Below are 54,968 nucleotides of genomic sequence, written 5' to 3'. Positions count from 1 at the left end.
GGCCCCCGCGGCGCCGGCGCGGGGGACTCGTCGCGCTCTTCCTCGTCGTCGACCTCGTGATCCTGCTCGGCATCGGAGCGTTCTTCCTCGTCCGCGAGAGCGACCCCGGGAGCGACCGCCCGCTGTTCTCGGGAGGTCCGGGGCAGGCGTCGGCGCCCGACGACGACTCGCTGCTCTCGGCGACCGGGAGCCGGCGGATGCTCGCGCAGCTGCGCGACGCCGCGCGGCCGGGCGAGCGCGTCAGCTCGCTGTCGATCCGCGACGCGTACGCCGTCGCCCGCCTCGCCGACCGCGTCGGCCGGGAGCGGTCGCTGACGTTCCGCGACGGCAAGGACCCGGAGGAGGGCTCCACGACCACCGCGACCGGCGGCGCGATCGAGCCGGCGGCGATCCCCGCCGACGCGGTCCCGCGGCTCGTCGCCGCCGTCGGGCGCGGCATCGGCCCGTCGAGCACCGCGGGCCTGGACTACCTCGTCCTCGACGTCCCGAGCGAGGGCGAGGACGCCGGCTGGTACGCCTACCAGGAGGACGTCCCCGGAACGGCGTCGGAGACCCGCCGGTGGTCGAGCGACCTGGACGGCCGGCACGTCGTGCGCGGCGACGGCGCCCCGGCCCCCGCGCCCGGGCAGGACGGTCCCGTGGTCCAGCCCGCCGGCCTGGAGGGCGCGTCGCTGCTGCGCGGAGCCAACCTGCGCCGGGCGCTCGCCGCCGCCCGCTCCCGGCTGCGGCCCGGCTCGCTCGTCACGAGCGCCGTGGTGCGCCCGACCGAGGTCGCGCTGACGACCCGGCGCGGATGGCGCGAGCAGCGCCTGACCGTCGACGCCGCCCTCGGCGTCCGGCGGTCCGGCACGGGCGAGACGACCCGCCGCATCGGCTCCCCGATCACGCGACTCGACGCGGACGCGCCGGCGCGCGCGATCCGGAAGGTGGACGCGCGCGTCACCGGCGACGTCGTCGCCCGCGTCGACTACGTCGTCTGGTCGCCGCGCGACCCGGTCTTCCCCACGAGCCGCGACACGTGGGGCGTGTATCTCGGCGGCGGGAACCCCGCCACGCGGCTGTGGCGCGCCTCCCGGGACGGGCGGCGCGTGGGACGACCGGGCACCGCCGGCGCTCCGTGAGGCGGGCGCGGGCGCCCCGGGCTGGTTCCGGTGTCCACCCGCGCCTCAACGCGCGTTCGATCAGGAGTCCAACGTCCGTTGAGGGAGGGCGCCGTCGCACGGCCGGGAACGTCCGGACGCCGACTTCAGGCGCATGATGCCTCCTTCCGCCCCACCGGTGGTCCCGACCACCAAGCTGGAGACCGCCGAGCACCGCCTCGCGCAGGATCTCGTCCAGCTCGCCCGCGACCTCGAGCAGCACCCCGAGCTCGTCCGCTTCGACGAGACTCACGTCCGGATCGACGAGCGCCGCGTCGTCGGCTACCGCGGCCTGCCGTGCGCGCGCGTCGCCACCGGCCCGCACGACACCCGCTGGCAGCTCGCCGAGGCCTACGACCGCCTCGCCGCCGCCTACGCCAACGCCGGCCGCGCGAAGCTCGCCGCCGCCGCCCGCGAGCGCGCCGCGATCGAGCGCGCCGCCGTCGAGACCTGCTGAGCGGGGCCACCGCCCCGTCCGGCTCCGCCGAGCCGTCGCGCGCCCGCCGGTCCGTCCGCCGGCACCGCGCCCCGCTCGCTCGCCGTCGCCTGGCAGGATCCCCGGCGATGAGCGCCTACGGATCCACCCCCGCGCGCCCCCTGCGGCCGCGACGCACCTGCCACTCCGTGCCGGGATCGAGCGAGAAGTTCCTCGCGAAGGCCCCGACGCTCGCGGCCGACCAGGTGTTCCTCGACCTCGAGGACTCCGTCGCCCCGAGCGAGAAGGAGTCCGCCCGCGGTCAGGTCATCCGCGCCCTGCGGGAGCTCGAGTTCCCCGAGGGCAAGACCGTCGTCTACCGCGTGAACGGCACCGACACGCCGTTCTTCTACCGCGACCTCATCGACGTCGTCGAGGAGGTCGGCGACAAGATCCACGCGGTCATGCTGCCGAAGGTCCAGGAGGCCGGCGACATCGCGCTCGCCGACAAGCTCCTGACGCAGATCGAGCTCGCGAAGGGCCTCGAGGTCGGCCGCATCGGCATCGAGGCGCAGGTCGAGGACGCCAAGGGCCTCGTGAACGTCGAGGCGATCACCACCGCGTCGCAGCGGATGGAGACGATCATCTTCGGCCCCGGCGACTACTCCGCCGCGATCGGCATCCCGATCACCCAGATCGGCGGCGCGCCGGAGGGCTACCCCGGCGACCACCTGAACTACCTGTACTCCCGGCTCGTCGTCGCCGCCCGCGCCGCCGGTATCCAGGCGATCGACGGCCCCTACGCCGCGTTCAAGGACGAGGACGGCCTGCGGGAGCGCACGCGCCTCGTCCGCGCCCTGGGCCTCGACGGCAAGTGGACGATCCACCCCGCGCAGATCGAGGTCGTGAACGAGATCTTCACCCCCACGCGCGAGACGTGGGAGAAGGCCGAGGCGATGCTGCGCGCCTACGACGAGGCGACCGCCGCCGGCTCCGGCGCGGCGATCTTCGAGGGCGAGATGGTCGACGAGGCCAACCGCAAGATGGCCGAGCGCATCGCCGGTCAGGGTCGCGCGGCCGGCTACGACGCCTGACCGAGGCCGCCGCACGAGCGGCGAGCCACGTTCGGCACGCGACGCCCCGCCCCGCGCAGCGGCGGGGCGTTTCGCGCCGCGGGGCGCGGGTAGCCCTCGGGACGGATCGTCTCCGCTCCCGAAGGAGGAGTCCCCCGGATGGGGCGCTCATGCAGCTCTTCAAGCGGTACCTCACCCTCGACGCCGCGGACGAGTCGGAGCTCGCGTGGGTCGTCGCGCGCCTTCCAGTCCGCGTCCGGATCGCGATGCTCGACGGACTCCGGAACGAGCGGATCATCGCCGGCGCGTACGTGGACGGACGTGGCGGCATCTGCCCGATGCTCGCGGCGCACCGTCATGGCGCGCGCGTGACCCGGCTGGAGTTCGCCGACACGTGGGACGCCTTCGTCGCCGGCACCCGCCGCGGACGACCCGCGAGCCCGACCGAGGTCGACGCTCTCGCCCACGCGCTGCGGCGCAGCCTCGAGCGCGAGCTGCGGTCGCCCGTCGGCGGCACGCGCCCGGACGCGTGCGCGCGCGTCGACGAGCCGCCCCTCGCCGACGCGCGACCCCCGGCGCTCCTCCGCTGAGCCCCGGCGTCGGTGCGCGCCGCCGGGGGCGCGTCCTACATCCCGGTGCGCTTCAGCAGCGGCAGGAGCACCGAGCGCGGCGTCCAGCGGCCGCCGAGCGCGGCGGCCTTCACCGGGACGCCCGGGACGACGACGCGCTGCCCCTTCTCGAGGCCCTCGACGGCCTCGCGGGCGACCTTGTCGCTCGTCTGCCACATCACCGGGATCGCGCTGGCGCCCTTGGCCCCGCCGGCGACCTCCCAGAACTCGGTCTTCACCGGTCCGGGGCAGAGCGTCGTGACGGTCACGCCCTTCGAGCCGACCTCCTCGTGCAGCGCCTCGCCGAGGGCGAGGACGAACGCCTTGGTGGCCGCGTAGTCGCTCATGCCCACGAGCGGCTGGAAGGCGGCGATCGAGCCGAGCAGCAGGACCGCGCCGGCGCCGCGCTCGACCATGCCGGGCAGCACGGCGCGCGCGAGGTGGTGGACGGCCTCGACGTTCAGCCGGACCATCTGCTCCTGACGCTCCGCCTCGAGCTCGATGAAGCGCCCGGAGAGGCCGTAGCCGGCGTTGTTCAGCAGGACGTCGACCTCCAGCCCGAGGCCCGCGATCCGCTCGAGCAGGTCGACGCGCCCGTCGCGCTCGGAGAGGTCGGCGGGCAGGACGTCGACCCGGATCCCGAACTCCTCGCGCAGCTCCGCGGCGACCTCCTCCAGCCGCTCGACCCGCCGCGCGACGAGGATCAGGCCGTGTCCGCGGCGCGCGAGCTCGCGCGAGAGGTCGATGCCGATGCCGGACGAGGCGCCGGTGACCAGGGCGGCGCCATCGGGCCGCGGATCGGGAAGGCTCATGGCGCGACCCTACCGCCGGTCGGGCGTGCCGCGGGGACGCGGGTTCCGCCCTGCCTCCCCGGGAGGGGGTCCTCGGCGGAACCGGCGTCGCGCGCCCGATCAGTGCGAGTACTTCGCGCGCTGGCCCTCGCCCTTGGCCGCCGTCTTCGCGACGACCTGGCCGATGAGCTTCAGGTACTGGTCGACGCCATGGGCCTTGAACCGGCCGGTGTTCCAGGCGCGGATCCACGTCTTGACGTCCGCCTCGAGCAGGTCGTTCAGGACGTCGCGACGGATCTCGAGCGTCACCCGGGCGTCCGGCGCGAGCTCCTTCGTGACCTTCGGGCCCGGCATCTCGACCCGGATGAGCTGTACGTCGCGTCCGCCGTGGACCTCGGCGAGCGCGACGAGCTTCAGCGGCTTCAGCGCGGGGACCTGCGCGAGCAGGTGCGTGATCGCGCGCTCGACCGCCGTCCGGGAATCGAGATTCGACATGACGGCACCCTACCCGTGCGGGTACCCGGCCCGGCCGTGGCAGGGCGCGCGCGGGCCGGGTTCGCGCCTCGCGTAGCCTCCGGCGGGTGCCCGAGCTGCCCGAGGTCGAGTCCGCCCGCGCCCTGGCGGAGCGCTGGGCGGTCGGGCGGGAGATCGTCGACGTCGAGGACGCCGACGAGTGGGTCTGCCGGCCGCACCCGCCGGGCGAGATCGCCGAGGCCGTCCGCGGGCGCACGGTCACCGGCGTCGGGCGGATCGGCAAGTCGCTCTGGCTCGAGCTCGACGACGACCATCGGCTCGGGCTGCACCTCGGGATGGCCGGGCGCCTCGTGGGTCTCGCCCCGGAGGGCGCGGGACCCGACGGCGACGGCGCGGCCGAGGCGGCGGGCGATCCGCTGAGCGCCGCCGAGCGCACCGCCTGGTCGATGCCGGTGCGCACCGGCTCGGCCGACGCCGCGCGGGCGGCGCTCACCGAGCTGCCGGGCGAGACGAGCTGGACGCGGTTCGCGCTGGATCTCGACGACGGCTCGCGCCTCCTCCTGTTCGACAAGCGCCGGCTGGCCCGCGTGCGCCTGGACCCGGACCTCTCGAAGCTCGGCCCCGACGCCCTCACGATCGACGCCGCGACGTTCGCCGAGCGCGTGGGCCGCGGGGCGCTGCCGCTGAAGGCCCGGCTCATGGACCAGGCGACGATCGCCGGGATCGGCAACCTCCTCTGCGACGAGCTGCTCTGGCAGGCCGCGCAGCCCCCGCTGCGCCCCGCCGAGGACGTCTCCCCCGCCGAGCTCGCCGACCTGCACGCGACGACGGTCGCCTGCACGCGCGAGGCGATCGCCCGCGGCGGCGTGCACCTCGGCGACGTCATCCCCTACCGCCGCAAGGGCGAGCACTGCCCGCGCTGCGGCGCGGCGATGGTCCGGGCGACCGTCGGCGGCCGCACGACCTGGTGGTGCTCGGAGGAGCAGGCCTGGCCCTAGCCGGCTCGGGCACCGCGCGACCTGCGAGGCTCCGGGGCGTGTCGCACGACGCGCCGACGCCCGCCCCCGCCCCGCGCCCCGGCGACCCGCCCGGCCGCGGAGACCGCCTGCTCGTCCTCTTCGACGCGAACTGCGGCTTCTGCCTCAGCGGCCGCGACCTGCTGCGCCGCTGGGACCGCGGACGGCGGCTGACCGACGACCTCATCCAGCGCCACGCCGACGGCCTGCTCGCCGACCTGCCGGAGGAGCAGCGGCTGGCGAGCTGGCACGTCGTGCACCCCGACGGCCGGCGCGAGTCCGCCGGCGACGCCCTGCGCGCCGTGCTGGAGCGCCTGCCCGGTGCGGCGCCCGCCGCCTGGGTGGCCCGGCGGCTGCCGGGACCCACGGACCGCGCCTACCGGTGGATGGCCGGCCATCGCACGGCGATCTCGCGGGCGCTGCGCACGCAGGGCCACCCCGAGCGCGGCCGCTGGTAGCCGCCCGACCGCGTCCCGCCGGCGCCGCACGGCCGACGGACCCGGCGCAGCGCGACGACCGCGGCGGGGAGCTCGGCGGCGGCCTCGTGGCCGGCCACCGGCGAGGAGGCCGCCCGTCAGCCACCAGGCGCGGCGACGCCGTCGACGACCAGGTCGACGACGGACGTGCGCGCGCGCTCGGCCGGCCAGCGGTGCCCGAGCCGCAGGTGCCGATAGGTCCAGCCGGTGGCGTTGAAGAGCAGCGTCGCCGACGCGAGGGGGTCCTCCGTCCGCAGCGTGCCGTCGACCACGCCGTCCTCGAGGATCCGGCGCAGGCCGTCGGTGAACGTCGCGCGCGTGAGGACCGGGCCGTCGCCCGGGTCGTGGAAGACCTCCTCCAGGCCCTCGCCGAGCGCGTGGAGCACGCCGAGCGACCGCTCGTCGACCTCGCAGACCGCCGTCAGCGCCATCCGCAGGCGCGTGCGACCGTCGGCCCGCGCCACGAGCGCGGGCAGGAGCGCCTCCCGGTACTCGCGCTCCAGCAGGCCGGCGAGCTGCCGCAGCAGCTCGTCCTTGCCGATGCCGCGGCGGTGCAGCGTCATCCGCGACAGGCCCGCCGCCGTCGCGAGCTCCGCGACGGTGACCGCGTGCCACGGACGGTCGCCGAGCGCGTCGCGCAGCCGCCGCAGGCGCTCCTCGTCCAGGACGGCGTCAGGCATGGTCCGTCAGATGCCAGGCGTCGACGGCGACGTGCGCCCGCCACCGGCCGTCCGTGCGGTCGACCGCGACCGGCAGGCCGAAGCACGCGCCGACCGGCTCGGAGCGCAGCACCTCGCCCACCGGACCGGCGGCGACGATCCGCCCGCCGCGCAGCAGGAGCGCGTGGGTCGTCGTCGGCGGGATCTCCTCGAGGTGGTGCGTCACGGTCACCGTCGGCAGGTCGGGGCGCGCCGCGGCACTGGCCGCGAGCGCGCCGACGAGGCGCTCGCGCGAGGGCAGGTCCAGCCCGGCCGCCGGCTCGTCGAGCAGCAGCAGCTCCGGGCCCGTGCCTCCCCGGCCGACGAGCGCCCGGGCGAGGAGCAGGCGCTGGCGCTCGCCCTGCGAGCAGTCCTCGTAGCGGCGGATCGCCAGCGGCTCGGCGCCGACGAGGGCCAGCGCGGCCCGAACGTGCTCGTCGTGCTCGGGGCGCAGCCGGCGCGGCTGCAGGGCGATGCTGCCGAAGATCCCGGTCAGCACGACCTCGTGGCCGCTGAGCGACGGTCGCAGCGCGCGGGCGGTCGCCGCGTCCACGAGGCCGATCCGCTCGCGGAGGTCGCGCAGGTCCACGCCGCCGACGCGCGCGCCGAGGACCTCGACGCGTCCGCTCGTCGGCTGCATCCCGCCGCCGGCGAGCCGCAGCAGCGTGCTCTTGCCCGCGCCGTTGGGGCCGAGCACCACCCACTGCTCGCCCGGCGCGACCGTCCAGTCGATCCCGTCGAGGAGCAGCAACGGCCGGCCGTCGCGGCCGTGGCGGCGCACGAGCACGTCGCGCAGGCGCAGGGCGTCGGGAGCCATGCCGGCGATGGTACATCCATGTCACATCGAGTGACGCGAACGTCACTGCGGAGCGCCGTCCCTCCTCATGCGATCCTCACCGACGCCGTGCCGGGGAGCCGTAGGGTCCGCCGCATGCTCATCGTGACGACGAACGACGTCCCCGGCCACCGCGTGGAGGAGGTCCTCGGCGAGGTCTTCGGCCTCACCGTTCGCTCCCGCAACGTCGGCTCGAACATCGGCGCCGGCTTCAAGTCGCTCGTCGGCGGGGAGCTGAAGGGCATCACGAAGATGCTCCACGACAGCCGCCAGGAGGCGCTCGAGCGCCTCTCGGAGGAGGCCGCGGCGAAGGGCGCCAACGCGGTCCTCGCCTTCCGGTTCGAGGCGAACGAGTACGCCTCGACCGGCACGGAGATCTGCGCCTACGGCACCGCCGTGCGCATCGCGCCCGCCTGATCCAGAGCCGGCGACGCAGGGCGCCGGCCGCACCGCCGACGACCGCGCGGCGTCAGGCCGTCGCCAGCGCGGTGCCCGCGCGCTGCCGGATCGGCACCACCTCGTCGAGCACGACCCGACCGGCGATCCGGACCCGCGACCCCGCGACCGGCTCGCCGGTGATGATCGAGCCCCGCCCCTGGCGGATCGTCACCGCGCGGTCGAGCTCGGCGACGAGGCGCAGCGCCGCGGCGCCGGTCGCCTCGTCCTCCGGGACGCCGACGCCGTCGGCGAAGACCCGCGAGCGCACGAGCCCGGCGTCCTCGTCCTGCCAGGCCCAGGCGTCGAGGTGGACGTCGGTCCCGCGCGGGACGGCGAGGCCGTCGACGTCCTCGGCGGTGGCGTGCTCGATGAGCACGAACGGCGGGGCATCGGCAGGATCGGCCTCGATCCACGCGCCGTCGGCGTCGGCGCCGGTGGGCACCTCGCCCGCCGGCGGCCGCAGCGTCCGGGTGCGGATCCCCTCGCGGCGCAGCAGCCAGGAGGTCCCGACGAGGGGATGCCCGGCGAGCCGCAGCTCGACGGAGGGGGTGTAGATCCGCAGGCGAGCCGTGGCCGCGTCGTCGACGAAGACCGTCTCCGCGTAGCCGAGCTCGGCCGCGACGGCCTGCCGGCGCTCGGGCTCGGGGATCGCCGCGCCGTCGAGCACGACGCCGAGCGGGTTGCCGTGCTGGCCGCGCTCGTCGGTGAAGACGCGCAGGACGTGGAGCGTCGGCTCGGCCATCGCCTCACGCTACCGCCCGCGATCCCGCGTCGGGGCAGAACCGTCGCGCGGCGCGCCCGGGGCGGGACCGGACCGCCGCGCCGTCCTCGCCCCGCACCGACCCGGGAACGACGACGGGCGCCGGAGGGTCGACCCCCAGCGCCCGTCGCGGACGTGCCCGGCCACCGGCCGGGTCGCGCGTCGCTCAGATCGCGTAGCGCTTCAGCAGGCCCTTCGCGATGCCCATCCGCTGGATGTCGGAGGTGCCCTCGCCGATGAGCAGCAGCGGCGCGTCGCGGTAGATGCGCTCGATCTCGTACTCCTTCGAGAACCCGAAGCCGCCGTGGATCCGCAGCGACTCCTCGGCGTTCTTGTGGCCCGCCTCGGAGGCGGCGAGCTTCGCCATCGCGGCCTCGGTGTCGGAGCGCTCGCCCTTGTCCTTCAGCTCGGCGGCGCGGTAGGTCAGCAGCCGGGCCGCCTCGACGCGGGTGTACATGTCGGCGAGCTTCTCCTGCACGAGCTGGTGCTGGGCGATCGGCTTGCCGAACGTCTCGCGCTCCTGGGCGTAGCGGACGGCGAGCTCGAAGGCGCGCTGCGCGACGCCGACGCCGCGCGCCGCGACGTTCACCCGGCCGACCTCGAGCGAGTCCATCATCTGCTTGAAGCCGTTGTTCAGGCCGGCCTCGCCGCCGAGGATCTGGTCCGCGGAGAGCTTGTAGCCGTTGAAGACGAGCTCCGTGGACTCGACGCCCTTGTAGCCCATCTTCTTGATCTTCGGCGGGACCTCGAAGCCGGCGTAGTCGCCCGTGTTGACCTCGACGCCCGGCTCCTTCTCGCAGATGAAGCACGTCATGCCCTTGTACTTCGGCGACGCCGTCGGGTCGGTGACGACGAGGACGAAGACGAGGCCGCTCATGAGGCCGTTGGTGACCCACAGCTTCTGGCCGTTGATCTCGTAGCGGCCGTCGTCGAGCTTCGTCGCGGCGGTCTTGATCGCCTGGACGTCCGAGCCGCAGTGCGGCTCCGACAGCGAGAACGCGGCGCGCAGCTCGCCCGTCGCCATCTGGGGCAGGTACTTCTGCTTCTGCTCCTCGGTGCCGAACTTCATCAGCAGGTACGCGCCGATGAAGTGCGTGTTGATGATGCCCGGGATCGAGATCCAGCCGCGGGCGAGCTCCTCGGCGATCCGCGCGTAGGTCTGGAGGTCGAGGCCGAGACCGCCGTACTCCTCCGGCAGCGTGACGCCGAACAGGCCGAGCTCCTTCAGGCCCTCGACGATCGGCTCCGGCCACGTGTCCGTGGCGTCGTAGTGCTCGGCCTGCGGGATGACCTGCTCGTCCGTGAACTGCCGGACGAGCGAGACGATCTCCTCGCGGACCTCTGGATCGGTGGGCTCGGCGGAGAAGGCGGTGGCCATGGTCGACGCTCCGGTCGGGGATGGACGACGCGTCCCCACGGCGGCACGCGGCCGCCGGGACGCGAAGGGAGGCCCAGCAGGATAGCCCGGCCCGCCATTCGGTACCCGCCCGACCGGGTGGTCCAATCCCCGCCGCCCGCCGGCACCTGGCGTTGACACGCCGTCACGCTCGTGGCCACCCGTCGCGCGCGACCGGGACGCCACCCCGCACGGCGGGCGGGCACCGCGCGACCTCGGCCCGGCGCCGCCCGCGTGGGACGATGGTCGCGTGGTCGCCCCCGCCGCCCTCCGCGCCTCCCGGCCCCGGATCGGCCTGACCGCCGCGATCGAGACGGCCCGCTACGGGGCGTGGGAGCAGCCGACCGCGCTGCTGCCGCTGGACTACGTGAGCGCCGTCCGCCGGGCCGGCGGCCGGCCGGTCCTGCTCGTGCCCGACGAGGATCCGGCGGCGGCTCTCGACGACCTCGACGCCCTCGTCCTGACGGGAGGCGCGGACCTCGACCCCGCCACGTACGGCGCGCCCCGCGATCCCGCGACGGGCCCGGCGCAGCCGGAGCGCGACGCCTTCGAGCGGGCGCTGACGCGCGACGCGATCGACCGCGACCTCCCGCTGCTGGCGATCTGCCGCGGCGTGCAGATCGCGGCGGTCGCCGCCGGCGGGACGCTGCACCAGCACCTGCCCGACTTCCTCGCCGCTCGCGGCGACGCGGACCCGGAGCGCCACCGCCGGCACGCCGGGACGCTCGACGAGCGCAACGCCCACCCCGTCGAGCTCGTCCCCGGCTCGCTCGCCGCTCGGGCGTGCGAGGACGCGACCCGCACGACCGTGCGCTCGCACCACCACCAGGCGGTCGCCGAGGCCGGCGACGGGTGGATCGTGACGGGACGCTCGCTCGACGACGGGGTGATCGAGGCGATCGAGCGCCCCGACCGGCGCTTCTGCCTCGGCGTCCAGTGGCACCCCGAGGGCGACCCGGCCACGACGCTCTTCGCCGCCCTCGTCGCGGCCGCCCGGGCGGCGCCGCCGCAGCGTCCGGCGGGCGGGGACCGGACCTCGAGCGAGCGGACCGATGAGTCCGCCGAGTCGCGACCGTCACCACGACCATGACCGATGCGCGGGAGACGACGGCGTGCGCCGGCTGACGTTCGGGATGAACGTCAGCCTCGACGGCTACGTCGCGGCGCCCGGGGACGACCTCGGCTGGAGCGTGCCGAGCGACGAGCTCTTCGCGTGGTGGTCCGATCGCGTGGCGGCAACGGGGCTCGCCCTCTACGGGCGCCGGCTGTGGGAGGCGATGAGCGGGCACTGGACGACGGCCGACGAGCAGCCCGGGGCGTCGCCCGCGCACGTCGCTTACGCCCGCCGCTGGCGCGCCATGCCGAAGGTCGTGTTCTCCTCGACGCTCGGCGCGCTCGGCGGCGACGCCCGCCTGGTCACCGGCGACGCCGTGGCCGAGATCGTGCGGCTGAAGGCGCAGGACGGCGGACCGATGGACATCGCCGGCGCGACGCTCGCCGCCGCGGCGATGCGCGCCGGGCTCGTCGACGAGTACGCCATCGTCACCCACCCGGTGCTCCTGGGCAGCGGCGCGCCGTGCTTCCCGGCGCTGCCGCGCTGGCAGGAGCTCGAGCTCGTGGAGACCCGGGCGTTCCCCGACGGCGTGCTCCTGACGCGGTACGCCACCCGGCGCTGAGCGCCGGGCGGTCGCCCGCGCCGCCTAGCGGACGCCGAGGAGGTCGACGACGAAGACGAGCGTCTCGTCGGGCGGGATGACGCCCGGCACGCCGCGCTTGCCGTAGCCGAGCATCGGCGGGATCGTGATCCGACGGCGGCCGCCGACCTTCATCCCGGCGACGCCCTCGTCCCAGCCCTGGATGACCTGCCCGCGGCCGAGCGGGAACTTGAAGGTCTGCCCGCGATCCCAGGACGCGTCGAACTGGTCGCCCGTGGACCAGGCGACCCCGACGTAGTGGACCTCGACGATCTGCCCCTTCGCCGCCTCGTCGCCATCGCCGACGACGAGGTCGTCGAGCTCGAGCTGGTAGGACGGCGCGGTGTCCGCGGGGATCTCGACGGTCGGCTTCTCGCTCATGGCCCGCGACGCTACCGGTCGGCCGGGGCCGACCCGCCCGAGGTAGCGTGGCGTCCATGCCCGGGCACGACGACGAGCTGGTCTGGTCGAGCGACGGTGGCGATCGCCGCCGTGGCCGCGGCGGCTCGGGCGGCGACGCGCCGGGACCGCGCGGCGGCGGTGGTCGCGGACGCGGCCGGGACGCGGCGCGCGGGAGCGCGGGTTCGCGACGCCCCGCGACGGGCTCGGGCCGCGCGAAGGTCCGCCGCGAGGTCGCCGGCCGGCGCGGCAAGGGCGTGACGACGGTCTCCGAGCTCCCGCTCGACGACGACGCGATCCGCGCGCTCGCCGGCCGGCTGAAGAAGCGCTGCGGGGTCGGCGGCTCGGCGAAGGACGGCGTCATCGAGCTGCAGGGCGACCACCGCGAGACGGTGATGGCGGTCCTCGAGGCCGAGGGCATCGACGCCGTCCTGGCCGGCGGCTGACCGCCCGCACGACGGGTCCCGCCGCCCGGCCGGTCCCCGCGGCGCGGCGCCTCCCCCGCGCGGCCGGTCCTCGCCCGTATCGTCCCGCCCATGACGGCCCGCGAGCTGACGAAGGACACGACCCTCTGCATCTCGCTGTCGGGCCGGCCGAGCAACGTCGGCACCCGGTTCCACAACCACCTCTACGGCGAGCTCGGCCTCGACTTCGCCTACAAGGCCTTCACGACCGACGACCTGCCCGCCGCGATCGCCGGGATCCGCGGGCTCGGGATCCGCGGCTGCGGCGTCTCGATGCCGTTCAAGGAGGCGGTGATCCCGCTCGTCGACGAGCTCGAGGCCTCCGCGGCGGCGATCGGCGCGGTGAACACGATCGTCAACGACGGCGGCCGCCTCGTGGCGTCGAACACCGACTACCTCGCGCTCGTCGAGCTGCTGCGCGAGGTCGATCGGGACCAGCCCGCGGTCGTCCTCGGCAGCGGCGGGATGGCGAAGGCCGCGGTCGCCGCGCTGCGCGACGGGGGCTTCGCGGACGTGACGGTCGTGGCGCGCAATCCGACCAGCGGGCCGGCGCTCGCCGAGCGCTACGGCGCGCGCTGGGCGGCGGCGCTCGGCGATCACCGGCCCGGCCTGCTGCTGAACGCGACGCCGGTCGGCATGGCCGGCGCCCGGGAGGCCGACGACCTGCCGGTCCCCGAGGCGGCGCTCGCGACCGTCCGGGTCGTGCTCGACGTCGTCGCCGTGCCGCCAGAGACGCCGCTCGTGCGCGCGGCGCGGGCGGCGGGCGCGACGACGATCACCGGCGACCGGGTCATCGCGCTGCAGGCCGCCGAGCAGTTCGCCCGCTACACCGGCGTGCGGCCGAGCGACGAGCAGGTCGCGCGGGCCTCCGCGATCTCGCGTCCGACCTGAGCCAGGCCGGGCCGCGTCAGTCGCGCAGCGGGTAGCCCGCCACGGCGAGGGCGTCGCGCACCGCGTCGGCGTGCGCGCGTCCGCGCGTCTCGACGACGAGCCGCACCGCCGTCTGGCGCACGTGCAGCGGGACGCCGTCGCGGACGTGGTCGACCTCGAGGAGGTTCGCGCCCGCCTCGCCGACCGTCGTCAGCAGCCGCGCGAGGGCGCCGGGCCGGTCGTCGACGACGGCCGTGAGCGCCAGCCGCCGGCCGACCGTCGTCTCGTGCCGGCGCGCGACCGCGGCGACGAGCCCCGGGTCGACGTTGCCCCCGGAGAGCAGCAGGACGGTCGCGCCGTCGACGACCTCGACGCGGCCGGTCTCCAGCGCGGCCGTGGCCACCGCGCCGGCGCCCTCGACGAGGAGCTTCACGTGCTCGAGCGTCGTGATCATCGCCTCGGCGATCTCGTCCTCCTCGACCGCCACGACGTCGTCCACCAGGCCCTCCACGATCCTGCTCGTCAGCTCGCCAGGCCGCTTCACCGCGATGCCGTCGGCGATCGTCGGCGCCCAGCTCGCGCCCTGGCCGCCCCCGACGAGCGACGCGTGGCTCGCGGCCTGCACCCCGACGATCCGGACCTCCGGCCGCGCCCGCCGCAGCGCGAGCGCCACGCCGCTGACGAGCCCACCGCCGCCGACCGGCACGAGCACCTGCGCGAGGTCGGGGACCTGCTCGAGCAGCTCGTCGCCGACCGTCGCCTGCCCGGCCACGATGTCGGGATCGTCGAACGGGTGCACGAACGCCAGGCCCCGCTCGTCGGCGAGCTCCCGGGCGCGCGCGACCGCCTCGAGGACGTGATCGCCGACCCGCTCGACCGTCGCGCCCAGCTCGGCGCAGCCGTCGACCTTCGCCACCGGAGCCGAGATCGGCATGACCACCGTGCACGGCACGCCGCGGGCCCGGGCGGCGTACGCGACCGCCTGCGCGTGGTTGCCGGCGCTGCCCGCGACCACGCCGCGCTCGGCGTCGGACCCGAGCGCGGCGAGCCGCGCCAGGGCGCCGCGCAGCTTGAACGACCCGGTCCGCTGGAGGTTCTCCGCCTTCAGCACCACGCGGCCGCCGTAGCGCTCGCCGAGGCGGCGGGAGTCGAGCGTCGGCGTCCGGCGCGCGACGCCGCGAACCGCCTCCCGGGCGCGTGCGCGGCGTGCGTCGTCGACGAGCGCGAACGGATCCGCGTCGGCGGCGTGGAGCGGACGGGGATCGGTCACGGGTCCTCCGGAGGGGCGGGTCCCACCCTACGCCCCGCGCCCGCGGATCCCGCGCCGATCGTCGCGGCGCCCGCTCCCGAGCGCCGACGAGGCGGCCTCGTCGAGGCCCCGGTCCCGGCGGCCGCCTCGCGACGGTCTAGCCTCCGCGCCGTGCCGATCGCCGCGCCGGGCCTCCTCCGCCGACCACGGCTGCGCGTCGTGGCGCTCGCCCTCGGGCTGCTCGCGGCGCCCGGCACCGCCGCGGCGGCCGACGACGTCCGCTGCGGCGACGCCTCGCTCGGCGTGACGCGCTGCGCGCGCGTGCCGGTGCCGCTGGACCGGACGGGTGCCGTGCCCGGGCAGATCGGCCTCTCCGTCCGCACGCTGCAGCTCGGTCAGCGCACGCGGCGCGTCCGGCGCGAGGCGGTCGTCCTGCTGGCCGGCGGCCCCGGCCAGGCGGCGACGCCGCTGCTCGGGGACGTCGCCCCGGTCCTGGCGCCGCTGCTGCGGCGCCGCGACCTCGTGGCCGTCGACACCCGGGGCACCGGCCGCTCGACCGACCTCGTCGTCTGCCCGGAGATCGAGAGCGGCTCGCGCACCGGCCTGGACCCGTGGGAGCCGCTGCGCTCCTGCGCCCGGCGCTTCGGCGGCGCGCTGGACCGCTACGGCACGACGGACGTCGTGGCCGACCTCGAGGAGGTCCGCCGCGCCCGCGGCTACGACCGCCTCCTGCTCGTCGGCGTCTCGTACGGCACCGTGCTGGCGCAGCGCTACGCCGCGGCGCACCCCGCGCGGGTCTCCGGCCTCGTGCTGGACTCCCCGGTCGACGTCCAGGCCGCCGATCCGTTCTCGCTGGCGATGCTGCGCGCGATCCCCGGCGCCCTGCGCCAGGCGTGCGTCGGAGGCGCGTGCGACGGCGTCACGAAGGACCTCCGCGGCGACCTGCGCCGTCTGCGCGCGCGCCTGCCGATGACCGTGTCGGTCGACGGCGGGACCGGTCGTCGCGTCCCGCTCGAGGTCGACGGGTGGCTCGTGACGAGCCTCGTCGTCGCCGGCGACCTCGATCCGCTGCTGCGCGCGGCGCTCCCGGCCGCGATCCGCCGCGGCGCCGAGGGCGACGCCGCGCCGCTGGCGCGGCTGGGCCGCGAGAACGGCCTCGCGCCGCTGACCACCGACGACGCCGACCCGTCGGGCGGACCGGCCGCGGCGGCGTACTCGAGCTCGGGCGTCTACTACGACACGACCTGCCGCGACGGGCGCTGGCCCTGGAGCGCCGAGGCCGCCGTCGGCGATGAGCGCTGGGCGCAGGCGCGGGCCGCCGCCGCGGCGCGGCCCGACGCCGCGCGCGCCGGGTGGTCGCCGGACGTCGTGCTGCAGGTCTCGGCGGCCGGCAGCTGCGCGTTCTGGCCCGGCACCCGCGACGCGACGCCCGCCGGACGCGTCCCGGCGGTGCCGACGCTCGTGCTGAGCGGCCGCTCCGACACCCGGACCTCGCCCGAGGAGGCGCGGGCGGTCGCCGCGAGCATCCCCGGAGCCCGGCTGCTGGCGGTTCCCGGGCAGGGCCACAGCGTCCTCACCTCCGGCCGCCGGTGCGTGACCGGCGCGCTGCGGGCCTTCGACGCCGGAAGGGCTCCCGGCCGCTGCCACCGGCCGGCGGGCCGCGTGCGCGCCGTCCCGCTCGCTCCGCGCACCGCCCACGATCTGGGTCGCACCCCGGCGGACCGCGCACGCGCCGTCGCGCGCCTGACCGTCGAGGACGCCGGGCGCTCGGTCGTCCTGCGGCTCGTGTCGCAGGTCCTCGGGACCGCGGCGCCGGGGGCGACCGACGCCGTGCGCGTCGCGGGCCTGCGCAGCGGCTACGCCGCCGTCGGCCGGCGCGGCATCTCGCTGCGGCGGATGGGCTACGTCCCCGGGACCGCGGCGTCGACGGTCGCGCCGATCGCCGAGCAGCGGACGATCGCCGTGCGGGTCCGGGGTCGCGGCGTGCGCGCCGGGACGTACCGGATCCCGAACCCGATCCGCACGAACGAGCAGCTGCTGGCGATCACCGGGATCGACCTCGACGCGCTCCTCGAGCAGGCGCTCGGCGTCGAGGTGACGCTCGCCGTGCGCTCCGCGCTGCGCGCGCTCGGTCGCTGAGCGGCGCGCGCGGGCGGCGCCGGTGGCCCTCGGCCCGCCTGTGCGAGCCTGGTGGGCGATGCCGAACGCGCTGGCCGCCGAGACGTCGCCCTACCTGCGGCAGCACGCCGAGAACCCGGTGGACTGGCTCCCGTGGGGGCCGGAGGCGCTCGAGCGCGCCGCGCGCGAGGACAGGCCGCTGCTCGTCTCGATCGGCTACGCGGCGTGCCACTGGTGCCACGTCATGGCGCGCGAGTCGTTCGCCGACCCGGACGTCGCGTCGGTGATGAACGACGCGTTCGTCTGCGTGAAGGTCGACCGCGAGGAGCGCCCCGACGTCGATGCCCTCTGGATGGACGCGGTCCAGGCGATGACCGGCCAGGGCGGCTGGCCGCTGCACGTCTTCCTCACCCCGGAGCAGCGACCGATCCACGGCGGCACGTACTTCCCGCCCGCGCCGCGCGACGGACTGCCCTCGTGGCGGATGGTCCTCGACGCGGTGGCCGAGGCGTGGGGCGCGCGGCGCGACGAGCTGCGGGCCGAGCTCGCCGGGATCGACGAGCGGCTCTCGGGCGCCGCGGCCCTGCGCGCGGCGGACGAGCTGCCGGCGCCGGGTCGGCTCGACGACGCGGTCCGCGATCTGCGCGGTGGGTTCGACAGCGTCCACGGCGGCTGGGGCCGACGCGAGAAGTTCCCGCCGCACGCGACGCTCCTCCTGCTCCTCCAGCGGGCCGCCGGCGGCGGGCCGACGGCCGACGCGGCCGCGGCGATGGCCCGTCAGACCCTGCGCTCGATGGCCTCGGGCGGCGTGCACGACCAGCTCGGCGGCGGCTTCCACCGCTACGCCGTGGACCCCGCCTGGAGCGTCCCCCACTTCGAGAAGCTCCTGACGGACAACGCGCTGCTCGTGCGCGCCTACCTCGACGGCTGGCGGCTGTGGGGCGACCCGGCGCTGCGCGAGACGGCGGAGCGGACGATCGCGTTCCTCCTGCGCGAGCTGCGTGGTGCCGAGGGCGGCTTCGCCACCGCGCTGGACGCCGACTCCGCCGACGGCGAGGGCGCCTTCTACCGCTGGACGGCGGCCGAGGTCCGGGCCGCCCTGTCGCCGCAGGACGCGGCCGCGGCCGGGCGCTGGCTCGCCCTCGACGAGGGTGGAGCCGACGTCCTGGAGGACCGCGGACCGCGCCCCGACGACGCCACGCTGGGACGGATCCGCGCGGCGCTGCTGGCGGCGCGCGAGCAGCGGCCGCGTCCCGCCCTCGACGACCAGCGGCTGGCCGCCGGCAACGCGCTGGCGATCCACGCGCTCGCCGAGGCCAGCGCGATCCTCGACCGACCGGAGCTGCTGGACGCCGCACGGGAGGCGGCGTCCTTCGTCCGGCGCGAGCTCACCGTCGACGGCCGCCTGCGGCGCAGCTGGTGCCCGCGGCCGGGGCCCGACGGGACCGTCCGGGCACGGCACGCCGCCGTGCTCGAGGATCACGGCTTCCTGCTCGAGGCGGCGATCGCGCTCTTCGAGGCGGACGGCGATCCGGCCGACCTCGCCTGGGCGCAGGAGCTGGCGGCGACGATCGCGTCGCGGTTCGGGGATCCCGACGGAGCCGGCTGGTTCTCGACCGCCGACGACGCGGAGGCGCTGCTCGTGCGCCGCAAGGAGCTGGACGACGCGCCCGTCCCCTCCGGCGGGGCCGCGACCGCCCGCGGGCTGCTGCGGCTCGCGGCCCTCACCGGCGAGCACGCGCACGTCGCCGCCGCCGAGGGCTGGCTGCGGCTGGCCGCGCCGCTCGCCGCCCGGGCGCCCCAGGCGGTCGCCGCGTCGCTGCTGGCGCTCGACGAGCGCCACCGTCCCGCGCGCGAGGTCGCGATCGTCGGGCCCGCCCCGGAGCGCGGCGCGCTCGTCGCCGTCGTCCGCGAGCGTCCCCGCCCCGGCGTCGTGCTGGCGATGGGCGACGGCGCCGACGACCGCGGCGTCGCGCTGCTGGAGGGTCGCCGCCCCGTCGGCGGTCGGGCGACCGCCTACGTCTGCGAGGGCTTCGCGTGCCGCGCCCCGGTGACCGACCCCGGCGAGCTGCGCGCGCTCCTGGACGCGTGAGCGGCCCGTCGGGCGTCGTCCCCTGACGGCCCTCGTCGCGGGGAGATCCGGGCCCGGACGGCGTGAGAATCGGATGAGGATGGGACTGCCCGGCGCGACCGGCGCGCCCCGGCCGGATAGGGTCCGCGGCGCGCGCTCGCGCCGTCCCCCCGTCCCCCTTCCGAAGGATCTCCATGCTTCGCCGTACGGCCCTCGCCCTGCCCGTCGCCGCCCTCGCAGCGGCCACGGTCGTCCCCACCGTCGCCTCCGCCGCGACGATCACCCCGTCGAAGCCGTGCTACGTGCGGGTCCCGACGCAGGCCTCCGAGACGATGAACTTCGCGCTCTCCGGCGGCACGCCCGGCGGCCGCTGGCAGGTCTACGGCGTGAACGGCAAGGCCGGCTCGGTCACGGGCTCCTTCGACGGCGCGGGCAACGCCACCGCGTCGCTCGTCAACTCGTTCTCGACCGGCTCGATCAGCCCCAGCGCCGGCCGCACGATCGAGATCCGCGTCCGCGAGTTCGGCCCGAACGGCTCCCTCGACACCGGCAGCACGAAGGTCAAGGTCACGAACCTCGCCCTCGACCTCGCCAACCGCCCCCGCGGCGCCTACTCCAAGCGCGTCTGGCGCGTGTCGGGCCTGACGGAGACGCTCACCGGCTCCAAGACGGTCTACGCCACGTGGAAGAAGGGCAGCAAGACGGTGAAGCGCACGCGCCTGGGCCGCGCGAACGCCTGCGGCTACGTCCGCGTGAAGAAGTCCGCGATCCCGCGCAGCGGCGGCCGCAGCTTCACCCTCTACGTCCACGCCGGCTCGCGGCTGGACACCTCCAAGCCGTACCTGCGCCAGACGGTGCGGGTCATCCGGCGCTACTTCTGATCCACGCGCCGCCGCCTCGTGCGGCGGGCCGCCTCCCGGCCGGCGGCGCACCGCGCCGCCGGATCCGGGACCGGATCAGAGGACCGGGAGGTACCGGTCCAGCTCCCACCGCGTGACCTGGACGCGGTAGTCCTCCCACTCCTCGCGCTTGATCTCGACGAACCGGTCGAGGGTGTGCTCGCCGAGGGCCCGCAGCACGAGCTCGGACTCCGCCGCCAGCTCGACGGCCTCGCCGAGCGTCTCGGGCAGCTGCTCGATGCCCAGGCGCCGCCGGTCGTCCGGCGACAGGTGGTAGAGGTTGCGCTCCATCGGCTCGGGCAGCTCGTAGCCGCGCTCGATGCCGTCGAGTCCCGCGTGCAGCAGCAGCGCGAAGACGAGGTACGGGTTGCACGCCGGGTCGGGGCAGCGCAGCTCCATCCGCGTGGCCTGCTCCTTGCCGGGGTGGTAGAGCGGGACGCGCACGAGCGCCGAGCGGTTGCGGCGGGACCAGGCGACGTAGACCGGCGCCTCGTAGCCGGGCGCCAGGCGCTTGTAGCTGTTGACCCACTGGGCGAAGACGGCGGACATCTCGCGCGCGTGGCGCAGCTGCCCCGCGATGAACGCCTTGCCGACGTCCGAGAGGAAGAACCGGTCGTCCGGGTCGAAGAACGCGTTGCGCCCGTCGCGGAAGAGCGACAGGTGCGTGTGCATCCCCGAGCCGTTCTCCCCCGTCATCGGCTTGGGCATGAAGGTCGCGTGCCAGCCGTGCTGCATCGCGATCTCCTTGACCGTCAGCCGGTAGGTCATGCAGTCGTCGGCCATCTTCAGGGCGTCCGCGTAGCGGATGTCGATCTCGTGCTGCGACGGACCGCCCTCGTGGTGGCTGTACTCCACCTTCATCCCGAGCTGCTCGAGCGCCAGCGCGGTGTCGCGGCGGACGTCGGAGCCGGCGTCGAGGGCCGTGAGGTCGAAGTAGCCGCCCTCGTCGAGCGGGACGGGGTCCTTCGCGTCCTTGAAGAGGAAGTACTCCAGCTCGGGCCCGACGTTGAAGTGGTCGAACCCCATCGACTCCATCCGCTGGACGGCGCGACGCAGGATGTAGCGCGGGTCGCCCTCGTACGGCGTGCGCTCCGGCGTCTGCACGTCGCAGAACATCCGCGCGACGCCCTCCTCGGCCGGCGACCAGGGCAGGATCGCGAACGTCGACGCGTCCGGCACCGCGATCATGTCCGACTCCTCGACGGCGTTGAAGCCGGTGATCGAGGAGCCGTCGAAGCCCATCCCGCCCTCGAAGGCGTCGTCGAGCTCGGAGGCGTTGACCGAGAACGACTTGAGCTGACCGAGGATGTCGGTGAACCACATCCGCACGAAGCGGATGTCGTGCTCGGCGACCAGCCGCTTGACGTCCTCGGGAGTACGGGGGGTGTCGGCCACGGTGTCGGTGCTCCTGCGCGGTGGGTCGGGAACGGGCGCCGGAACGCCGCGCGCCACGCTGCAGGCTAGCCGAGCCGCTGCGCCGGGCCGTTCGCCGCCCGGACATCCTCACCGAGCCAGCGTTGTCCCCAGCGCTCCAGCTCGACGATCGCCGGCCCGAGCTCGTGGCCCTTGCGCGTCAGGCCGTAGTCGACCCGCACCGGAGGACCGGGCGAGACGGTGCGCTCCAGGACCCCGGCGGCCTCGAGCTCCTTCGTCCGCTGGGAGAGGACGCGGTCCGACAGCCCGGGGACCGCCGTGCGCAGCTCGCTGAAGCGCAGCGTCCCCCCGCGCAGCAGCACCGCGACGATCGCGCCGTTCCAGCGACGGCCGAGGAGCTCGACCGCCTCGTGGTAGTGCGGGCAGCAGGCGCCGTCGATGGGGTCGTCGGCGTTCGTCATGCGCGCGGGACCGCTGCCGCTCCCACGCGGATGCGCGGGAGCGGGAGGCCGGTCCGGATCACGCCGCGCGCAGCTGGCGCGACTCCTCCATCGACCCGTCGACGGGGACGTCCCCCGCGATGTTCACGAGCGCCGAGAACACCTCGACGGACGCGAAGGCGATCGCCTCGAGCAGCTGCTCCTCGGTCCAGCCGAGCTCGAGCGCCTCCTCCTGGAGGTGGGCCGGCGGCTGGCTGCGCCGCTGGAGCAGGTGGCCGATGTAGCGCAGCAGGATGTCCTGCTTCTCGTCCTCGGAGCGGAACTCGCGCGCCGCCTTGACCTCGTCGATCCCCAGGCCCGCGACGCGCGCGGTGCGCAGGTGCATCTTCAGGCCGGGCTCCGAGCGGAAGTGCTCGGCGACGGCGAGGGAGAGGCGCTCCTTCGTCGGGGCGTCGAGGCTGCCGTGACGCAGCTCGCTCGTGAACCGCGCGTAGCCCCGCAGCGCCGCCGGCGACCCGGCGAGGACCCCGACGAGGTTCGGCAGCTGGCCGGCCGAGTGCAGCGCACCCTTGAGCACCGGCAGCGACCCCTCGGGCGCCGACAGATCGTCGTGGATGGTGAAACGGCTCATCGCGTTGGGCATCGCGACCTTCCAGAGCTGGTGTGAGTGCGGGACGGCTTTATCATCACTTCAACAAGTGAAGTGACTTACCGAACGTAAGTCTAGGACCCGATCGTTCGCTTTGCAAGGGTCTCCGCAGGCCGCGCGCGGTGGACGCCGTACGGCGCCTTCGACGCAGGTCGGAGCCCCGGCCTCCCCTGGTCCGCCGGCCGGTGCGACGGGCCCGGAGCGGGCCTGAGGGTGCTCTACCCCTCCCTGCGAACGGGCACACCATCGATCGCGCGACGGATCGCGGGAGATGGCCACCCGGACGCGTCGACGCGACGGCCACGCAACGGCGCGAACGGCGGCGCGCGCCGGGTCGGCGTCGCCGGCGTGGAGCGCGCCGACTAGCGCGGCAGCGCGTGCGGGACGACGGACGCGTCCGACGTCGTCGCCGCGGCGAGGATGAGGAAGAGGCCGAGCAGCGCCGCGTAGAGCAGCAGCTTCTCGGGCCGCGCGAGCGGCGTCATCGTGCGACGCCGGGCGGGCCGGCGAGTGCCGGGCCGACGGGCCGGCAGATCGCGGTCGCGGGCGCGACGGTCGCGCTCGCGGCGCAGCCGCTCGTCCTCGCCCCCGGCCGCGAAGGGCGAGTCGTCGATCCACTGGAACTCGACGACCTCGGGGCGCCGCTGGCGCGCGCGGCGCTGCTGGGCAGCGGCGCGGGCGGCGGCGGCGCGGCGACGGCGAGCGGCGGCCGCCGACGTGGAGAAGTCGTCCTCGTAGCGACGCGGGCCGTCGCGGCGGTCCTCGCGGCGGACGACGGGCAGCCGATCGTCGTCGAGATCGAGGCGCTGACGCGGGCGCGACGACGCCTCGCGCCGGCGGTCACCGGCGGAGCGGCGCTCGTCGGCGGCACGGCGACCCGTGGAGGAACGACGACGGTCACCGCGGTTGCGGTAATCCTGTGCGTCAGCCCACCAGGGTTGGTCGCGGTCGTTCGCCATGACGTGGTCTCGTGCTCCGGCGCGCTTGCGAGGTTAGCTGTCGGACTCGCGCTGGAGTAGCGCTACGGCTGATGCCGATTCGCCCCGTGCTCGTGGGTCCCCCGCTTCCCGGACGCCGGCGGCAGGCGTGCTCCGGGAACTCAGCGTGGAGCCAGGATAGCACCGGTCTTGGACGCTGCGAGAACGCGTCGCCATCGTGCACATCTTGCACGATGTCTTGCAGGAGCAGGGATTTCTTGTGGCACGCGTGTCGATGACCGATCACGCGCGGGCGCGCGAGGCGCCCGCTCACCCCGTCGCGGCGCGCGGTGGCGACGGGCCGGAGGGCCCTGCTCGCACGCGTCGCACCCGACATGGGACGAGGATCCTGACGCCTCGACCGGCGGAACCCGCCTGCCGGCACGGGCGGGGCGGCGACGGCCGCCTCATCGGCCGCCCCTTCCGCGCCCGAAGTGCATGACGTCGGGTGCGACGCCGCGCAGCGCCCCGGGATCGGGCTCCGCCGGGTCCCCTGCCCCCGAGGGGCGGTCCCCGTCCGCGGGCGAGGCATGGCGGGTGCCGGTGCGTGGGGCGGGACCACGCCCGGGAGCGGCGGGGTCCACGGGCGCGGAGCCGGGAGCCACGGGCGCGGCCGGACCGGGTGGCGCGGGAGCGGCGGGGGCGGAGCCGGGAGCGGCCGGACCGGGTGGCGCGGGAGCGGATCCGGAGGCGGCGGGACCGAGAGCGGCGGCCCCGGGCGGGGCAGCGGCCGGACCGGATGGAGCGGATCCGGGAGCGGCCGGACCGGGAGCGCCGCCGCGCGGCGCCGTCGTGCGGCCCTCGTGCCCGCCATGCGCGGTGGGGTCCCCGGCGGCGCCGCCCGGCAGGACGACGAGCGGCGGGCCCTCGGGGCGCGCCGGGGACGAAGCGCCCGCTCCCGGGACCCGGGGGCCGCCGCCTCCACCCCCGCCGGATCGGATCGGACCCGGACGGGTCCCGCCCCCGCGGCCAGCGGCGCCATCGCCCGATCCTGCCCCGGACCACGCCACGGATCGTGGCCCGGCCGGCGCCCGCCCGCCCGCCGCGCGAGCGGCCGGCGCGCCCGCACCGCCACCGGCGACGGCGACCGCGCCGCCGGCAGCCACCTGGCGGTCCTGCTGTCGCGCCCAGTGGTCGAGCTCGACCGGGCTCATCGCGTGCAGCTGCCGCACGACGGCACCCGTCTCCTCCGTGAGCTCGTCGAGCGGACGCAGCCGCCCGACGACGACGTTGATCTGGCCGCCGCCGTCGCGGTGGCGCTCCAGCCGCCCCTCGGCGACGACCAGCGGCTCGGTTCGCACCGCGAGCCGGTCCCGCAGGTACACCGAGGGCGGGATGACGAGGTTGATCGTGCCGACCTCGTCCTCCAGGAGGAGGAAGGTGACGCCCTTCGCGCTGCCGGGGCGCTGGCGGGCGAGCACGAGCCCCGCGACCCGCACCGCGCTGTTGTGCCGAGCGTGGGGCAGGTCCGCGCTCGTGCGCACCCCGTGCCGGGCGACCTGCGCGCGCAGGAGCTCCATCGGGTGCGGCCCGCTCGTCAGGCCCGTGCCGGCGTAGTCGGCGATGAGCCGCTCCCACGCGCTGAGCTCGTCGAGGGCGCGGTGGCCCTCGCGGGAGGCGGACTGCAGCTCGAGCGCCAGCTGGGTCCCGTCGCGCACGACCTGCCCGGGCACGGCGAGGCCGAGCTGCCAGAGCGCCGCCCGTCGGCGACGCCCCTCGGGGATCGGCGTGCCGTCGGCGTCCTCCTGGGCGAGCGCATCGCATGCCCCGGCCCAGGCGAGCCGCTCCAGCGACGGGGCCGCGGCGCCGACGCGCGCGGCGAGGTCGGCGAGCGAGCGCCACGGGCCGTTGCGGTCCCGCTCGGCGACGAGCGCCTCGACCTCCTCGCGGCGGACGCCCTTGACGTAGCCCAGGCCGATCCGCACGGCGCCCGCGTCGGTGATCGTGCAGTGCGCGCGGCTCTCGCCGACGTCGGGCGGCAGCACCGCGATGCCGCGCCGCTGCGCCTCGTGGATCAGCGCGTCGGGCGGGTAGAAGCCCATCGGCTGCTCGTCGAGCAGGGCGCAGAGGAACTCGACCGGGTGGTGCACCCGCAGCCACGTCGACTGGTAGGCCAGCAGGCCGAAGGCGACGGCGTGGGCCTTGGGGAAGCCGAAGCCGGAGAAGCCGCGGACCATGCCCCAGACCTGCTCGGCGACCTCGCGGGTGACGTCGTCGTGGGTCGCCAGCGCCCCCTCGACGAACTCCCGGTGCTGGGCCTCCATCGCCTCCTCGGAGCGCTTGCGGCTCATCGCGCGGCGCAGGCCCTCGGCCTGCGCGGCGGTGAAGCCGGAGAACTCCCGGGCGATGTCGATGACCTGGTCCTGGAAGAGGATCGTCCCGAGCGTGCGCTCCAGCGGCGCGCGGAGCGACTCGTGCAGCAGCGGCGGCCGGAAGCGATGCTCCTCCGGCACGCCGCGGTCGCGGTCCTGGCGGATCCGCTGCAGCCGCGCGATGTACGGGTTCACCGCACCGCCCTGGATCGGGCCCGGCCGGACGATCGCCACCTGGATCGTCAGGTCCTCGAGCGTCCGCGGGCGGGTCCGCAGCAGCGACCCCATCTGGGCGCGGCTCTCGATCTGGAAGACCCCGGTCGTCTCGGCCTTCTGGATCGCGGCGAACGTCTCCCCGTCGTCGAGCGGGACGCGCGCGAGGTCGAGCGTCTCCCCCCGGCGGGTCGAGACGAGCTCGACGCACCGCTCGACGCAGGAGAGCATCCCGAGGCCGAGCAGGTCGATCTTCGCGAAGCCGGCGTCCGAGCAGGAGTCCTTGTCCCACATGATCATCTGCCGGCCGGCCATCGCCGCGGGGACGACGGGGCAGCAGTCGATCAGGGGCCGGGTCGAGATGATCATCCCGCCGGGGTGCTGGGAGAGATGGCGCGGCAGGCCGTGCGCGGCGGAGGCGAGCCGCGCCAGCCACGCCCAGCGGCCGGGCAGGCCGTGCCCGGGGTCCCCGCTGCGCTCGTCCGTCCCGGCCGGCAGCGCCGCCCCGTCGTCGTAGAGCGGCTCGTCGGCGTGGGCGTCGGGCCGCAGCGCCAGCGCGGCGGCGATGTCCTCGGCCACCCGCCGGCCCGACCAGCCCTCCGAGCCGTGGGCGACGCGCTCCAGCTCGGCCGCCGGCAGTCCGAGCGCCGCTCCGAGCTCGCGGATCGCGCCGCGGGCGCGATAGGTCGGGAAGGCCGCCACGAGCGCGGCGCGGTCGCGGCCGTAATGGTCGTTGACCCGCGGGATCAGCCGCTCGCGGATGTCGCGCGGGAAGTCGAGGTCGATGTCCGGCAGGGTGCCGCCGAGGTCCTCGTGGAGGAACCGCCCGATCCCGAGCTCGTTGGCGATCGGGTCCACGTGCGAGAGCCCGGTGAGGTAGCAGACCACCGACGAGACGCTCGACCCCCGCCCCCGGCCGGGAGGCAGCACCGAGCGCGCCGCCGACGGGCCCCGGACCTCGGCCGCGACGTCGCGCGCGATCTCCAGCAGCTCGTGGTGCAGGAGGAAGAAGCCGGAGAGGCCGAGCCGCGCGATGAGGTCCAGCTCCTGCCCCAGCCGATCGCGGGCGGCGGCGCGGATCGCCGACGGGGAGCGCCGGCGGTCGGCGCCGCCGCGCATCGCGCCGTCGGCGTAGCGGTCGTCGAACCGCGCCCAGCAGGCGGCCGCCAGGTCGCGTGCGGCGGCCGCGTCGTCCTGCCCCGGGTAGCGGTAGCCCAGCCCCTCGAGCAGGTCGAACTCCAGCCGCTCGGCGAGGCGGACCGTCTCGGCGACCGCCTCGGGCTGGTCGGCGAACCGCCGCGCCATCGCCTGCGGCGTCGCCAGCACGTGGCTGTGGTTGCCGCGCCGCAGCGGCTCCGACGCGTCGAGGGTCGTGTGGTGTCGCACCGCGACGAGCGCGTCCTGGAGCAGCGCCCGCCGGCGGTCGTGGGCGTGGACGTTGCCGGTCGCCACGCACCGCAGGCCCAGGCGTCGGGCGAGCTGCGTCCTCGTGCGCGCGTGGTCGCGGTCGCCGCGCAGGTAGCGCCGCTGGAGCTCGACGTAGAGGTCCTCGCGACCGAACGCCTCCCGGAACGTCCGCAGCGAGCCCTCGTCCTCGACCCCGTGGTCGGCGCAGCCGCTGAGGCAGACGAGGCCCTCGGCGTGCTCGAGGAGGTCGGCGGCGGTGATCCACGGCCGGCCCGCCGAGCCCCGCGGGTGGTCGCGGGTGTGCGCGTGGGCCCGCGTGAGGATCCGGCACAGGTTGCACCAGCCCCGGGCGTCGCGAACGAGCAGCGTCACGTGACGGACCCGGGAGCGCTCGAGCTGCCAGTCGCCGGTCATCCGGCCGTCGCGCATCGGCGGCGGCGCGTCGACGACGGTGACCTCGGCCCCGTGGAGCGCGCGCAGGCCGACCTCCGCCAGCGCCTGCGCGTGCTCGTAGGCGCCGCAGAGGTTGTCGTGGTCGGTCAGCGCGAGCGCCCCGTGCCCCCGCTCGGCCGCCGCCCGGGCGAGCTCCTCCGGCAGGGACGCGCCGTCGAGGAACGAGTAGGCCGAGTGGCAGTGCAGCTCGACGTAGGGCGGCGACGACACGAACGCATGTTCGCATCGTCGTCGGACGGCCCGCCTCCCCGCCGCGGTGCCCCGCCGGCGGACCGCGCCCTTCGGCCGAACCGAGGGGCCGGGGCGAAGCGGCGGGCCCCGGCGCCTCGCGTCAGGCCGCCGCGACGAGCGCCGTCCGCGGCTCGTGCTCGATCCGGATCGCCCCCTGCCGGGCCGCCTCCGCGCCCGCGAATCGTGCGACGAGGTGCAGCGCCAGGTCCAGCCCGGCCGTGACGCCGCCGGCGGTGAGGACGTCGCCGTCGTCGACCACCCGCTCGTCCCCGCGCACGTCGGCGCCCCGCTCGCGCAGGTCCTCCAGCGCCACCCGGTGGGTCACCGCGGGACGACCGTCGAGCAGCCCGGCGTGGGCGAGCAGCATCGCGCCGGTGCAGACCGAGGCGACCGTCGCCCCGGCGGCGTGCCGGCCCGCGATCGCCGGACCGAGCAGCCCGCGCTCGACCTCCGCTCGCACGCCGGCACCGCCCCGCTGGGCCCAGCGCCCCCCGGGCACGACGAGCAGATCCGGGCGCTCGGCGAGGTCCGCGTCCACGAGCGCGCGCAGGCCGTGGGCGGAGACGACCTCCGACCCCGCGGCGCGGTCGGCCGCGACGAGCTCGACCCGCAGCCCCGCGGCGGCGAGGACCTCGAACGGCCCGACCGCGTCGAGCTCGTCGTAGCCGTCGAAGAGGAGGACCTGGACGTGCGTCATGCCGCGATCGTCGCGATCGTGGGCGGATCCCACCAGTGGCAGGAACGACATACTCCGTGCTATTCCTGCCACATGGCCTCACCCCACCGCGTCGCGGTGCTCGTCCTGCCGGAGGTCGTGCTGCTCGACCTCGCCGCGCCGTGCCACCTCTTCGGCCACGTCGGGGCGCCCCGCTACGCCGTGACGCTCGTGGGCGCGACCTCCGCGCAGCAGGCCGCCGCTGCGGGTACGGGTGGCCTCCTGCTGGGCGGGCTCGCCGGCCTCGAGGCGCTGCAGGACGCCGACACCGTCGTCGTCCCCGGCTACGGGGACGCGGCGCGCACGCCCCCGCCCGAGCCGGTGCTCGTGGCGCTGCGCGCCGTCGCGGCGCGCGGGGCCCGCGTGATGTCGGTGTGCACCGGGGCGTTCGCGCTCGCCCACGCCGGGCTCCTCGACGGGCGCCGGGCGACGACCCACTGGCACGACGCCGACGCGCTCGCCGCGCGGTTCCCGTCCGTGCGGGTCGATCCTGGAGCGTTGTTCGTCGACGAGGGCCAGGTCCTGACGAGCGCGGGCGTCGCCGCGGGGCTCGACCTCTGCCTGCACGTCGTGCGACGCGACCACGGCGTCGCCGTCGCGACCGCCGCGGCCCGCCGGACCGTCATCGCCCCGCACCGCGACGGAGGCCAGGCGCAGTTCGTCGAGCGGCCGCTGCCGGATCCCGCCGCCGGGGCGGTCGACCTCGCCCCGACACGCGCGTGGGCGCTGGAGCGGCTGGACGCCCCGCTGGAGGTCGCCGACCTCGCCCGTCGCGCCGGGGTGAGCCCGCGAACGCTGGCGCGGCGGTTCCGGGAGGAGACCGGCACGACGCCCGCCCGGTGGGTGCGGGCGCAGCGGATCGCGCGCGCCCGCGAGCTGCTCGAGCACGACGCCCGCCCGATCGAGGAGGTCGCCCGCGCGTGTGGCTTCGGCGACGCCGGCACGCTGCGCCGGCACTTCGCGCAGGCGGTCGGGACGACCCCGACCGCCTACCGACGGACGTTCCGCGGCACGCCCTCCCCCGCTTGACGGGCCGCGGGGCGCCCACCCCGGGGGCGCGCTCCGCCTCGGGGAGCCGCGGATGCGCCGCCGACGTCAGCCGCGCGGCGGCGCGAGGCAGTCCGGCCGCGACTCCCAGACGCCGCCCGGCGGGCGGGTGCGCACGGACGCCAGGCGGCGCATCGTCCTGACGTCCTGGTTCGTGTAGCCCAGGCCGATCCCGAGCCCGAGCTCCTCGTCGGTGCCGTCGGTCAGGGTCGCCGTGCGGTACTCGCGCTCCTCCGCCCAGCCGTCGTCGACCATCCAGCGGCCGAGCTCGCGCGCCCCGGCGCGGATCCGGCCAGGAGCGAGGCCGCGGACGCCGCCGAGCATCCGGCCGACGGCGTCCCGCAGCGCCGGGCGGGTGACGTCGAGGCGCGTCTCGACCTCGCGCTGGCGTGCCCCGTCCTCGGTGTCGAGACGCCCGGTGAGGCGCAGCTCGCGTGGGCGGCCGCCGCGGTCGACGATCAGCGTCGCCTCGCCGGAGGCGTGGTAGCGGCCGTGGTACTGGAGCTTCAGCGGCGCGGCGAGGTCGGCGACGAGGGTCGCGCCGAGCCGCAGGCCGACGCTCGCCCGACCCGTTCGCCGGTCGTAGGCGACCGTGCCGGACATGCCGCGCAGCACGGAGCCGCCGATGGTCGCCTCCTCGCCGGCGGCGCTCGCCGACGCGCTCGCGTGCAGCCCGCCCTCGACGCCGACCTCGTACCGCTCGACATCGGGCCGCCCAAGCCGCAGTCGGGCCCGCAGCCGCTCGGCGATCGGACCGCTCCGGGTCTGCCCATGGGCGTCGAGGAACCGCTGCATCGCGGCGCGGTCGGGCAGCTCCCAGCGCGCACCGCGCGCGCCCCGGATCGTGGCGCTCAGGTCCGCCCCGGCCTGCGCCTGGGGATCGACGAGGCGCTTCAGCGCGCCGACGCGGCTCGCGCCCCGCCCGTCGGCGCCCCCGCTGCGCCGGGCATCACGCACCACTCCCTCGTCCCCCCGGGCCCGCTCGCCCGAGCCGCTGCGCCGGCCGAGCTTCACGCGTCCCCCGAGCTCCCCGGCCTTCGTGTCGGTGACCGCGTAGGTCCCGTCGGAGCGTCGCTCGATCAGCAGGCTCCGGTCCCGCTGGATCCGGACCGCGAGCACCGTCCCGCCGACGCGGTGGGCGCGATCGTCGCTCGCCAGGAGGCACGGCTGCGGGCGGTGGAACGCCGCGCAGTCGTCGCCTCCGGCGACGCAGAGCGCCCGGCGGATGCCCGAGTGGACGGCGTTGACGAGCGACGGGCCCCAGGCCGCGAGGCTTCCGACGAGGACGAGCAGGCCCGCGACGAGGGCGACGAGCGCCGCGTGCTCGATCGTCGCCTGCCCGCGGTCCCCGGCGCTGCGCATGGTCCGGAGCGTCGCTGCGCGGGCCGTGCCGGATCCAGGGCCGCTCCGTGCCGGTCCCGTGCCGGCCGTGCACCGGTGCCGCGCAGGTCCTCAGCGCACCCGCCACCAGCGACCGGTGACGAGGTCCCGGTGCAGGACGATCACCCGGCCCCCGACGGTGACGACCTCCCACATCCGGCGCCGCAGCGGGGCGTCGGTCCACCAGCGGTCCTCCAGCAGCCAGGTCTCGACGACCGCCTCGATCGGCTCGCCGTCGACGAGCCGCGGGCGTCCCTGGCCGTCCGCGTGGACCTGGGCGGGGCGCGGCGCGCCGAGGCGCCGCAGCGCACCGGGGACGGGACGGGCTCGACCGGGCCGCGGCATCGAACGGATGTTCGCATCCCCCGCGGACGGCGGCGCACCGGACGCGGCGGCGGGCGGGGCGGCGGGGGCGCGACGCGGACGCGGGCACCACGGCGCCTTCACATGGTGATTACATGCGCCCCACGCATGGCTCGCCTGACGCAGATCCTGACCGGCCGCGACACGCGCTACTTCGAGCTCTTCGAGGAGTCCGCGGGCAACCTGGTCAAGGCCGCCGAGCTGCTGGTCCGGTTCCTGGACGAGGTCCCCGACGAGACGGGGACCGCGAAGGAGATCGACGAGGTCGAGAGCGACACCGACCGGATCACCCACGACATCATCCACCACCTCAACCAGACGTTCGTCACCCCGCTGGAGCGGGAGGACATCCTGGAGCTGGCGTCGGCCCTGGACGACGTGGTCGATCTCGTCGACGAGACGGCCGACATGATCGTGCTGTACCGGATCGAGGCGCCGATGGACCAGGCGCACGGGCTCAGCGACCTGCTGCTGCAGGCCACGAAGGCCCTGCAGGAGGCGATGCCGCGCCTGCGGACCTTCGGCGACATCCGGCACTTCACCGTCGAGGTCAACCGGCTGGAGAACGAGGGCGACCGCCTCTCCCGCGCCGCCATCGCGGGCCTCTTCGACGGCGGGATCGACCCGATGGTCGTGATCCGCTGGAAGGACATCTTCGAGCACCTCGAGGAGGCGATCGACGCCTGCGAGCGCGTCGCGAACATCCTCGAGGGCATCGTCATCAAGAACCGCTGAGCGCCGGCCCCCCGCCGCGCCCGCGTCCCCCGCCGCATGTCCGACCTGCTCCTGGTCCTCGTCGTCGCCACCGCGCTGGCGTTCGACTACACCAACGGCTTCCACGACACCGCGAACGTCGTCGCGACGTCGATCTCCACGCGCGCGCTCGCGCCGAAGGTCGCCGTCGCCCTCGCCGCGGTCCTGAACTTCGTCGGGGCGTTCCTCTCGCTCGAGGTCGCCGCCACGATCGCCAAGGGGATCGTCGACTCGGGCGAGATCACGCTCCAGATCGTCTTCGCCGGGCTCATCGGCGCGATCGTCTGGAACCTCGTCACCTGGTGGTACGGCCTGCCGTCGAGCTCCTCCCACGCCCTGATCGGCGGCGTCGTCGGCGCGATGCTCGTCGCCGTGGGCCCGAGCCACATCTACGGCGACGGCCTGCTCGGGAAGGTCGTCATCCCGGCCTTCGTCGCCCCGGTGCTCGCGTTCGCCGTCGGCGGGATCGCGATCCTCCTCATCTACCGGATCGTCGGCCGCCTGCTGCCCGGTCCCGTGACACGAGGATTCCGGCTCGGCCAGATCGCGTCCGGGTCGCTGCTGGCCCTCGCCCACGGCACGAACGACGCGCAGAAGACGATGGGCGTCATCACGCTCGCGCTCGTCGCGCACGGCTCGATCTCCGCCGCGGATCCCGAGGTCCCGTTCTGGGTCGTCTTCTCCTCGGCGAGCGCGATCGCGCTCGGGACCTACTCCGGGGGCTGGCGGATCATCCGCACGATGGGCTCGAAGATCATCAAGATGGACGCCGCCCAGGGCTTCGCCGCCCAGGGCTCGGGCGCCGCGGTGATCCTCGCCGCGACCCATGCCGGTTTCCCGCTCTCGACGACCCACGTCATCTCCGGCGGCGTCGTCGGCGCCGGCGCCGCGAAGCGGCTCTCGGCCGTGAAGTGGGGCGTCGCGGGCAACATGGCGGTGGCCTGGGTGCTGACGATCCCGGCCGCCGGCATCACCGGCGGCGTCGCCTACGGGATCTCGGCGCTCGCGGGCGGAGGCACGCTCGGCCCGTTCGTCGTGCTCGCGGTCCTCGCCCTCGTGGCGGTCGTCCTCGTCCGGGCCCGCCGGACGCCGGCCGCCCTCGCGGAGGAGCCGGCGTGAAGGATCTCGACAAGCTCGTCGACGTCGTGTGGATGGGCCTCCTGGCCGGCATCGGGATCGCGGTGGTCTTCGCGTTCGCCGTCGCCGGGGTCGCCCGGGCCGGTGCCGCGCGGCGCGACGGGCGCGACGGAGCCGCGGCGCTGCACACCGCCTCGGCGGTGCTCGCCGGGATCGCGTGCCTGGCGGTCGTCGCCGTCGCGCTGCTGACGATGCTCCACAAGTAGCGCCGTTAGGGTCTTTCCCGGTAGGGCCCGCGGTCCGCGGCGGCCGCCGACCGGCGGATCTCGCCCCCGAGTCCCGTCGGTCAGGCCACCAGCCTGATCTCGGAACCCGGGAACGACCTCCTTGGTCGGCGACCACCACGACTCCACGCGCCCTACCGGGATAGGCCCTTAGCCCTCGAACGGCGTCAGGGCCATCCGCCGCTCCCCGATCCGCGAGCCCGGATCGACCTCGACGACGCGCAGGGCGGCGTCGGGTCCCGCGGCGGCACGCGCCTGCCGGACCGCCTCGCGCAGCCGCTCGCGCCGGATCTCGACGTCCTCCTCCAGCAGCGACCGGTCCTGCGGGACCGGCGCACCGAGCGCCTCGACGCGCAGGCCGAGGCGCTCGGCCGGCGCGGGCAGCCCGTCCAGGCGCAGCCCGAGCGCCAGGCCGATCCGCTGCGGATCGGTCATCGCCTCGCGCAGGACGACCCGCTCCTGCCAGGTGCCGCGCTCGACGAGCGCCGCCTGCAGGCGCAGCGCGCGCAGCGGCCGGTGCCGGCGCTGCGGGTCGGCCAGCACCCGGTCGATCAGCAGCCCGAGCGCGTGACGCAGCTGCGGCCCGGAGACCGCCTCGGGCAGGCGGAGGTCCGCGGCGATGACCGTCGGCGGCTCGCGCGGGCGCAGCGGCGCCTCGTGCCCGTGCAGCAGCTCGTGGGCGGTCAGGCCCGGCGCGCCGAAGCGCTCGAGCACCGCCCCGCGGGAGAGCGACGCCAGCCGACCCAGCGTCGTGATGCCCAGCCGCTCCAGCGGGGCGACGAGCCCCGCGAGGTCCTCGCGCAGCGCGAGGGTGGCGACCGGCTCCTCGTCGAGCACCGCCCGCAGCGCGACGCCCTGCGCCAGCGCCTCGCCGGCCGGCGACGGCACCGCGCTCAGCGGTCGGTCGACGACGACCACCGCGTGCCGGGCCCGCGCGCGGGCGGCGGCGACGCGCGCGAGGAACCGCGTCGGCGCGACCCCGAGCCGGACGGGCTGGCCGAGCGTCGTCCGGATGGCGCCGAGCACGCCTTCCAGCGTGCCGCCGTGCATCCGCCGGATGAGGTCGGCGTCCAGCCACGCCGTCCCCGCGGTGGCGTCGGCCGAGCCGACCTCGACGGCGGCACCGATCCCCTCGAGCCGCTCGACGATCCGCTCCCAGCGCGCCTCGACGGCGACGGGATCCGGAGGCAGGAGGACGAGCCGCGGGCAGCGCGCCAGCGCCTCCCCCAGCTGCTGTCCCGCACGGACGCCGGAGACCTCCGCCGCCGGCGAGACCTCGCCGATCCGGTGGCCGCCCCCGGGCTGCGGCGCGAGGGCCAGCGGGACCCCGAGGAGCTCGCGACGGCCGGCGGCGGCGACGGCGAGGGCGAAGCGCGGGACGTGGAGGCAGACGACGGAGGACACGAACGCATGTTCGCATCGCGACCGGCGGCTCGGAGGTCGTTCGAGAAGCCCCTGCAAGGACGCGGTTCCGGCGGCCGCGGACCCGTCCGCGAGGGCGTTCACGCCCTCCCCGGCGACGCCCCGGGGCGCGGGAGGCCTCAGCCGCGGAAGAGGTCCCCGAGGCGGACGGCGAGCGCGAGGTCGCCCTCGAGGTCCAGCCGGCCGTCGAGCAGCGCGCTGCCCGCGTCGATCCGCCCGCCCGCGAGGCGCAGGAGGTCCTCGACGCTGATCCGCACCGTCAGCGCCGGCGTCCCCGCCGCCCCGCGGCGCGCGCTCGTGCGCAGCGCCCCGGCGGCGACCGTCCAGGTGCGCGTGCGCCCGACCTCGTCGTGCAGCTCGAAGGAGAGCTCGCCGCGGAACGCCCCGCTGCGACCGGCGTGGCGCAGCTGCCGGGCCATCCCGCGGAAGATCACCCAGAGCGCGGGATCGCTGGCCATCGCCCGGCGCACGAGCCCGTTCCCGCCGCCGTCCAGGAGCGTCCCGAGGGCGGCGCCGCCGCGCCGGGCGAGCGCGTCGCGCACCGCCAGGGCCACCCCCCGCCGCGCGTCGCCGGCCACGACGCCGTCGCCCCCGCGGTCCCCGGACCCGCCGTCCTCGACCGCGCCGGAGACCGTCCCCACCCCGAGCGCCGGGGGCGGCCCGAGGCGCTCCACGCCGTCCTCCCGGGGCAGGACGATCGTCTCCGGCGCCGTGATCGCGCCCGCGCGGCGGGCGAGCGCCCGGGCGGCGAACGGGTCGTCGGCCTCGACGAGGTCGTCGTCCTCGTCCTCGCGCAGCTCCGGCAGGACCTCGCGGGCGAGCAGCCGCAGGGAGCGCTCCAGCACGTCGCCGGCGAGCAGCCCGACCGGCGGCACGAGGACGATCTCGTCGACGCCCGCGTCGCGGTAGCGCTCCAGGAGCCCGAGGACCTGCCCGGGGTCGCCGACCGCGCCCCGCAGGCTGCCGCCGACCCGGACGGCGAGCGGGTCGCGGGCGGCGGCCCGGACGGGCGCCGGGTCGTAGCCGGCCTGCGCACGCCGGCGCTCGAACTCGCCCGCCGCCGACGTCCGTCCGGGGCGGTGGGCGCCGAAGCGCGTGTGGTGGTCGAGCAGGTGCCGGTGCAGGTGGAGCGCGTCGAGGCCCTCGTCCAGCGCTCGCTCCGGGTCCTCGGCGACGTGGAACGGCAGGCAGAGCGCGAAGCCCGGCTCGACGGCGGCGCCGAGCGGGACGCAGCGCTCCGACCGCTGGACCTCGGCGTGCTCGCGCGCCCACTCGGCGGCCTCCTCCGGCTCCAGCAGGCAGCGCACGAGCCCCCCGAGACCGCCCTCGGCGGCGACCCGCACGTCGCCCGGCCGGTCGCACGCGCGCCAGAGCGGCGGGTGCGGTCGCTGCTGCGGCCGCGGGACGAGCTGGCGGACCGGGATCCCGTCCGTCCCCGGCTCGCCGCCGAACGGCTCCTCGGCCAGCAGCCGCGCGACGCGTCCGATCGTCCGGTCCGCGGCCTGACGGGTGCCGCCGCGCGCGATCCGCAGCGGCTGCAGCTCGATCGCCGAGGACGGCTCGGCGAAGGCCACCGCGACCCGTCCGCCCGAGAGCGCGTCGAGGGCGGCGACCGCGGCCGCCAGGCGCGCCGGGTGCTGGACGCGCGGATGGGCGAGCAGCGGCCCGAGGCCGAGGCCGAGTCGGCGCGTGCGCCCCGCGATCTGCGCCAGGGCGATCTCGGGCGGACCGGCGTGCTGCAGCTCCTCGTGGAAGTGCCGCTCGCCGATCCACGCGCGCGAGAAACCCAGCGGCTCGGCGGCGACGGCGACGTCGACGAGGTCGCGCAGCCGCCGGCCGTCGCCGGTCGGCGACCACGGCCGGGGGTGCAGCGCCTCGAGCAGGAGCGCAAACCGCATCGCCGCGCGACGCTAGGGCGAGCGGCGGCCGTCGAGGTGATCTTCCGGTGACCGTCCGGCGCGGTTGGTCCTGCACCCCGGGACCTGCGGGATCGATCGAGGTCGAGCGCCGCCTGCCGCTTTGAGCCGGCGAAAACCTGGCGGCCGCCGGACCGGCAGCGCGGCGGCGGCGATCAGGCGGCGGTCGCGCCTTCGTCGTGCACCTGGTGACGCCCCTCGGCGAACTCCTCGACGATCTTCGCGCAGAACGCCGGCAGGTCGTCGGGGTTGCGGCTGGAGACGAGCCCCTGGTCGACGACGACCTCCTCGTCGACCCACTCGCCGCCGGCGTTGCGGATGTCGGTCCGCACGCTCGGGTACGACGTGATCCGGCGGCCCCGCACGAGGTCGGCCTCCACGAGCGTCCACGGCCCGTGGCAGATGACGCCGACCGGCTTGCCGGCGCGGAAGACCTCCTGGACGAAGGCGATCGCCTGCGCGTCCTGGCGGAGGTTGTCCGGGTTCGCGACGCCGCCCGGCAGCAGCAGCCCGTCAAAGTCCTCGGCGCTGGCCTGCGCGACGGTCCGGTCGACGGCGAAGGTGTCCTTCGGGTGGATGTCGCCCTCGGTCGCCTGGATCTCGCCCTCCTCGAGCGAGACGAGCACCGTCGTGCCGCCGGCCTCCTCGACCGCCTTGCGCGGCTCGGTCAGCTCGACCTGCTCGACGCCGTCGGCGGCGAGGATCGCGATCGTCTTGCCCTGCAGCTCGTTGGCCATGCTCCTGGGCTACCCGGCGGTGGGCGCCGTGAACCCCGACGACGTCGCGCCCCACCGGAGCCGACGCGAGGCGCGCCCGACCCCTGCGGGCATAGAGAGGCCCCCGCCGAGGCGGGGGCCCTCCGTAGCGAGCCGGTAAGCCGGATTCTGTCGTTGCGCAGCCATCCATCTCTGCGACCTACCTGGACCTCGACGAGCCGCCTGCGAACGGTCCTGCTCGGTCTTGCACCGGGTGGGGTTTGCCTGGCCGCCGCGTCGCCGCGACGCCGGTGCGCTCTTACCGCACCATTTCAACCTTGCCTGTGAGGGCGGTCGCCCGCGCCTCCATCGGCGGTGTCTTTTCTGTGGCACTTTCCCGCGGGTTTCCCCGGGTCGGCCTCCCGACCACCCTGCTCTGCGGTGTCCGGACTTTCCTCGAGCGGGTGGACCCCGCCCGCGGCTGCGTGGCTCGCGTCGGGAACCGTATCCGGAACGGGGACCGAGGGACGCGTCGACCGGCGAGGCACGCCGACGCGGGCGTCAGGTCAGCTCGGTGCCGCAGCGGCCGCAGCTCGCCACGGCGGGGCCGGCGCCCGTCCCCCGCCCGCCGAGCGGCGGTCGCATCGGACCGTCGCAGAGCGGGCAGGGGACGGCACGTCCGGTCGACAGGCCCTCCCATGCGCCGACGAGCGAGTCGTCGAGCACGCGCCTGCCGTCACGGCGAACGGGGCCGGTCATCCCCTGCCGGACGCGCTCCGGAGCACACGGGCTCCCGAGCGCGTCCCTCGCCGCGCCGGGCCGCGGCGTCCCGCGGCCCAAGTCCATCGTCCGGGTCGGCGCGCCGGCCCCGCAGGCCCGCCGGGCGGCGCGCCGGCTCATCGCACCTGCCGCATGAGCCCGACGACCTTGCCGAGCACGCGCGCCTCCCGCGAGCGGATCGGCTCCATGTCGGGGTTCTCGGGCTGCAGGCGCACGTGGTCGGCCTCGCGGAAGAAGCGCTTCACCGTCGCCTCCTCCCCCACGAGCGCGACGACGATCTCGCCGTCGCGCGCGGTCTCCTGCGGCCGGACGACCACGAGGTCGCCGGCGAGGATGCCCGCGCCGATCATCGACTCGCCCCGCACGCGCAGCAGGTACTCCCCGTCGTCGCCTCCCGCGACGTCGGGGACCGGCACGTGCTCCTCGACCTGCTCCTCGGCGAGGATCGGCGCGCCCGCGGCCACCTGGCCCACGAGCGGCAGGCGCCGCGAGTGGCCGACGGCCTCCCGCACCCCCTCGACCGCGGACTCGATCCCGCGCTCGAAGAGCTCGATCGCCCGCGGCTTGGACGGGTCCCGCCGCAGCAGCCCGAGCTTCTCGAGGTTCGCCAGGTGCGCGTGCACCGTGGACGAGCTCGCGAGCCCGACCGCCTTGCCGATGTCGCGCACCGTCGGCGGATAGCCGTTGCTCGAGGTGTACTTCCTGATGAAGTCGAAGATCTCTTGCTGGCGCTTCGTGAGGTCCATGCGTCGCCCGTCGTTCCGAACGTGTGTTCGCAACGCTAGCGGCCCGTCCGGCGGAGCGCAACCAGCACGCATCGCCGGGGACGAGTGGCTACACTCCGCGAGCCGCGCGCCAGTGGCGGAATTGGTAGACGCGCAAGGTTGAGGGCCTTGTGGGGGATAACCCCGTGGAGGTTCGAGTCCTCTCTGGCGCACCATACGCAGGACCCTGGAGCCCCCGGATCGAGCGATCGGCCGGGGGCTTCCTCGTTCTCGGGCACGGGCCCCCGCGTCCACGACCCAACGAGCATGCGCGCCCCTCCTCCGCGTGCCGGGAGCCGAGCGTTCCGCCGCCGCGGAAACGGACGCGTCAGCCGCACCTCGGCAGCGCCCGAGGCCCCAGGCGAAGCCGTCCAGCGTTCGGCTGGATGACGATCCTCGCCCGCGTTCGACCGGCGCTCCAGGTCGACCAGACCGCCCGCGTCCCGTCCCACCCGATCAACGCCGCGGTCCGGGGGATGCGCAGCGTCCGCCCACGGCTGCCTCTCACATCGGTCAACCACGTGCCGCGACACGAGAGCGTCCGGCGTCCGACCCTCCGCGAGCCGTCGAGCGACACCAGGACGCGCTTACCGGCGAGGCTGGCACGAACCCCCGTAGCACCCCGAACACGAGACCCCACGCCGTACAGCCTCCCGGCCGTGCTCAACGCGACCGGGCGGAGGCCGCGCCCCTTCGGATCGACCACGCGCACGACGGCCGCCCCGTCATCGGTCAACGGCACCTCGACCGCCGACCGGCGATGCGGCAGGCCCGCTCGCCGCGCAACCGTCTCGGTGTTCACCGTCCAGGCCCGCCGGCCGTCAGCCCACCGAACCGCCTGCAGGTCGCCGTAGCCCCCGACAACGGCCCCCGAAGCGTCCCGCTTCCACCGCGACCGCTTCGTGTCCGAGTAGAAGCGAACCAGCGGACCACCGAACAGCTTGTCCGTCCTTGGCAGCGACAGAGGCAGCACCACCTGCGAGATCAGATCGCGGTACACGCCGGTCGCCCGACCGTTCATGGATTCGCTCACGACTGGTGCGTTGCCGACCACGAAAGAGCCGAGCTCGGCGGGCCGTGTCGCGTCCTCCTGATGAAGGAGCTCTCCGGTCGCGGTGCTGAAATAGGCCCGCGTCTCAGTAGGACTCGACGCCATCCCGAAACCACTGCTCGGATCGAACCCCCCAGCCGGAACGGCCTTCCACACGCCCTGGACGATCGCCACGCCGGGGCTCCACGCGAACCTCGTCGCGAGGAACTGGTTGAACGGCAGGTTCGCCTCGCTGACGCCCCCCGGCGCCCGCAGGGCATCAGTCCTCAACGCGACGGTGCTCCGCGCGCCATCCTTCAGCGCGACCCGGCTGACGGCGTATCGCCCGTTCGCGATCGCACCCAGCGACCACGTGGCCACCGGACACGACCGGGGAGGAGCTGTTGGACTCCACGGCGATCGGCGACGTGATGGTCCCGGCCACGGCTGCCGCGGGACCGACGAGCAGTCCCGCAACGGCCAGCAGCGTCGATGTGATGGGGCGTCGCTTCATCGCACTCTCACTTCGGGTTGGGGCGCGCCTGTTCCGGCTCCTGGACACCCAGTGTCGAGAGGAATCCGGCGATGCGCGCCATACGCCGGACCCTGGAACCCGAATCGGCGGATCAGCCGTCGAGTGGATCGGCCTCGGCGAGCTCCGCGACGGTCCCGGCCGGGACGATCGCTCCGGCGTCGTCGACGACGAGCACCTCGTCCCCCACCACGGTGGCGCCGTAGCGGCAGCGGACGTCGAGGACCTGCGGCACGCCTCCGGCGCCGACGCCGCGCCGGACGGTGCGGTCCAGGCGGCCGGAGCCGAGCCCGCAGGCGAGGAGCAGCCGGCTGTCCGGCGTGACCGCCAGCGCGATCGGCGCGCGCCGGAAGGGGCTGCGGACGGTGGGCAGGCGGGGGCGATCGGCACGGCCGGTGCGCTCGGCGTCGCCGCCGCCGAGGCGATCGGCGACCCAGATCCGGCCGCGGAGGTCGGTCGCGATCGCCAGCGGGTCGTGCCAGCCGCGGGAGCGCCGGCGCGGCTCCTGCCCGGCGCGGCCGCCGGGATCGATCGTCACCACGCGCCCGAGCAGCGAGCCCTCCTGCGCCGCGCTCGCCAGGCGGCCCTGGTCGCCGATGCCCACGACGACGCGTCCGCCGGGCAGCGCCGCGAGGCCGCCCCCGACGCGCAGCCGCCCCGCGCGCGGGCCGACCCAGACCGTCCGGGGCCGCAGCCCGTCGCGCAGCGCCACGACGACGAGCCGCCGTCCCGTCCGCCGCACGAACGAGACGAGGACCCGCCCTCGCCGGTCCACGGCGATGCCGCGCACGCCGGCGCTCGCGCCGGGCACGACCGGCAGGTCCGCGACGAGCACCGGGGCGACGACCCGCGTCCCCTCGAGCGTCGCCCGCAGCACGCGCCCCGTCCCCCGCTCCGCCCAGACGAGGGCGCGCCCGCCGTCGGCGGGCGTCAGCGCCACGGGTGGCGTGGTCGGCCGCTCGTCGCGGGGCGGCAGGTCGACGGTGCCCGGGGCGTCGGGCAGATCCGCCACGACGGGCGGCGGCGGCGGAGCCAGCGCGCGCGGCCCCGGATCCGAGGCGGCGAGGACGATCGCGGCCGCGGCGGCGAGCGCCGCGGCGAGCCACCCGGCGATCGTCCGCCGGGTCACGAGCCGCGGGTCGGAGGCCATCGCGGCGGAGGCTCGCAGACCCGGCGGCGTCCGGCGCGCCGGGCCGGCGTCAGATCTTGATCAGGACGATCGTGTTCACGACGAACACGATGCAGAAGAACACGGTCCAGCGGTTGAGGTTCCGCTCGACGTAGGAGCCGCCGCCGAGCGGGCCCTGGCCCGTTCCGACGCCGAACGCGCCCGACAGCCCGGCGTCCTTGCCGGAGTGCATCAGGATCAGTGCGATCAGGACGACCGACACGAAGACCTGCAGAATCGAGAGCACGACCTCCATCGCCGCGAAGGGTAGCTCAGTCGGCGCGCTCGGGGCCCGCGGCGCTGCCGGTCGCCTCGGCGCCGCGCGCCGGTGAGGACGCGGGCGGCGCCTCCGACGTCACGCCGAGGGCGTCCAGCGCGTGGAGGATCTCGACGGCGTCCGAGCGCAGTCGGCGGTCGATCGCCCGCCAGTCCTCGTCGGAGAGCTTGCCGGTCGCGTGGTCGAGCTCGGCGTCGCGGATCTCGCGGTACTTCGCGGTCCGCGCGGCCTCGAGGTCGGCGCGGCGCAGGTCGTCCCGGTCGGCGGCCGCCGCCGCGGCACCCGGCCAGAGCGGCTGGCCGAGCAGCAGCACCACGCCGACCATCGCGACGAGCAGGACGAGGATCGCGAGCCCGTTGCCCACGTCAGTCCCCCGCGGGCGCGCGGCCCAGGTCGCGCACGACCCGCGCGCGGTAGCCGGCGCGCACGCGCCGCGTCTGGGCGTCGGCCGCGGGCCAGATCGCCAGCAGGCCGCCGAGCAGGGCCAGGAGCGAGCCGATCCAGATCCAGGTGACGCCGGGGGCGACGATGACCTGGAACGTGATCGCGGACGGCCGCGCCCGGTAGAACGCCGCGACGTTCACCGCGGCCTGCGCCGAGTTCGCGAACGGCGCCTCGGTCTTCTCGAGTCGCTTGTCGATCGCGGTCAGGACCGCCGCCAGGGCGTCGCCGTCGGGGGCCATCGCCACCCACAGGTCGCGGGTGGCGCCCGTGTCGAGCGCGACCTCCGTGGCCGCCTCGCCGAGGAAGAAGCGGCTCACGGGCCCGAGCGAGGTGTCCGTGGAGGGGTAGTACTCGCGCGTCGGCTCGATCGTCTCGATCCGGCGGCCGTCGCGGTACACGCCGACCCGGGCGCCGAGGATGATCTTCCGCAGCTGCTCGGAGCCGCCGTCGCGGGAGGTCTCCCAGTCGCCGATCGCCTTCTCGTAGCGCAGGTCGTAGCCCCCGACGGAGAAGCGGTCGCCGACCTCGGCGTGGATCCGGCGCTGCTCCTTGAACCCCGAGCTCGCGGCGACGGCGATCACGAGCACCGCGATGCCCGCGTGCACGAGGTAGCCGCCGTAGCGGCGGCGGTTGCGCGCGACCTGGCGCACGAGCGCGAGCGGCAGCGGCTCCCCGCTGGCCCCGCGCCGCGCCCGAGCCCCGCGCTGGAGCTCCTGGCCGACGGCGCCGAGCACGAAGCCGCCGGCGACGACGGCGATCGCGACGTCCACGCGCGCGAGGCCGCCGAGGATCCCGGCCGCCACGACGGCCACCACGACGACCGCGAGCGGCCCGCGGACCTGGCGCCATGCGTGGGCGCCGGTCGTCCGACGCCAGGCGGCGAGCGGGCCGAGTCCCATGAGCAGCGTGACGATGAGCGCCAGCGGCCCGACGAAGCGCCCCCACCAGACGGTCTCCAGCGGGCGCTGCTGCCCGGTGATGAGCTCGCCGATCAGTGGGAAGAACGTGCCCCAGAGGATCACGACCACGAGCGCGACGAGCACGACGTTGCCGGCGAGGAAGAACGCCTCGCGCGAGAGCAGCGAGTCGATCCGGTGCTCGGAGCGCAGCACGTCGCGTCGCCACGTCACGAGCGCGATCGAGCCGCCCGCCATGACGACGAGCAGCAGCAGGAACGGGATCCCGAGGGTCGAGGCGCCGAAGGCGTGGATCGACGACAGGACGCCCGAGCGGACGATGAACGTGCCCAGGACGCAGAGGACGCCGACGCCGAGGATCAGCGAGACGTTCCAGGTGCGGAGCATGCCCCGCTTCTCCTGGATCATCACCGAGTGCAGGAACGCGGTGCCCAGGACCCAGGGCATGAGCCCGGCGTTCTCGACCGCGTCCCACCCCCAGTAGCCGCCCCAGCCGAGCTCGGCGTAGCTCCACCGCGCGCCGAGGACGAGGCCGATGCCGAGCAGCAGCCAGGCGCCGAGGGCGAAGCGCCGGGTCGCCTGGATCCACTCGGCCCCGACGCGGCCGGCGATGAGCGCCCCGACGGCGAAGGCGAACGGCACCGCGAAGAGCGTGTACCCGCCGTAGAGCATCGGCGGGTGGATCATCATCGAGGGGTACTGCAGCAGCGGGCTGAGGCCGACGCCCGCGATCGGCACCTGATCGAGCGTCGTGAACGGCGGCGTGAGGAACGTCAGCATCGCCAGGAACGCGCCCGCGAGAGCGAGGAGCACGGCCTGCGCCCACGGCACGACGTCCGACATCCGGCGCCCGAGTCGCCAGAGGATGAGCGCGGTCCAGAGCGACAGGAACCAGGCCCACAGCAGCAGCGAGCCCTCCTGGGAGCTCCAGGGCGCGGCGATCCGGTAGAGCAGCGGCGTCGTCGCCGAGGAGTGGTCGGCGACGACCTCGAACCGCAGGTCGGTCCGGACGAAGAGCACCTCCAGCAGGAGGAAGCTCGCCGTCAGCAGGGCCGCGAGCGCGTAGGCGGCCCGGCGCCCGGAGCGCTGCCAGGCGGCACCGCGCGGTCCGTCCGTCGCCGCGATCCGGGCGGCGGCGATGCTCGCGCCGGCCCCGTAGAGGGCGACGGCGAGCGCGAGGGCGAGCAGCCCGTGGCCGAGCAGGGCCATGCAGGCCCTACGAGGTCTTCGTGGCGGCGGATTCCGAGCCGTCGTCGAACTTCGACGGGCACTTCGTCACGAGCGAGTCCGGCTTGCCGGTGAAGGCGCCGCCCTTGCCCTCGGGGCCCTGGCGGACGGTCACGATGACCTCGCGGCCCTCGCGGAACGGGTCGGGCACCTGGCCGCTGTAGCTCACCGGGACCGACGCCTGACCCTTGCGGTCACGGACGTGGAAGAGGAGCTTCTCGCCCTGCCGCTTCACGGTCCCGGGGACCACGACCCCGGTCAGGCGGTAGTCGACGCCGGCCTTCGCCTCGCGCAGCTCGCTCGGCTGGCGCGCCTCGGCAGAACCGGCGAAGCTCGTGTACAGCAGCACGCCGGCGAGCACCACCGCAGCGGAGATCGCGAAGGTCAACCGAAGCGTCCGCGACATGGCCCGGAAGTATGGCGCGCCACGCCGCCGTCCGCGCCGCGGCCCCGACCCGGCCGTTCTTCCTACTGGGGGTCGCGTCTGTTCGACCCGTCTGGCGAACACCGATGTTCGCCGCTACCATCGGGAGCGGGATGAGCGCGCAGAGCCAGACCGCCCACCGGCGCCCGGGGACCGCGAAGGAGCCGCGACCGCCGCTGAGCGCCGGTCAGCGCCTCGGCGCCGGCGTGATCTTCGTCCTCATGCTCGCCGGCGGCATCTTCATGTGGGCCGGCAGCCCGTACCTCTGGATCCGGATCGCGGCGTCGCGCGCCGACAGCCAGAACCTCTCGATGGGCCAGGTGCTGTTCATCCTCCTGGCGATCGGCATCACCGGGTTCGTGATGGTGAAGATCCTCGCCTGGCTCAACGGGCTCTACACGCGGGTGACCGGCGGCGACGACGAGGTCGTCATCCGGATGCCGTGGACGCAGTCGATGCGCGACGGGCGCACCACGGGCCGCGTCACGACGGTGCTCGACGTCGTGATGGTCATCTCCGTCTGCCTCGCGATGCTCGCCGCGGGGATCTGGTTCTTCTTCTTCGCCGGCGACACCCTGCATCATGGGGAGGACCGCTCCGCCCTTCCGATGCAGCAGGTGATCGCATGGCCACCGCAGACCTGACCGTCCTCGGCCTCGGCCGCGCCGAGGCCTCCGCCTCCGCCTACGTCGCGGAGATCCAGCGCCGGCTCGCCGCCCAGGACGAGGTCCGTTACCGGATGCACGCGATGGGGACGTCGCTGGAGGGCGACGCCGAGGCGATCCTCCGCGTCGTCGCCCAGTTGCACCGCGTGCCGCTGGAGCTCGGCCTCCCCCGCGCCTACACCGTCCTGAAGCTCGACGAGCGCACGGACAAGCCGGACCAGACGCTCGACGACAAGGTCGCCAGCGTCGAGGCCCGCCTCGCCGAGGACTGACGGTCGGCCCGCCCGCCCCGCCGCCGAGCCGCGGGACGGGACGGGACCTGCTCAGTCCGCGTCCGCCGGCTGGTTGAGGTTCCACTCCATCCAGCCGGTGCCGCGGCGCCCGTCGGCGGTCCGCACGTCGACCTGGGCGCGCGGGAAGTGGCTGCGCCGGCCGTCGTCGGCGAGCAGCAGGACCGCCCCGAACGCGCGCGGCGTGGCGGTGAGCTCGAGCCCGGACGGCTGGAGCGTCGTCGTCGTCGGGCCGAAGCGCCCGTCCGGTGCGACCTCCATCGCGACGGTGCCGCCCTCGAGCTCGTCGATCGCGCCGTCGCGCTGGACGTAGCCGACCGCCAGGCCGGGGCGCGCGGGCAGCATCACCGCGTGGATCCGCGTGCCGTCGTCGAAGTGCAGGGCCGACCACATCCAGTCCGTGGCGAACCAGTCGCGGGCGCCCCAGGAGTGGTCGCGCTGCCCGGGACCCTCGAGGGCGATCTCGACCCCGTCGATCGTCACCGTGCCGGCGACGCGGCACGGGATCTCGTAGCGCGTGGCCTGCCGCCACTGGAACGGCACGCCCTCCGTCGTCCACGTGAGGTCGAACGCGACCGGCACCGGCGTGCCTGCAGCGCCCCGCAGCGGCGCGGCGTGGTCCTCGTGCGCGGCGCCCGTCGCCTCGAGCGCCACGCGGAAGCGCTCCAGCGGCTCGAGGACCTCCTGGTGGGCGCGCAGGCCCGGACGGTCGATCGCCTGACGCTCGTCCTCCAGCGGCGGCAGCGGCGCCTCCGCGTCGACGACCATGATCGCCGGCCCGTCCGCGCGCACGATCGCAGCGGTGAACAGCGTGCGGTCGGCGTTCGGCACCCGGCCGATCCGCGTGTAGACCGCCAGCGAGCCGTCGGCGGCGATCGCGTCGGCGTACCAGCTCTCGTTCCAGGCGAGCTCGGCGCCGGCCTCGTGGCGCCCCTCGTCGGCCGCCGCCGGGCGCAGCGGCGCGGGCTTCGCGCCCGGCTCGGGCAGGAGCGACAGCGCGTCGAGGTCCAGCGCCTGCTGCGCGGCCCGGGCGATCCACGTCACGAACATCTCGTCGCCGCGGTCGGTGCGCTGGGTGACCATCGACGCCGCCATGACCATCACGAGCCCGGCGAAGCACCGCTCGCGGTAGCCCTCCCAGCAGGCCTCCCAGTCCAGCCCGGTGGCGCCGAGGCGCAGGAGCTCGCCGTGGTAGGCCCGGATCAGCCGCTCCTCGTGCGCGCGGCGGTCCTCGGCGTCCAGCGCGCCCCCGAGGAAGTAGCTCGCGTCGTGCATGACGGGGCCCCAGCCGACCGTCTGCCAGTCGACGACCCGGACCGCGCCGACCTCGTCGTAGAGGAGGTTGTCCAGCCGGAAGTCGCCGTGGACGAGGCCCAGCGGCGGCCGGCGCGCGGCGTCCCAGGCGTCGAGCGCCGGGACGAGCCGCCGGCAGACCTCGGCGTGCTCGGGGGCGATCCGGTCGCCGTAGCGCTCGAGGAATCCCGGCAGCAGCGCGGTCAGGAGCTGCTGGTTCAGCGGGTTCGGCAGGTTGAGCCAGTCCTCCGAGCCGAGGTGCAGGTCGTTGAGGATCGGCGCGTGGACGCGCGCGAGCGCGAGCAGCGCGCGCTCCGCCTCGTCGGGGGTGCAGCCGGCGATCTGGTCGCCCTGGCTCGCGCCGTCGACGTCCTCCAGCACGAGCGTGAACCAGCCCTCGGCGGGATCCTGGACGGCGAGATGGCAGCCCGGGATCGGCGCGCCGAGGCGCGCGGCGAGCTTGCCGTAGAACGCGATCTCGCGGCCGTAGGCGCCCATGCCGACGCCCGTCGCGCGGCTCGCCGCGTCCTCCGAGGCGAGCTTCACGACGACCGATCCGGTCGCGTCGCCGTCGCGCCAGCGGACCCGGTGGGTGCCGCTCATCTGGCCGGTGCCGATCGGCACGGCCTCCTCGATCGCCACGTCCGGCCGCCCGAGGACCCGGCCGAGCCAGTCCGGGGTGATCGCGTCCGCGGTCCGGATCAGCAGGCCGTCGGTGGTCGTGCTCATGCGCTTCGTGCTCCCTCGGTGGTCTCCCCCGATCCTCTCCGGGGCGGGGCGGCGCCGGGTGGGCTCGGACCACATCCTGCGACCGGGGGCCGTGGGGGCCGGTCCCCGGTGCATCGCGCGACGGATCGGCGGGTATCACCGGCAACGCGACGGACCGGCCGGCTGCGCCCGTGGCCGGCGGCGGCTCGGCGCATCCCCGACCCCGACCTCCCCCGCACCCATCGGACATCCAGCGACGACCCCATCCCCGCCCTGCTCCGCGCCGGTCCGGCCCGCGGCCCCGGCGGCGCGACGGACCCCGCCGATCCGGGTCGCGTCCGTTCCGGCCTCCCACGTCTACGTCCGGCACCTCGCCGACCCCGGCGGCCGCGACGGCGTCGTCCGGCTGGCGGACGTCCCGCCCGCCGACGGCGCGAAGGTCCCCGGGGGCTGGTGGCCGCCGGTCATCCTCGATGCGGACTGGATCCGCGCGAACCACGAGACCTTCGACGCGTTCCACGTGCACTTCGGGTTCGACGCGAAGACCCCGGAGGAGCTGCGCGAGGTCGTCGCGGCCCTGCGCGAGTGCGGCAGGCCGCTCGTCGTCACGGTCCACGACCTGCGCAACCCGCACCACGCCGACGTGGCGCTCCACGACCGCCAGCTCACCGAGCTCGTGCGCGGCGCGACGGCCCTCGTCACGCTGACGCCGGGAGCGGCGGCGGCGATCGAGGCACGCTGGGGACGCCGTGCGCGCGTCATCCCCCATCCGCACGTCGTCGAGCCGGCGCGGATGCGGCGTCCCCGGCCCGCGCGGTCCGGGTTCGTCGTCGGCGTCCACGCGAAGAGCCTGCGGGCGAACATGGACGTCCCGGCGGTCGCCGCCGCCCTCGCGGAGACGGTCGCCGAGCTGCCCGACGCGACGTTGCGGATCGACCTGCACGACGAGCTGCTGGACCCGGACGACCACTGGTACGCGCCCGATGTCGCCGAGGAGCTGCTGGCCCTCGGCCGCACCCATGAGGCCGTCGAGGTGCGCGTCCACCCGTACTTCTCCGACGACGAGCTCTGGGACTACCTCCAGGAGCTCGACGTCTCGGTCCTGCCCTACCGGTTCGGGACCCACTCCGGGTGGCTCGAGGCCTGCCACGACCTCGGGACCGCCGTGGTGGTCCCCGACTGCGGCCACTACGCCGAGCAGGGTCCGCCGTGCCTCCTGCACCACCACGACGAGGACGGCCTCGACGCGGCGTCGCTGCGCGCCGCGGTGCGCGCCGCCCACGCCGATCGGGCGGCGCCGCGCAAGTCCCCGGAGGTCCGCATCGCGCGACGCCTGGGCGAGCGTCGCGCGATCGCCGCTGCGCACCGGGAGGTCTACGAAGCGGCGCTGGCCGCCGGCCCGCGGCCCTGAACGACGAATCCCCGGCCGTGGCCGGGGACTCGGGGAGGAGCGGCAGACGAGGCTCGAACTCGCGACCCTCAGCTTGGGAAGCTGATGCTCTACCAACTGAGCTACTGCCGCACGCTGCGGGCGAGGATACCGCGACGCCCGGAGCGCGCGTCGCGCCGCGGGTCGCGGACGGTCGGCGAGCGCCCGCGCGCCGCAGCGGATCGTCGCGCGGCCGGACGCTCTACCGTTCCTCGGCGATGCGTCGCTCCGCCGTGCCGGTGCTGCTCGGGCTCCTCGGCCTCGCCCTCGTGGCCCTGCTGATCTACGCGATGGCCCGGCCGGGCACGGGCGAGGACGAGCGCGACACGCTCGACGCCCAGGTGCTCGCGGGCAAGGTCGTGCCGGCGCCGGACGCCGACCGGGCGCTGCCGCGGCTCGGCGCGTCGGGCGAGCTGCGCCTGGCCGACCTGCGCGGCAAGGTCGTCGTCCTGAACGTCTGGGGCTCGTGGTGCGTGCCGTGCCGGCGCGAGGCGCCGCTGCTGGAGCGCACCCACCGGGCGCTCGCGAAGGCCGGCGTCGGCACCGTGCTGGGCGTCACGAACCGCGACACGCCCGAGGACAGCCTCGCGTTCGCGCGCGACCAGGGCATGACGTTCCCGTCCGTCCGCGACCCCGGCAGCCGGCTGGCCAACGCCTACGGCGCGATCCAGGTGCCGGAGACGTTCGTCATCGACGCCGAGGGCCGGATCCGCGCCTTCGACCGCGGCGAGACGAGCATCGACTTCCTGCGCCGTGCCCTGAAGCTCGCGCGCGTCCCCGACGCGGCGCTGCCGGCCCGATGACCGTCGCCGCGCCGTCGCGACGCGCCCTCGTCGCCCTCGCGGTCTGCGCCCTGCTCGCGCTCGCCGCGGCCGTCCTCGTCGCGCCCGGCGGCGCGACGGCGGCCACGCCTCGCACGAGCGTCGAGGCGGTCGAGCAGCGCCTCATGTGCGTCACCTGCGGCACGCCGCTGAACCAGTCCGACGCCCCGCAGGCCGAGCGCGAGCGGCGCCACATCGAGCGCCTCGTCGCCCAGGGCCGGACGGAGGACGAGATCGTCGACTCGATGGTCGACATCTACGGTGAGCAGGTCCTCATCGACCCGCCCAGCGGCACCCTGCGGACGCTGCGCTGGCTGCTGCCGGCCGCGGCGTTCCTGCTCGGCGCCACGCTGCTCGTCGTGCTCGTGCGTCGCTGGCGCCGGCGGCGCGCCGAGGCCGAGGACGCGGCGGCGAGCGGCCCCGCCCCGGAGGACGACGACGGCCTCAGCGACGAGGACCGGGCGCGGCTGAACGCCGAGCTCGAGCGGTTCCGATGAGCGTCCTGGCGGCCTCCGACGTCGATCCCACGGTCTTCGCGGCGTTCGCGGCCGGCCTCCTGTCGTTCGCCTCGCCGTGCGTGCTGCCGCTCGTGCCGGGCTACCTCTCGGTGCTCACCGGCGGCGAGTCGGTGCGCCCGGCCGCGGAGCGGCGAACCGGGGCGATCCTCGGCCCGAGCGCGCTCTTCTGCCTGAGCTTCGTGCTCGTGTTCGTCGCCCTCGGGCTGTTCGCGACGGGGATCGGCGCGCCGCTGGCGTCGAGCAAGACGACGCTCGAGGTCGTCGCCGGCGTCCTGCTCATGGTGATGGGCGCCGTCTACCTGCTGACCCCGCTCGTGCCGGTCCTCAACCGCACCCTGCGGCCCGAGGTCCTGCTCCGGCGCGCCGGCACCGGCGGCCCGATCGTCGCCGGCATGGCGTTCGCGATCGCCTGGACCCCGTGCACCGGCCCGATCCTCGGCGCCATCCTCACCACGGCCGCCACCCGCGACGGGGTCGGCGGCGGCGCGTTCCTCCTCCTCTTCTACGGGCTCGGCCTCGCGGTCCCGTTCCTCGCGGCGGCACTGGCGTTCGAGAAGGTCACCGGCGCCGCGCGGATCCTGCGCGACCACTACACCGTGATCACGATGGTCGGCGGCGTGCTGCTGCTCATCGTCGGCTGGCTCGTCGCCAACCACGAGATGACGCGGCTGGCCAACGACGCGCGCCAGCTCATGGAGGACCTCGGCCTCAGCGGCGCCGTCGAGGCGATCGAGCGCTGAGCCGCGCCCGGGCGCTACATGCGGTCGGGCGCGTCGACGCCGAGGATCCCCAGCGCGGCGGCGAGGACGGACGCCGTGGCCGTGCAGAGCGCCAGGCGCCGCTCGCGGACCGGCTCCGGCACGCCGGCGGCGAGCACCGGGCAGTCGCGGTAGAAGGCCGAGTACTGCCGCGCGAGCGCCAGCGCGTAGGTCGCGATCCGGTGCGGCGCGCGACGGTCGGCGGCCTCGGCGACCTCGTCGGGCCAGGAGAGCAGCGCGAGCAGCAGCTGCCGCTCGCCGTCGACGATGCCCTCGTCCTCCTGGGCGCCGGTGCCGGCGTCGCCGGTCCGCTCGCCCGCGGTGGCGCGCTCGAGGATCGAGCGGATCCGGGCGTGCGCGTACTGCACGTAGTAGACCGGGTTCTCCTGCGACTGCGCCCGGGCCTCGTTGAGGTCGAGGTCGATCGTCGTGTCGTGCGAGCGAGCCAGCAGGTACCAGCGCGCGGCGTCGACGCCGATGTCGTCGACGAGGTCGTCGAGGGTCACGAACTCGCCGGCGCGCTTGCTCATCTTCGCCCGCTCGCCGTCCTCGAAGAGGTTCACGAACTGCGTGATGAGGATCTCGATCTGGTCGGCGCGCCCGCCGAGGGCCACGAACGCGCCCGTCACCCGGGCGACGTAGCCGTGGTGGTCGGCGCCGAAGACGTCGATGATCCGGTCGAAGCCGCGGACGCGCTTGTCGTGGTGGTACGCGACGTCGGAGGCGAAGTACGTCGGCCGACCGTCCGCGCGACGCATGACGCGGTCCTTGTCGTCCCCGCTGTCGGTCGTGCGCAGCCAGAGCGCGCCGTCCTGCTCGAACGACCGGCCCTGCTCGGCGAGGACGCCGAACGCCGCGTCGACGAGGCTCTCGCCCCCGTCGTCGCCGGTCTCGTAGAGCGACCGCTCGCGGAACCAGCGGTCGAACGTCGTGCGGAACCGCTCCAGCGACGCGGCCTGCCGGCCGACCATGAGCGCGACGCCCTCCAGCGCGACCTCGTCCACCGGGCGGGTCGCGGCGTCGGGGATCTCGGCGGCGACGTCGGCGACGTAGTCGCCCTGATAGCCCCCCTCCGGGACCTCCTCGCCGCGCGCCCGGGCCTGCAGCGACCGGCCGAAGAGCGTGACCTGGTTGCCGTGGTCGTTGACGTAGTACTCGCGGTGGACGTCGTGCCCGTGGAAGGTCAGGAGGCTCGCGAGCGCGGAGCCGAACGCCGCGCCGCGCGCCCCGCCGATGTGGACCGGGCCGGTCGGGTTGTTCGAGACGTACTCGAGGATGATCCGCTCGGCCTCCCCCACGCCCGCGGCGCCGAAGCGCTCGCCGGCGGCGACGACCTCCCCGAGCGCCGCGTCGAGCCACGCGTCGGAGAGCCGCAGGTTCAGGAAGCCGGGTCCGGCCACGTCGACCTGGGCGAGGCCGGCGCCGAGGTGCTCCTGGAGGGCGACCGTGAGCCGCTCGGCGATCATCGGCGGCGCCGCGCCGACGATCTTCGGGAGCAGCATCGCCGCGTTCGTGGCGAAGTCGCCGTGCGCCGCCTGCTTCGGCCGCTCCAGCGACGGGGCCGACCGCGGTCGCTCGCCACCGGTGACGTTCAGCACGGCGTCGTCCAGGACGTCGCGCAGGCGCTGCAGCGGTGAGGCGATGGTCGGGTCGGTCACGGCTCCACACGATACGAAGCCGCCTGGGCCCAGGGCGGCGCGGCACCCGCCCGCGAGCGGCACGCGCTCGCGAGGGGCGTCCGAGCGCGGGTCAGCGACCGCGCAGCCGCGCCCGGGCGGTGAGCCAGGTCGCGTGGCCGATGGCGTTGAAGACGACGCCGACGACGTTGAAGGGGTCCGCGCCTCGCCCCTGGCGGATCTCCTGGGCCAGGACGACGGAGTCGACGATCTCGTTGCCGTGGTTGAGGTCCACGGCGGCGCGGACCTGCTCGGTCGTCGACGCGCGCAGCGCGACGGCGCCCACGACGATGTCGCGGCTGCCGAGGAAGGCGTTGAACCCTCGTGCGTCGGGATGCGGCTCCATCCGCAGCAGCCGGAACATCAGGCGCGGGGCGAGGATCGCCACGACGCCGTAGCCGATCCGGATCCCGGCCCAGACGCGCAGCGCCTGCTTCGTCCGCTCCACAGGGTCTCTCGTCTCCATGCGCCGACCCTACACTGCGTTCGAACACAATGTTCGAATAGGCGTCGCTCGCTCGACGGCCGGCGGGTCGGTCGGCGAGGATCCGCCGGTGGACCTCCCTGCGACGTTCCGGGCGCGCCTGACCGCCGTGCACGGCGAGGACGGCAAGGCGTGGCTCGACGCGCTGCCCGCGACGATCGACCGGTGGCGGGCGCGCTGGGACCTGCACGCCCTCAGGTCCCTGCCCCCGAGCTACGGCTGGGTCGCCGCGGCCGAGCGCCGGGACGGGACGCCGTGCGTCCTGAAGCTCGTGCCGCCCGGGGCAGAGACGATCGAGAGCGAGGCGGCGTGGCTCGCCCTCGCCGACGGGCGAGGCGCGGCGCGGCTGCTGGCGTCCGCGCCGGACGCCGGGGCGCTCCTGCTCGAGCGGCTGCAGCCGGGCACGCCGCTCGCGGCGCTCGTGCCCGATCGGGACGAGGAGGCGTGCGCGATCCTGGCCGCGGTGATCTCCGCGCTCCCGGGGCCCGCGGCGCTCGAGGACCCGCGGGCCGCGGCGCTGCCGACGCTCGCCGCGCGGACGACCGAGCTCGCCGATCACCTCGCGGGCGCCGCGGACCCGCTGCCCGGCGGCGTCGTGGCGCTCGCCGACCGGGTCGCGCGCGAGCTGCTGGCGACCGCCGGTCCCGACGTCCCGCTCCACGGCGACCTCCACCACGACAACGTCCTGCGCGACGGCGGCGCCTGGCGCGCGATCGATCCGCACGGCCTGCGTGGCGACCCCGCGTACGAGATCGCGCCGCTGCTCTACAACCCGCTCCCCCTCGGGCCCGCAGTCGCGACGCTCGCCGCCGGTCGATGCCGCCGCCTCGCGGCCCTCACGGGCCTGCCCGAGGACCGCCTCCGCGCCTGGGGCTTCGTCCAGGCCGTCCTCTCCGCCGTCTGGTCGCTCGACGAGGACCCCGAGCCGGACGCCCACGTCCTCGCGGTCGCCGAGGTCCTCGCCCCCTGAGGCCGTCCCCGGCGGCTGAGGCGGTCGCCTCGACGATGCTCGGGGCGGGCCCCGGTCCCTCCCGGGTGCCCCGAGCCGCGCCGATCCCGATGGCTGAGGCGGTCGCCTCGACGATGCTCGGGGCGGGCCCCGGTCCCTCCCGGGTGCCCCGAGCCGCGCCGATCCCGATGGCTGAGGCGGTCGCCTCGACGATGCTCGGGGC

General features: G+C 75.8%; 54 protein-coding genes, 2 tRNA genes, 1 other RNA gene and 1 riboswitch (1 of these 58 running past the window's edge). Of the genes, 26 read left to right on the top strand and 31 right to left on the bottom strand.

What is annotated here, in order from left to right:
* From SK069_RS16315 to SK069_RS16300, 4 genes are all read left to right on the top strand, one after another.
* Positions 1–1,121, top strand: the 3' portion of a protein-coding gene (locus SK069_RS16315) for a hypothetical protein (RefSeq protein ID WP_319955312.1). 139 nt of this gene lie to the left of the window's left edge; 1,121 of the gene's 1,260 nt are visible here — the last part of the coding sequence; its start codon lies off the left edge, out of view; its stop codon occupies positions 1,119–1,121.
* 157 nt (positions 1,122–1,278) lie between these two features.
* Positions 1,279–1,596, top strand: coding sequence for a hypothetical protein (locus tag SK069_RS16310; RefSeq protein ID WP_319955311.1), 318 nt, complete (start codon positions 1,279–1,281; stop codon positions 1,594–1,596).
* A 107-nt stretch (positions 1,597–1,703) separates the two neighbouring features.
* Entirely contained in the window at positions 1,704–2,648 is a 945-nt protein-coding gene (locus SK069_RS16305; RefSeq protein ID WP_319955310.1) for an HpcH/HpaI aldolase/citrate lyase family protein, read from the top strand.
* 149 nt (positions 2,649–2,797) lie between these two features.
* Positions 2,798–3,217, top strand: a complete 420-nt coding sequence (locus SK069_RS16300) for a hypothetical protein (protein WP_319955309.1) — start codon at positions 2,798–2,800, stop codon at positions 3,215–3,217.
* 35 nt (positions 3,218–3,252) lie between these two features.
* Here the strand turns inward: SK069_RS16300 and SK069_RS16295 are convergent, their stop codons facing one another.
* Both SK069_RS16295 and SK069_RS16290 read right to left on the bottom strand, forming a co-directional pair.
* Positions 3,253–4,047, bottom strand: coding sequence for an SDR family NAD(P)-dependent oxidoreductase (locus SK069_RS16295; RefSeq protein WP_319955308.1), 795 nt, complete (start codon positions 4,045–4,047; stop codon positions 3,253–3,255).
* A 99-nt stretch (positions 4,048–4,146) separates the two neighbouring features.
* A complete protein-coding gene (locus tag SK069_RS16290) occupies positions 4,147–4,521 on the bottom strand; it encodes a hypothetical protein (RefSeq protein WP_319955307.1) in 375 nt (124 codons plus the stop codon).
* Positions 4,522–4,607: 86 nt separating this feature from the next.
* Between SK069_RS16290 and SK069_RS16285 the strand changes: the two genes are divergently transcribed.
* Together SK069_RS16285 and SK069_RS16280 are read left to right on the top strand one after the other, a co-directional pair.
* Complete coding sequence (locus tag SK069_RS16285) at positions 4,608–5,498, top strand: Fpg/Nei family DNA glycosylase (protein WP_319955306.1); 891 nt, start codon at positions 4,608–4,610, stop codon at positions 5,496–5,498.
* A 38-nt stretch (positions 5,499–5,536) separates the two neighbouring features.
* The gene (locus SK069_RS16280) at positions 5,537–5,974 is read left to right on the top strand and encodes a thiol-disulfide oxidoreductase DCC family protein (RefSeq protein ID WP_319955305.1); all 438 of its coding nucleotides are present in this window, start codon (positions 5,537–5,539) and stop codon (positions 5,972–5,974) included.
* Between the two features lie 116 nt (positions 5,975–6,090).
* On the opposite strand, the gene SK069_RS16275 is transcribed toward SK069_RS16280, so the two are convergent.
* Together SK069_RS16275 and SK069_RS16270 are read right to left on the bottom strand one after the other, a co-directional pair.
* Positions 6,091–6,672, bottom strand: a complete 582-nt coding sequence (locus SK069_RS16275; protein WP_319955304.1) for a TetR/AcrR family transcriptional regulator — start codon at positions 6,670–6,672, stop codon at positions 6,091–6,093.
* The gene (locus tag SK069_RS16270) at positions 6,665–7,507 is read right to left on the bottom strand and encodes an ABC transporter ATP-binding protein (RefSeq protein WP_319955303.1); all 843 of its coding nucleotides are present in this window, start codon (positions 7,505–7,507) and stop codon (positions 6,665–6,667) included. The genes SK069_RS16275 and SK069_RS16270 overlap by 8 nt, the downstream gene beginning before the upstream one ends.
* Before the next feature lie 114 nt (positions 7,508–7,621).
* Between SK069_RS16270 and SK069_RS16265 the strand changes: the two genes are divergently transcribed.
* Positions 7,622–7,942, top strand: a complete 321-nt coding sequence (locus SK069_RS16265) for a YbjQ family protein (RefSeq protein ID WP_319955302.1) — start codon at positions 7,622–7,624, stop codon at positions 7,940–7,942.
* Positions 7,943–7,994: 52 nt separating this feature from the next.
* Here the strand turns inward: SK069_RS16265 and SK069_RS16260 are convergent, their stop codons facing one another.
* Together SK069_RS16260 and SK069_RS16255 are read right to left on the bottom strand one after the other, a co-directional pair.
* Positions 7,995–8,705, bottom strand: a complete 711-nt coding sequence (locus tag SK069_RS16260; protein WP_319955301.1) for a PhzF family phenazine biosynthesis protein — start codon at positions 8,703–8,705, stop codon at positions 7,995–7,997.
* A 184-nt stretch (positions 8,706–8,889) separates the two neighbouring features.
* Positions 8,890–10,101 (bottom strand): acyl-CoA dehydrogenase family protein, encoded by a 1,212-nt coding sequence (locus SK069_RS16255; protein WP_319955300.1) that lies wholly within the window; start codon positions 10,099–10,101, stop codon positions 8,890–8,892.
* A 268-nt stretch (positions 10,102–10,369) separates the two neighbouring features.
* Between SK069_RS16255 and SK069_RS16250 the strand changes: the two genes are divergently transcribed.
* Both SK069_RS16250 and SK069_RS16245 read left to right on the top strand, forming a co-directional pair.
* The gene (locus SK069_RS16250; RefSeq protein ID WP_319955299.1) at positions 10,370–11,209 is read left to right on the top strand and encodes a gamma-glutamyl-gamma-aminobutyrate hydrolase family protein; all 840 of its coding nucleotides are present in this window, start codon (positions 10,370–10,372) and stop codon (positions 11,207–11,209) included.
* A 22-nt stretch (positions 11,210–11,231) separates the two neighbouring features.
* A complete protein-coding gene (locus SK069_RS16245; protein WP_319955298.1) occupies positions 11,232–11,795 on the top strand; it encodes a dihydrofolate reductase family protein in 564 nt (187 codons plus the stop codon).
* 24 nt (positions 11,796–11,819) lie between these two features.
* Here the strand turns inward: SK069_RS16245 and SK069_RS16240 are convergent, their stop codons facing one another.
* Positions 11,820–12,194, bottom strand: a complete 375-nt coding sequence (locus SK069_RS16240) for an FKBP-type peptidyl-prolyl cis-trans isomerase (RefSeq protein WP_319955297.1) — start codon at positions 12,192–12,194, stop codon at positions 11,820–11,822.
* 56 nt (positions 12,195–12,250) lie between these two features.
* Between SK069_RS16240 and SK069_RS16235 the strand changes: the two genes are divergently transcribed.
* Both SK069_RS16235 and SK069_RS16230 read left to right on the top strand, forming a co-directional pair.
* The gene (locus tag SK069_RS16235; protein WP_319955296.1) at positions 12,251–12,658 is read left to right on the top strand and encodes a translation initiation factor; all 408 of its coding nucleotides are present in this window, start codon (positions 12,251–12,253) and stop codon (positions 12,656–12,658) included.
* Between the two features lie 90 nt (positions 12,659–12,748).
* Positions 12,749–13,567, top strand: a complete 819-nt coding sequence (locus SK069_RS16230) for a shikimate 5-dehydrogenase (protein WP_319955295.1) — start codon at positions 12,749–12,751, stop codon at positions 13,565–13,567.
* A gap of 16 nt (positions 13,568–13,583) precedes the next feature.
* On the opposite strand, the gene SK069_RS16225 is transcribed toward SK069_RS16230, so the two are convergent.
* Entirely contained in the window at positions 13,584–14,816 is a 1,233-nt protein-coding gene (locus SK069_RS16225; protein WP_319955294.1) for a pyridoxal-phosphate dependent enzyme, read from the bottom strand.
* A gap of 150 nt (positions 14,817–14,966) precedes the next feature.
* Here SK069_RS16225 and SK069_RS16220 point away from each other — a divergent pair, with 150 nt between their 5' ends.
* From SK069_RS16220 to SK069_RS16210, 3 genes are all read left to right on the top strand, one after another.
* Positions 14,967–16,934: an alpha/beta hydrolase gene (locus tag SK069_RS16220; protein WP_319955293.1), complete on the top strand. Its 1,968-nt coding sequence runs from the start codon at positions 14,967–14,969 to the stop codon at positions 16,932–16,934.
* A gap of 58 nt (positions 16,935–16,992) precedes the next feature.
* Positions 16,993–19,005: a thioredoxin domain-containing protein gene (locus SK069_RS16215; protein ID WP_319955292.1), complete on the top strand. Its 2,013-nt coding sequence runs from the start codon at positions 16,993–16,995 to the stop codon at positions 19,003–19,005.
* 173 nt (positions 19,006–19,178) lie between these two features.
* A complete protein-coding gene (locus SK069_RS16210; RefSeq protein WP_319955291.1) occupies positions 19,179–19,865 on the top strand; it encodes a hypothetical protein in 687 nt (228 codons plus the stop codon).
* 75 nt (positions 19,866–19,940) lie between these two features.
* Here the strand turns inward: SK069_RS16210 and SK069_RS16205 are convergent, their stop codons facing one another.
* From SK069_RS16205 to SK069_RS16180, 6 genes are all read right to left on the bottom strand, one after another.
* Entirely contained in the window at positions 19,941–21,278 is a 1,338-nt protein-coding gene (locus SK069_RS16205; protein WP_319955290.1) for a glutamine synthetase family protein, read from the bottom strand.
* Between the two features lie 65 nt (positions 21,279–21,343).
* Entirely contained in the window at positions 21,344–21,718 is a 375-nt protein-coding gene (locus SK069_RS16200; RefSeq protein WP_319955289.1) for a winged helix-turn-helix transcriptional regulator, read from the bottom strand.
* A gap of 58 nt (positions 21,719–21,776) precedes the next feature.
* A complete protein-coding gene (locus SK069_RS16195) occupies positions 21,777–22,328 on the bottom strand; it encodes a carboxymuconolactone decarboxylase family protein (protein WP_319955288.1) in 552 nt (183 codons plus the stop codon).
* A 380-nt stretch (positions 22,329–22,708) separates the two neighbouring features.
* Positions 22,709–23,305, bottom strand: a complete 597-nt coding sequence (locus SK069_RS16190) for a hypothetical protein (protein ID WP_319955287.1) — start codon at positions 23,303–23,305, stop codon at positions 22,709–22,711.
* 7 nt (positions 23,306–23,312) lie between these two features.
* Positions 23,313–23,461: riboswitch (cyclic di-AMP (ydaO/yuaA leader) on the bottom strand.
* 269 nt (positions 23,462–23,730) lie between these two features.
* Entirely contained in the window at positions 23,731–27,918 is a 4,188-nt protein-coding gene (locus SK069_RS16185; protein ID WP_319955286.1) for a DNA polymerase III subunit alpha, read from the bottom strand.
* Positions 27,919–28,039: 121 nt separating this feature from the next.
* Positions 28,040–28,636, bottom strand: a complete 597-nt coding sequence (locus SK069_RS16180; protein ID WP_319955285.1) for a DJ-1/PfpI family protein — start codon at positions 28,634–28,636, stop codon at positions 28,040–28,042.
* Positions 28,637–28,708: 72 nt separating this feature from the next.
* Here SK069_RS16180 and SK069_RS16175 point away from each other — a divergent pair, with 72 nt between their 5' ends.
* Complete coding sequence (locus SK069_RS16175) at positions 28,709–29,683, top strand: GlxA family transcriptional regulator (protein ID WP_319955284.1); 975 nt, start codon at positions 28,709–28,711, stop codon at positions 29,681–29,683.
* A 66-nt stretch (positions 29,684–29,749) separates the two neighbouring features.
* On the opposite strand, the gene SK069_RS16170 is transcribed toward SK069_RS16175, so the two are convergent.
* Both SK069_RS16170 and SK069_RS16165 read right to left on the bottom strand, forming a co-directional pair.
* Positions 29,750–31,063, bottom strand: a complete 1,314-nt coding sequence (locus SK069_RS16170) for a hypothetical protein (protein ID WP_319955283.1) — start codon at positions 31,061–31,063, stop codon at positions 29,750–29,752.
* A gap of 90 nt (positions 31,064–31,153) precedes the next feature.
* A complete protein-coding gene (locus SK069_RS16165) occupies positions 31,154–31,426 on the bottom strand; it encodes a hypothetical protein (protein ID WP_319955282.1) in 273 nt (90 codons plus the stop codon).
* Positions 31,427–31,552: 126 nt separating this feature from the next.
* On the opposite strand from SK069_RS16165, the gene SK069_RS16160 reads away from it, so the two are divergent.
* From SK069_RS16160 to SK069_RS16150, 3 genes are read left to right on the top strand one after another with little or no spacing between them, the layout of a single operon-like run.
* The gene (locus tag SK069_RS16160) at positions 31,553–32,179 is read left to right on the top strand and encodes a DUF47 domain-containing protein (protein WP_319955281.1); all 627 of its coding nucleotides are present in this window, start codon (positions 31,553–31,555) and stop codon (positions 32,177–32,179) included.
* 36 nt (positions 32,180–32,215) lie between these two features.
* Positions 32,216–33,316 (top strand): inorganic phosphate transporter, encoded by a 1,101-nt coding sequence (locus SK069_RS16155; RefSeq protein ID WP_319955280.1) that lies wholly within the window; start codon positions 32,216–32,218, stop codon positions 33,314–33,316.
* The gene (locus tag SK069_RS16150; RefSeq protein ID WP_319955279.1) at positions 33,313–33,540 is read left to right on the top strand and encodes a hypothetical protein; all 228 of its coding nucleotides are present in this window, start codon (positions 33,313–33,315) and stop codon (positions 33,538–33,540) included. The genes SK069_RS16155 and SK069_RS16150 overlap by 4 nt, the downstream gene beginning before the upstream one ends.
* Before the next feature lie 168 nt (positions 33,541–33,708).
* Here SK069_RS16150 and SK069_RS16145 read toward each other — a convergent pair whose 3' ends face one another.
* From SK069_RS16145 to lexA, 5 genes are all read right to left on the bottom strand, one after another.
* Positions 33,709–34,962, bottom strand: a complete 1,254-nt coding sequence (locus SK069_RS16145) for a Y-family DNA polymerase (RefSeq protein ID WP_319955278.1) — start codon at positions 34,960–34,962, stop codon at positions 33,709–33,711.
* Positions 34,963–35,099: 137 nt separating this feature from the next.
* Positions 35,100–36,878: an LLM class flavin-dependent oxidoreductase gene (locus SK069_RS16140; RefSeq protein WP_319955277.1), complete on the bottom strand. Its 1,779-nt coding sequence runs from the start codon at positions 36,876–36,878 to the stop codon at positions 35,100–35,102.
* A gap of 173 nt (positions 36,879–37,051) precedes the next feature.
* A complete protein-coding gene (locus tag SK069_RS16135; protein WP_319955276.1) occupies positions 37,052–37,633 on the bottom strand; it encodes a type 1 glutamine amidotransferase domain-containing protein in 582 nt (193 codons plus the stop codon).
* 120 nt (positions 37,634–37,753) lie between these two features.
* An RNA gene (gene rnpB / locus SK069_RS16130) (RNase P RNA component class A) lies at positions 37,754–38,088 on the bottom strand.
* A gap of 399 nt (positions 38,089–38,487) precedes the next feature.
* The gene (gene lexA, locus SK069_RS16125) at positions 38,488–39,117 is read right to left on the bottom strand and encodes a transcriptional repressor LexA (RefSeq protein WP_319955275.1); all 630 of its coding nucleotides are present in this window, start codon (positions 39,115–39,117) and stop codon (positions 38,488–38,490) included.
* Between the two features lie 106 nt (positions 39,118–39,223).
* Between lexA and SK069_RS16120 the strand changes: the two genes are divergently transcribed.
* Positions 39,224–39,311, top strand: a tRNA-Leu gene (locus tag SK069_RS16120).
* A 152-nt stretch (positions 39,312–39,463) separates the two neighbouring features.
* Here the strand turns inward: SK069_RS16120 and SK069_RS16115 are convergent.
* From SK069_RS16115 to SK069_RS16090, 6 genes are all read right to left on the bottom strand, one after another.
* Positions 39,464–40,546: a hypothetical protein gene (locus SK069_RS16115; protein WP_319955274.1), complete on the bottom strand. Its 1,083-nt coding sequence runs from the start codon at positions 40,544–40,546 to the stop codon at positions 39,464–39,466.
* Positions 40,547–40,791: 245 nt separating this feature from the next.
* Positions 40,792–41,847, bottom strand: a complete 1,056-nt coding sequence (locus SK069_RS16110) for a hypothetical protein (RefSeq protein ID WP_319955273.1) — start codon at positions 41,845–41,847, stop codon at positions 40,792–40,794.
* 49 nt (positions 41,848–41,896) lie between these two features.
* Complete coding sequence (secG, locus tag SK069_RS16105) at positions 41,897–42,121, bottom strand: preprotein translocase subunit SecG (RefSeq protein ID WP_319955272.1); 225 nt, start codon at positions 42,119–42,121, stop codon at positions 41,897–41,899.
* Positions 42,122–42,137: 16 nt separating this feature from the next.
* Positions 42,138–42,506, bottom strand: a complete 369-nt coding sequence (locus SK069_RS16100) for a hypothetical protein (protein ID WP_319955271.1) — start codon at positions 42,504–42,506, stop codon at positions 42,138–42,140.
* Between the two features lies 1 nt (position 42,507).
* On the bottom strand, positions 42,508–44,712 hold the full coding sequence (locus SK069_RS16095; protein WP_319955270.1) for a heme lyase CcmF/NrfE family subunit: 2,205 nt from the start codon (positions 44,710–44,712) through the stop codon (positions 42,508–42,510).
* Positions 44,713–44,719: 7 nt separating this feature from the next.
* A complete protein-coding gene (locus SK069_RS16090; protein ID WP_319955269.1) occupies positions 44,720–45,136 on the bottom strand; it encodes a cytochrome c maturation protein CcmE domain-containing protein in 417 nt (138 codons plus the stop codon).
* Between the two features lie 131 nt (positions 45,137–45,267).
* Between SK069_RS16090 and SK069_RS16085 the strand changes: the two genes are divergently transcribed.
* Positions 45,268–45,798, top strand: coding sequence for a hypothetical protein (locus tag SK069_RS16085; RefSeq protein ID WP_319955268.1), 531 nt, complete (start codon positions 45,268–45,270; stop codon positions 45,796–45,798).
* A complete protein-coding gene (locus SK069_RS16080; RefSeq protein ID WP_319955267.1) occupies positions 45,780–46,091 on the top strand; it encodes an MTH1187 family thiamine-binding protein in 312 nt (103 codons plus the stop codon). The genes SK069_RS16085 and SK069_RS16080 overlap by 19 nt, the downstream gene beginning before the upstream one ends.
* Positions 46,092–46,142: 51 nt before the next feature.
* On the opposite strand, the gene SK069_RS16075 is transcribed toward SK069_RS16080, so the two are convergent.
* Positions 46,143–48,131, bottom strand: a complete 1,989-nt coding sequence (locus tag SK069_RS16075; RefSeq protein ID WP_319955266.1) for a phosphotransferase family protein — start codon at positions 48,129–48,131, stop codon at positions 46,143–46,145.
* Positions 48,132–48,435: 304 nt separating this feature from the next.
* On the opposite strand from SK069_RS16075, the gene SK069_RS16070 reads away from it, so the two are divergent.
* The gene (locus SK069_RS16070; RefSeq protein ID WP_406628306.1) at positions 48,436–49,521 is read left to right on the top strand and encodes a glycosyltransferase family protein; all 1,086 of its coding nucleotides are present in this window, start codon (positions 48,436–48,438) and stop codon (positions 49,519–49,521) included.
* A gap of 38 nt (positions 49,522–49,559) precedes the next feature.
* Here SK069_RS16070 and SK069_RS16065 read toward each other — a convergent pair.
* Positions 49,560–49,632, bottom strand: a tRNA-Gly gene (locus SK069_RS16065).
* Positions 49,633–49,757: 125 nt separating this feature from the next.
* Here SK069_RS16065 and SK069_RS16060 point away from each other — a divergent pair.
* The 3 genes from SK069_RS16060 to SK069_RS16050 are packed head-to-tail and all read left to right on the top strand — an operon-like array spanning position 49,758 to position 51,618.
* Positions 49,758–50,342: a TlpA family protein disulfide reductase gene (locus SK069_RS16060; RefSeq protein WP_319955264.1), complete on the top strand. Its 585-nt coding sequence runs from the start codon at positions 49,758–49,760 to the stop codon at positions 50,340–50,342.
* Positions 50,339–50,857 (top strand): cytochrome c-type biogenesis protein, encoded by a 519-nt coding sequence (locus SK069_RS16055; RefSeq protein WP_319955263.1) that lies wholly within the window; start codon positions 50,339–50,341, stop codon positions 50,855–50,857. The genes SK069_RS16060 and SK069_RS16055 overlap by 4 nt, the downstream gene beginning before the upstream one ends.
* Positions 50,854–51,618, top strand: coding sequence for a cytochrome c biogenesis CcdA family protein (locus tag SK069_RS16050; protein WP_319955262.1), 765 nt, complete (start codon positions 50,854–50,856; stop codon positions 51,616–51,618). The genes SK069_RS16055 and SK069_RS16050 overlap by 4 nt, the downstream gene beginning before the upstream one ends.
* Before the next feature lie 14 nt (positions 51,619–51,632).
* Here SK069_RS16050 and argS read toward each other — a convergent pair whose 3' ends face one another.
* Positions 51,633–53,294, bottom strand: coding sequence for an arginine--tRNA ligase (gene argS, locus SK069_RS16045; protein WP_319955261.1), 1,662 nt, complete (start codon positions 53,292–53,294; stop codon positions 51,633–51,635).
* Positions 53,295–53,385: 91 nt separating this feature from the next.
* Positions 53,386–53,778, bottom strand: coding sequence for a hypothetical protein (locus tag SK069_RS16040; RefSeq protein ID WP_319955260.1), 393 nt, complete (start codon positions 53,776–53,778; stop codon positions 53,386–53,388).
* 88 nt (positions 53,779–53,866) lie between these two features.
* Between SK069_RS16040 and SK069_RS16035 the strand changes: the two genes are divergently transcribed.
* Entirely contained in the window at positions 53,867–54,766 is a 900-nt protein-coding gene (locus tag SK069_RS16035) for an aminoglycoside phosphotransferase family protein (RefSeq protein WP_319955259.1), read from the top strand.
* Positions 54,767–54,968 lie beyond the last annotated feature (202 nt).

This window comes from Patulibacter brassicae (assembly GCF_033949425.1).
Classification (GTDB): Bacteria; Actinomycetota; Thermoleophilia; order Solirubrobacterales; family Solirubrobacteraceae; genus Patulibacter; species Patulibacter brassicae.
This window is presented reverse-complemented; position numbering and strand designations above follow the sequence as displayed.

Coding starts and splice junctions, on each gene's coding strand:
- SK069_RS16275 (WP_319955304.1), bottom strand. CDS start 6,672: ATGCCTGACGCCGTCCTGGACGAGGAGCGCCTGCGGCGGCTGCGCGAC.
- SK069_RS16300 (WP_319955309.1), top strand. CDS start 2,798: ATGCAGCTCTTCAAGCGGTACCTCACCCTCGACGCCGCGGACGAGTCG.
- SK069_RS16295 (WP_319955308.1), bottom strand. CDS start 4,047: ATGAGCCTTCCCGATCCGCGGCCCGATGGCGCCGCCCTGGTCACCGGC.
- SK069_RS16110 (WP_319955273.1), bottom strand. CDS start 41,847: ATGGCCTCCGACCCGCGGCTCGTGACCCGGCGGACGATCGCCGGGTGG.
- SK069_RS16085 (WP_319955268.1), top strand. CDS start 45,268: ATGAGCGCGCAGAGCCAGACCGCCCACCGGCGCCCGGGGACCGCGAAG.
- SK069_RS16270 (WP_319955303.1), bottom strand. CDS start 7,507: ATGGCTCCCGACGCCCTGCGCCTGCGCGACGTGCTCGTGCGCCGCCAC.
- SK069_RS16090 (WP_319955269.1), bottom strand. CDS start 45,136: ATGTCGCGGACGCTTCGGTTGACCTTCGCGATCTCCGCTGCGGTGGTG.
- SK069_RS16170 (WP_319955283.1), bottom strand. CDS start 31,063: ATGCGCAGCGCCGGGGACCGCGGGCAGGCGACGATCGAGCACGCGGCG.
- SK069_RS16190 (WP_319955287.1), bottom strand. CDS start 23,305: ATGGCGAACGACCGCGACCAACCCTGGTGGGCTGACGCACAGGATTAC.
- SK069_RS16200 (WP_319955289.1), bottom strand. CDS start 21,718: ATGACGAACGCCGACGACCCCATCGACGGCGCCTGCTGCCCGCACTAC.
- SK069_RS16290 (WP_319955307.1), bottom strand. CDS start 4,521: ATGTCGAATCTCGATTCCCGGACGGCGGTCGAGCGCGCGATCACGCAC.
- SK069_RS16195 (WP_319955288.1), bottom strand. CDS start 22,328: ATGAGCCGTTTCACCATCCACGACGATCTGTCGGCGCCCGAGGGGTCG.
- SK069_RS16165 (WP_319955282.1), bottom strand. CDS start 31,426: ATGCCGCGGCCCGGTCGAGCCCGTCCCGTCCCCGGTGCGCTGCGGCGC.
- SK069_RS16060 (WP_319955264.1), top strand. CDS start 49,758: ATGCGTCGCTCCGCCGTGCCGGTGCTGCTCGGGCTCCTCGGCCTCGCC.
- SK069_RS16260 (WP_319955301.1), bottom strand. CDS start 8,705: ATGGCCGAGCCGACGCTCCACGTCCTGCGCGTCTTCACCGACGAGCGC.
- lexA (WP_319955275.1), bottom strand. CDS start 39,117: ATGGACCTCACGAAGCGCCAGCAAGAGATCTTCGACTTCATCAGGAAG.
- SK069_RS16160 (WP_319955281.1), top strand. CDS start 31,553: ATGGCTCGCCTGACGCAGATCCTGACCGGCCGCGACACGCGCTACTTC.
- SK069_RS16080 (WP_319955267.1), top strand. CDS start 45,780: ATGGCCACCGCAGACCTGACCGTCCTCGGCCTCGGCCGCGCCGAGGCC.
- SK069_RS16215 (WP_319955292.1), top strand. CDS start 16,993: ATGCCGAACGCGCTGGCCGCCGAGACGTCGCCCTACCTGCGGCAGCAC.
- SK069_RS16240 (WP_319955297.1), bottom strand. CDS start 12,194: ATGAGCGAGAAGCCGACCGTCGAGATCCCCGCGGACACCGCGCCGTCC.
- SK069_RS16135 (WP_319955276.1), bottom strand. CDS start 37,633: ATGGCCAACGAGCTGCAGGGCAAGACGATCGCGATCCTCGCCGCCGAC.
- SK069_RS16255 (WP_319955300.1), bottom strand. CDS start 10,101: ATGGCCACCGCCTTCTCCGCCGAGCCCACCGATCCAGAGGTCCGCGAG.
- SK069_RS16075 (WP_319955266.1), bottom strand. CDS start 48,131: ATGAGCACGACCACCGACGGCCTGCTGATCCGGACCGCGGACGCGATC.
- SK069_RS16210 (WP_319955291.1), top strand. CDS start 19,179: ATGCTTCGCCGTACGGCCCTCGCCCTGCCCGTCGCCGCCCTCGCAGCG.
- SK069_RS16180 (WP_319955285.1), bottom strand. CDS start 28,636: ATGACGCACGTCCAGGTCCTCCTCTTCGACGGCTACGACGAGCTCGAC.
- SK069_RS16040 (WP_319955260.1), bottom strand. CDS start 53,778: ATGGAGACGAGAGACCCTGTGGAGCGGACGAAGCAGGCGCTGCGCGTC.
- SK069_RS16265 (WP_319955302.1), top strand. CDS start 7,622: ATGCTCATCGTGACGACGAACGACGTCCCCGGCCACCGCGTGGAGGAG.
- SK069_RS16230 (WP_319955295.1), top strand. CDS start 12,749: ATGACGGCCCGCGAGCTGACGAAGGACACGACCCTCTGCATCTCGCTG.
- SK069_RS16305 (WP_319955310.1), top strand. CDS start 1,704: ATGAGCGCCTACGGATCCACCCCCGCGCGCCCCCTGCGGCCGCGACGC.
- SK069_RS16140 (WP_319955277.1), bottom strand. CDS start 36,878: ATGCGGTTTGCGCTCCTGCTCGAGGCGCTGCACCCCCGGCCGTGGTCG.
- SK069_RS16235 (WP_319955296.1), top strand. CDS start 12,251: ATGCCCGGGCACGACGACGAGCTGGTCTGGTCGAGCGACGGTGGCGAT.
- SK069_RS16095 (WP_319955270.1), bottom strand. CDS start 44,712: ATGGCCCTGCTCGGCCACGGGCTGCTCGCCCTCGCGCTCGCCGTCGCC.
- SK069_RS16175 (WP_319955284.1), top strand. CDS start 28,709: ATGGCCTCACCCCACCGCGTCGCGGTGCTCGTCCTGCCGGAGGTCGTG.
- SK069_RS16050 (WP_319955262.1), top strand. CDS start 50,854: ATGAGCGTCCTGGCGGCCTCCGACGTCGATCCCACGGTCTTCGCGGCG.
- SK069_RS16155 (WP_319955280.1), top strand. CDS start 32,216: ATGTCCGACCTGCTCCTGGTCCTCGTCGTCGCCACCGCGCTGGCGTTC.
- SK069_RS16055 (WP_319955263.1), top strand. CDS start 50,339: ATGACCGTCGCCGCGCCGTCGCGACGCGCCCTCGTCGCCCTCGCGGTC.
- secG (WP_319955272.1), bottom strand. CDS start 42,121: ATGGAGGTCGTGCTCTCGATTCTGCAGGTCTTCGTGTCGGTCGTCCTG.